Raw genomic sequence first — 57,671 nt, forward strand, 5'->3', positions numbered from 1 at the left:
GAAGTTAGATTATGAGGCTTTCGGGTGTCTAGTAAAGTCTGGGAAGTCCAGATATTGATAGAATGGCGCCTTGGTAAAAGTGGTAATTAGACATAATGACGCGGGCTCTTTTTCAAGCTCTTCTAATAATAAGCTGAATGCATGAACCTGATACCGTGAATAGTCAGATTTTTTTGTTAACTCTAATACTCTCATACAGATTTCAATACAGCCTTGGGTTTGCCGTTCTTCTTTGGATTGATAGATCAAAGTTTCATCTTCGAGATAACACATGAATTCCAGTTTTCCTGGAAAATCATCCAATTTTACTTTTTCGAATTCATATATATTCATATGTTTTTTCTGAGAATACTTAACGCCGCGCACAACGGCAGTTTGTAAATCGTGGCTTTATGGGTTATTTTTGCGCAGCAAAACCACAAGGCCGCGACTTACAAACTGTCCAGCTCACAAAGTGAGCGTGTTGCAGCACTTTGTTAGAGATGCTGAGATGTATATATAGTTTGTTTTATTGTGATTTCTTCACCCAAGTAAGCTAAGTCATTATAGGGTATAGAATAAACTTCTTTTTTATTCCATATAAACTTCAACGTGTACACCGGCGCAGAACAAACTCCGACCTTTTTAATATATAAATTTGTGCAGCTGCCACCGAACTCAAGAGCCCGCTTGCTGATATGTGCGAACGTCATAATGCCTTGAGTGTTGCTAATGATGCTAGATCCGGCACTAAATTGATTTATTGGATAGTTAAAAGATTCTTTACCCTCACTATCTAACACCTTTAGCACGACGCCTTGTATTGGTTTTCCACCACCGTCCACGAATACGTATGTAATTTTGGTTTCTGGGAAAGCACCGTCCCAGTTGTAACCAACACAACCTGTGAATAGAAAACAAAATAGAAAGATGTATTTTTTCATGATTTCTCTAACACCGTGCTCAACGGCAGTTTGTAAGTCGTGGTTTTGTGGATTACTTTGCGCAGCAAAACCACAACACTGCGACTTTCAAACTATCCAGCACATACAATGCGTGCGTTGCTACACTTTGTTATGCTTTATAAACACTTAACGCAACGTAAGATAGCAAGACAATAAGCCCCATGCATAAAATTACAGTAGCAACCCTGCTAAAAAATACGCTTGAGCTATTATAAAAAGCAGCCTTTGCTTCTGACTCAATTGCCTCCATTTGCTCGTCAGATAAACCGCTTTGTATTACCGCGTTTGGATTTTTAAGCAATAGCATTGCATCAGAATACTGATTACTCAAATGAACCCAGATTCCTTGTTTGATTGCTCTTGCCGCATGACCATAGCGTGGAATATTTGCATAGTCATTAGTACTGCTAACTAATATGCCTTTACTTCTTAAAAGTGCAACAGAATCAGCGATATTGCCCTGTATATATTCACTAGTAATTAATTTCATAATTAACGATGCATAACCCCGTGCTCAACTACAGTTTGTAAGTCATGGTTTTGTGGATTACTTTTGCGCAGCAAAACCACAAAACTGCGACTTACAAACTATCCTGCGCACGTAGTGCGCGTGTTACTACGCCTTGTTAGTTTATTGGTGTTCCATGTGCGATGCCTTAGACATAGTATTAACTACCAATTTATAAAGTTGTTTTGGAAGTTTGTGATATTCATTTTGAAGCGTTTCAAGCATGTGTGCCGCAGAATTTGATATGTCAGTTCCCGCCATAATAGATAAAGCAATGATGAGATGACAAATTGCAAACTCCCTTTCATGCCCTTCTTTGCATGACCAGCGATTCAGCTCTACAACCTCATACGGATACCAATACTGCCCCTTTTGCACAATTCCGTTTTGTAAAAAAATTAGGTCATTGAGAGCATTTTTATGTTGATCAGTATCCCTGCCATAATCAGCGGCAGCTATATAATTAAGCTCTGCTTCCGTAATACTTTCAATAAAACTCAATACTTCATCCATAGATATAAACTAACGTTATGTTCAGCCGCAGCTTGTAAGCAGCGCATTACGATAAACTTTGCGCAGCAATTCCCTAAATGCGTTACTTACAAACTGTCGAGTGTAAGCGCGAATCGTTGGAGCGGTGTTGCAACCGTTTGTCATATGTGTTTAATGAAGCTTTATACCAATTTAAACAAAAAGTGATACGCAACAATGTCAAAGCCATTTCAAGATAAAATTTATGTGCCTTATGGCGCACTACATTTGAGTCAAGGTGTACACATTTGCAATTTTCTTTATTTGCATGAGCAATGATGTTTTTTATTAGCCTTGCCCCATACCCCTTTGACCTTCGGAAGTAATAAGATCATAAACGTATAGCGCTTAATATGCGCAATAACATTCCAGGATATCAACCAACTAACTTCATGGCAGGGGATTGTTTTATTTGCGGAAAGATTAATCCGCATTATAAAAACGAATATTGAGTTGGGATTAATGGTTTAAAAGCATAGGCCATATTTCAGGAGATTAAAATAACGCCATATTTCATTTTTTGCCTACATTGACAAGCCTTACCCCATCCCCTAACCTGCCCGCGCTGCGGTAAATCCCGTGGCCGGGACTCTCACCCCCGATTTATTCCCAATTCGGCACAAGGCACGTCGCGGTGTTTTGTGTCCTCGCACAGTTATGCCTGTTGATATGGCGGCTGGGCGGGGCCGCCTTCGGGCGGGCCGGTGTTGAATTGGGACCGGTGGTGAGACCCCTGCTCAGTCCGCCCCCATAAATCTCACCTTATGGGGTTGGTTAAAAACCCAATTCAACGAGATTTTATTATGGATAATGTAACCTCTCCCTCCACCTGTGTAATCAAGCTCGATAAATTTCAATACGCTGCTTACCGACAATCGCGCCTGGAAATTCATACATCGCGAGGTCAATTTCTTACCAGAATTTCTCCGAGTATAAAAATTACGAATGACGATGATGCAATTTTTCAGTTGTGGTGCCAGGCAACCCTGCTGGAAGTGTTGTTCGATCAGATCCAAATAAAATTACCACCGAAAACAATCAACAGCATTGTGAGGATTGTCGACAGACTTGATGTACATATTAAAAATCAGTTGTCGATGTAAATTGCAAGCGAATGAAAACAGATGGGCGATTAAATATCGCCCATATTTTAACTTACATACATTTTTCCGATATTTTCTGCTGTTAATCAATTCAGGTAAGTTGTCGCTCAAATTAATCTAATCGTAACAATCGATTCTGATACTAGGCGCCGTGTTCGGTTTCCCCTTGAAGCCGGGAGCAGTAAACCTAGAAACAGGATTCCCCCATGAAACGATTAACAGTGACGGTGACGGGACTGACGCTGGCCATGGCATTGGCTGGCTGCGGTAGTGACAACGACAAAAAAAATAATTCGAGCAAATCCAGCAGCAGCGTTAGCGTTGCCAGTAGCGCTCTCGCTTCCAGTAGCACACCGGCTACATCCAGCAGCGCTGCGTCCAGTAGCATTAAAAGCTCTAGCAGTGCCCCAAGTTCCAGTAGCAGTAGCGCCGCGCCGGTAGCAAAAAAGAACGTGTTGTTTTTCCTCGGCGACGGCATGGGTATCACCACCTTGACCGCGATGCGTATTTACGAAGTGGGCGAAGCAGGCAGCATTACTATCGATACCTTGCCTGAATCCGCATTTGTGCGTACCTATTCTGAAGATGGCCAGGTGACTGATAGTGCGCCCTCTATGGCGGCTTATATGACCGGCGTCAAAATGAAAAACGAAGTCATTTCCATGTCGGCTGGCACTAACGCCTATCGCCCGGACGGCTCACAATTTGTTGATGCCAGCGGCAACAGCACCTGCGAAGCCGGTAATGGCAAGGCCGTTCCAACCCTGCTCGAATTGATGAAGGCAAAAGGTTATGCCACTGGCGTAGTAAGCACCACGCGTATCACTCACGCAACACCGGCAACTACCTATTCCCACGTCTGTAATCGCAACGGTGAAAACACTATTGCTGCGCAAATGGTTCCTAACGGCGCAGGCTTTAACGCGGCTCTCGGCAATGGTATCGATGTCGTATTAGGCGGTGGTTTGCGTCACTTCTTACCGAGCACTGTAAGCGGTGGCCGTCGCACCGACAGCCGGAATCTGGTTGAAGAAATGAAGGCCGCTGGTTACACCTACGCAACCAATACAGGTGAACTGTTAGCCGCATCAAATGCCACTAACAAGTTGCTCGGCCTGTTCCATAGCAGCGACATGAGCTACGAGCTGGATCGCAATCCAATAGCAGAACCAAGCCTGTCGGAAATGACCGGTAAAGCGATCGACATCCTGAGCCAACGCGATAAAGGCTTTTTCCTGATGGTAGAAGGTGGCCGTATTGACCACGCACTCCACGCCAGTAATGCCAAGCGTGCGTTGGTTGACGGCATCGCGTTTGATAATGCCATCAAGCTTGCGCTGCAAAAAATGGAAGCCGTAGATCCAGGTTTGAAAAACACGCTGGTAGTCGTCACCGCTGACCATGACCACACCCTGGTGATTAACGGTTACGCCGAGCGCACTGGCAAAACCACGGATAACCATGCCGGAGTATTGGGCCTGGTAAAAAGCTATGCCAATGGCCCCGGCAAAGGCCAGCCAACCACCGACGTAAACGGCAACCCTTACACCATCCTCGCCTTCGGTAACGGCCCTAATCGTCCTGCTACCCGCATCGCGCTGGATGAAACAACCACCAGCGGCAAAGACTATCTGCAAGAAGCGGTTATCCAGTTGGACAGTGAAACCCACGGCGGTGGCGATGTATTCCTGGGTGCAAAAGGATTGGGCGCAGAAAATTTTCACGGTGTGATCGACAACGTCGAAGTTTTCGGTCTGATCAAAAAAGCCATCAACCTGGAATAACCCGCACCTTAAATAGGAGAATGCTATGAAACGATCTTTTTTAAGTGGCGCCATTTTAAGTTGTGCTGCCGCAATGACTATTAACACTGTTGCCGCTGCCGAAGCTAAAAATATTATTTTCTTCCTGGGCGATGGTATGGGCCCGGTAACACAAACTGCTGCGCGTATTTACGCGGGCGAAAAAGCCGGGTTGGCAGTCCCTGAAACCCATAAGCTGGCAATGGAAAAACTGGGTTACGCCGCGCGCATCAAAACCTATTCCGAAGATGCGCAAACTACCGACAGCGCCCCGGGTATGGCGAGCTATATCACCGGTTCGAAATCCAAGAACGAAGTGATTTCCATGACGCCGGATACCAATCCGAACGATGCGTCAGGCAATGCCTATCAAGTCAATGGCGACAGCACTTGCCCTGCTACTGGCAATGGCCAGGCGGTAGAAACCTTGCTGGAAACCCTGAAGGCGAAAAGCTATGGCACCGGTATCGTGAGTACCACTCGTATCACTCACGCCACTCCCGCTACTACCTACGCTCACATTTGTAATCGCAATGCCGAAAATACCATCGCTGCACAAATGGTCCCGAACGGCGCAGGTTACAACACGAAGCTGGGCACCGATGGTATGGACGTTGTACTCGGCGGTGGCCGTCGTCACTTTTTACCAACCACGGTTAGCGGCGGCCGTCGCACTGACAGCCGTAACCTGGTTGAAGAAATGAAAACTGCCGGTTACACCTATGTCAGCACTGGCACCGAGTTAAGCGCGGTTAACCTGGCGAACACCAATAAGTTACTCGGCCTCTTTAATGCCAGCGACCTCAACTACGATCTGGATCGCGTGAAAAGCAGCATCAATGAACCAAGCCTGGCTGATATGACCAAGGCAGCCATCCAGGTTCTGTCGCGCAACCAGAAAGGTTATTTCCTGATGGTGGAAGGTGGCCGTATCGATCACGCACTGCACGGCACCAATGCCAAGCGCGCGCTGGAAGATACACTTGCGTTTGATGCCGCCATTAAAGCCGCTGTTGAATCAGTTGACCTGAGCAATACCCTGATCATCGTGACCGCCGACCACGACCACGTAATGGCTTTTAACGGTTACTCCAAAATTGGCAACCCGATCCTTGGCCTGATGCGCGACTACGTCAGCGGTAATCCCACCAAAGATAAACAAGGCAAGCCGTTCACTACGCTGGTATTCGGCAACGGTGGTGGCCCACGTGAAGCGACTCGCGCGGAACTCCTTGAAGCCGACGTACTGGCTGACGATTACCTTCAGGAAGTGGGTGTGAAACTGGGCAGCGCCGGTTCAGAAACCCACGGCGGTGGCGATGTCCGCCTGACCGCCGGTGGTGCTGGTAGCCAGCGCTTCAAAGGCACCCTTAACAACACCGACATACATGGTTTGATCAAGCAAGCAATGGGTTTGTAATTTCGCTCTTCCAGCCCTTTTTCAAAATGCGGGAAACCACTCAGCACCAAAGAGAGGTCTTCTCTTTGGTGCTGAGAAAAAAGCTCCTCCCTGGCTACACGCCCCGCTTAAAAAGGGGACAGGGAGGGATTTAGTTTTTATTGCTTCAACACGAGTTTCAAAAGATGAAAAAAACAGGTTTTGGTTTACTGGTTTTGTTGCTGCCTTTGTTCGTGATTACCCACCAGGTCCAGGCTGCCCCCGCCGATGCATTACGCGTGGACTATCACCAATGGAAACTGGGCAAAGATGGGATACGCCAGGAAATGTCCTATTCCGAATTGCTCTACCGCAAACCCGATTCACTTTGGATCGAACGCGAAATTCCCGAAGCCGCCCAACATTCACACGACGATCACCATCACGGTGGACTTGGCCATAAACATGCCGATGTTACTGGTGCTCCGCTATGGATTGTGCGCGATCCGCAAGGAAAACTGGATGTAAAACTGATCGATCGCCACGAACAACGCATGATCGAAATAGCAGAAGCTTATTACAGCAATGTAGGGTTTGATGGGCACTGGGTAGAAAGCTGGAGCCTGGCCGATCCGGAAACCTTACAAAAACTCAAGCCGACAAAAATCAGTGAAAATGGATTGGAAACGTACGAAATCCAACGCGGCACACAACAGATAACGTTAGTGTGGAACCCTGAAGGACAATACGCTCAATCCATTACTGCCAAAGACTCACAAGGTTTATCCGGCCGCACTATCAGAGCAAGCGAAATAACCGCACCTAAAACACTGCCATGGACCCAGCTTGGCAATTACCTTTCACGCGACTATTCCGATCTGCTGGATTAATTCACGCAAGTATCAGAAAAAAGCCGTTGCAAAATAAAATTGCAGCGGCTTTTTTATTTTGCCTTTAACGTGCGTTATTAGACAATCGCCCAACATGGGCTGGTTGCTTTATTAACCAACCTGTAAATCAGGATTTGCAGTGGTTTCAGGGGAATTTTTCATGCATCATAAACCTTCAAAAAATTAAGGCGCGGAAAACGAAACATGGGCACTTACTGGCTAAGAATTGTCGTTGCACTATTGATCTTGATGGTATCAGTAGCAATTCATGCACAAGCACTATTTACAGCGCCCCTGGAGTTCAAAATAAACAAATCTTGCAATGCCTACGACTCCATAAAAAAAGAAAACAACCCGGTCACACTACAAATCGGGAACACATATATTTCATTTGGTGAAAATAAAGCCACAGGCGCAACCCATTCCTACATTGAAATTGAAGGTAGAAAGAAATGGGTAAAACTGGAGTGCGGCTCCTACATAAATAATAAACCTGACTTTAAACATCCTGCTCAAACCAGAAGCAAGAACCCGGCAGGAAATAAAAGCAGCACCGCATGTTTAAAATTTTTTGACAATGAAATTAATCCGGTAAAAACAAGCCAGGGGTTTAAAGATATTACCCCACCGGCACCACCACTTAACAAGTTTGACAAAGATGTCTTAAATTTCTGCGGTGCCCCCGGCAAGGTAACGACGGCAGAGGGCTTTAAATCACTTATGAACGCCAACCCGGCAGTGTTGAAAAATATTTTTGATTTTACCGCCGGGAAGGTTTTCCAGGAAAAGAAAAAACATACCGATATAAACACTTATCTCAATGACCTGGCTAGCGCCTGGTACTCCCTGCATGCTTTTGATCATATTTTTTGCGGTGAAAAAAATGGTCGCAGCATTGGGGGCCTGCATTTTTACGGGCGCTATCAGCAACTGGAGGGCACCGGTGAAATATGCAGAATGAATAATTTTGGTAGCAATGAAGTTATCGAAGGCACCATTTATTCAATGGGCGTAGAAATGAAGTTAGGCAATAATGAAACAATCAGGCACTCAATAAAGGGATATGGCCTCACACTTAATGCAAGCGATATCCTGCTGAGCGCCACAAAAGCGTTTTCTGAAAACCACACAAACAGCAACAAAAGCGAGCATTGCATCCTGAGATTGAATGACGGTGATGCTATGTACGATATGGTTTTTGTGCGTCGCAATAATGGTATAAGAACCTATTATCCCGATGCGACACCAGACAAAAATCAGCCATGTAAAAAGGCAATTTCGTTAAACCAATAAAAGCATACAGAGCCGTTAATGCCACCCCAACGAGGAGTAAACCATCCAAAGACGCTTTTACACGTTAGCCAAATATAAAATCAATTTCTCCGGACATCTTCTTTGTAAAGAAACGCTCCAGAGCTGCCCCAACCTTTTTCTTCTCCTTCGTTTGCTTTTGGTGCAACACTGCAATTAACCCACATAATGATTTCGACATCTCCAGCCGGCTATCATCAACATATTCTTTCAAAAGCATTATTTGTGTTGAATAATCATTAAAGTCGCCCAACACTGTTTGTATTTTTTTAACGTTTTCCATTAAACCTGACAAACGTTTTTTCGGGAAAAACCCGGAAAACAGGTCAATCAAATAACGAAACTTTTTAAACTCAATACGCAACCCATGAATATCCGAATCTGCTGAACCCGCATTAATCCCTGCGCTAATCTTTAGGATTTTTTGATACCGATTGAGCAACAATTTTTTGACAACCTTTAAAATTGGTTTGGCTGCCGAACGGGTTTCATAAACAGGAGGAGCAGATAATTTTTTGGAACAAGCCGCGATATCAAGGGCATAGCTCCTGGATGAAAAATAACGCGCAACCTTTCGCTGTTCTTCCTTTCTTTGTTTTCTTATCAAAGTATAGAGCTCGGACAAACCATCCTTAAAACCCTCCGGCAGCATTTCACGATACCGTTCTTCTTCCAATAAAAAAACATCGAGATTACGCAACACATTTGTTCTCCGAAAAACCAGCGAAAACCTGGCCTTTAATAAAGCCATTGTTTTCTCCGGTAATGTAGTTTTCAACAAACTGATTAACGATCTCAACTTTCTGAAATTTACCCTGTATTGATGTAAAAATTCTGCATCCAGATCGTTTACCGTACCGTCAACATATGATTCAACAATATTAAGTATTTCCAGGGCCATTATTCGGACCGCGTCTTCCGCAGGCATATCTGCATTCATAGGGTGAACCTCAATATTTCTATAGTTGATACCCTGGCAATAACTATTCCGCTGCAAATGCCAGGTTCACCGTAACCGCCAACAGACCGTTCGTAATACCCATTTTTTAACCACACCATCCCCGGAATCACTCCTGTAGTTTGATCGGTATAAACCGCACCACACAAAACCATGAATTAAATTCATGGTTTTGTGAAATAAAGTCATTTTTATTCATGTAACTATTCGGGTATAAAACGCACCATGCCCTTAATTATGGACAACATTCCGGTTGGCTCTTAATAGGCTATAGGGCCACAGGCATACATCAACAGGCACTGTGAACTGCCTGGGGAAATAAGCGCAGAAAACCGGATCTCCTATTTAAGAGCACAACATACATTCAGGCTTTCAACCATCAGGTTTCAAGATCACCATGAATAAAGATTTTGCATTTACCATCAAAAGCATTCGTTTCGATGAAAATTATCGTCCCTCACACAATACCCGCACCACTACCAATTTTGCTAATTTGGCGAGGGGAGCGAATCGCCAGGAGAATTTGCGCAATGCGTTAACGATGATTGACAATCGTTTCAATGCCCTGGCGTCTTGGGATAACCCCAAGGGTGATCGTTATTCTGTCGAACTCGAAATCATTTCGGTTGAGATGGATCTTGATGTTGAAGGTAATGGCGAAGCCTTTCCAATGATTGAAATATTGAAAACCAATATTATTGATCACAGCACCAACAAACGCATTGACGGCATCGTGGGGAATAATTTCTCATCTTATGTGCGCGACTATGATTTCAGCGTGCTATTACTGGAACATAATAAGAATCAATCCAAATTTAGCATTCCGGATAATTATGGCGATTTACACGGAAAGCTTTTTAAGAGTTTTGTAAATTCCAATGTTTACCAACAGAATTTTATTAAACCACCCGTTATATGCTTGAGCGTTTCGGATAATAAAATCTATCAGCAGACTAAAAACCGGCATCCCGTATTGGGTATTGAGTACCAGCCTAATGAATCGTCGTTGACTGAGCAATATTTCAAAAAAATGGGCTTGCAGGTTCGCTATTTTATGCCGCCAAATAGCGTTGCACCCTTGGCTTTTTATTTTTTTGGCGATTTGCTGAGTGATTATACGAACCTTGAACTTATCAGTACCATCAGCACGATGGAAACCTTTCAAAAGATTTACCGCCCTGAAATTTATAATGCGAATTCTGCAGCAGGAACATACTATCAACCCAATTTAAAGCATCAAGATTATTCACTAACGCGAATTGTTTATGATCGGGAAGAGCGCAATCGCCTGGCGATTGAGCAGGGAAAATTTGCCGAGGAAAATTTCATCAAACCATACCAGGCTACGCTGGAGCGATGGTCTGCTAATTACGCCCTTAATTAACCTGCTTATATAAGAGTATTTATATAAGACCATTTATTTAGCCACGATTATTTATTATGAAAAAATTATTACCTACCTCAACAGCAGGCAGTTTGCCTAAACCTTCCTGGCTTGCACAACCAGAGACACTTTGGTCCCCCTGGAAATTGCAAGATCAGGAATTAGTTGATGGCAAGCAAGATGCCTTGCGTTTGTCATTGCAAGAGCAGCAACAAGCAGGTATCGATATTGTTGGTGATGGCGAGCAATCACGCCAACACTTTGTCACCACGTTTATTGAACATCTCGACGGCGTTGATTTTGCAAAACGCGAGACAGTTAGAATTCGCGATCGCTATGATGCAAGTGTACCGACAGTGGTAGGGGCTGTTTCTCGCCAAAAGCCGGTTTTTGTTGAAGATGCCAGGTTTTTGCGCCAGCAAACCAATCAACCCATAAAATGGGCCCTGCCCGGCCCCATGACTATGATCGATACACTTTATGATGCGCATTATAAAAGCCGTGAAAAACTGGCATGGGAATTTGCCAAAATCCTCAATCAGGAAGCCAAAGAATTGGAGGCCGCCGGTGTTGATATTATTCAATTTGATGAGCCTGCATTTAATGTATTTTTTGATGAGGTAAATGATTGGGGAATTGCTACTTTAGAAAGGGCAATCGAAGGACTGAAATGTGAAACTGCTGTGCATATTTGCTACGGCTACGGTATCAAGGCTAATACAGAGTGGAAAAAAACCTTGGGGGCGGAATGGCGGCAATACGAAGAGATTTTTCCCAAGCTGCAAAAATCCAATATCGATATGATCTCACTGGAATGCCACAACTCTCGTGTCCCCATGGAGTTACTTGAGCTCGTTCGCGGTAAAAAAGTCATGGTGGGGGCTATTGATGTTGCAACCAACACCATTGAAACAGCGGAGGAAGTTGCCAATACCCTGCGAAAAGCACTTAAGTTTGTTGATGCCGACAAACTCTGCCCTTGCACTAACTGCGGTATGGCACCTTTATCCCGTCAAGTAGCAAGGGGCAAGTTAAATGCGTTGAGCGCCGGAGCGGAAATCATCCGCAAAGAGTTATCTATTTAAGTAACACTATTTAAGAGCGCTATTTAAAGAACGTTTTTTAAATAGCTCTCGCCAGTGTTCACCGCCATAGTGAAACGCAGGGTTCAACACAGGAGCAAGGTGATGATTGAAGCAACAGACTTTAGAAATGCGATGTCTTTATTAACAAGTGCAGTTAACGTTGTTACCACAATAGGGGCATCTGGTCGTTACGGATTCACAGCATCGGCTGTCTGCAGTGTCACCGATAACCCTGCGACATTATTAGTCTGTATGAATAAAGGATCTTACCTGCATTCCTATTTTGTGGAACATAAAATTTTGGCCGTAAATGTATTAAGTGCGCATCATCAGCTCATTTCAAATGTATTTTCATCCAAAATGAATTCAACAGAGCGGTTTAAACATGGTGTTTGGACAACATTAAAAACCGGTGCACCCGTTTTAGCAGATTCTTTAGCGAGTTTTGATTGCCAAATTGAGCAAATCCAGGCGGTCGGCACACATGATATTTTCATTTGCCGGGTAATAGCGATTCAACAAAACCGGCAGGATCACAGTTTGGTTTATTTTAATCGCGCTTATCATCACGTAGGGCAAGCGGCTGCTGTTTAAAACGCCTTTTGATTAAAGTAAAAGGTGCTTAAACCGATATTTAATTAGCATCAAACTTTTAGTTAACATCAACCTTTTTATTTAACCTCAAACCATCAAGTAAGCATGTCGTGGAATTAATAATTTTTTTAGCAATAGGTGCATTAGCGGGATTTACGGCAGGGATTTTTGGTATTGGTGGTGGCTTGATTATAGTCCCCCTGTTGTTTGTGGTCTTTACGCAAATGGGTTATGAGCCTGAAGTTATCATGCATATGGCTCTGGGAACGTCGTTAGCAACAATCATTGTGACTTCTTTTAGTTCATCAATTGCACACCATAAAAATGGTGCGGTTATGTGGCCCGTATTCAGAAACCTGACACCGGGACTGGTGATAGGATCTTTTTTGGGCGCAGGCATTGCAGGATTGCTTTCTGGTACAAATTTGCAACTGATCATCGGAATTTTTGTAATCTGGGTTGCGTATAGGATGATGATGGGCACCAGACAGGTAGTAGATCAGCATGCCGTTTTACCGACAGCTTTTAAGCAATTTTGTGCAGGCACAGGAATAGGAATTGCCTCTGCGATATTCGGGATTGGAGGCGGAAGCCTAACTGTGCCTTACCTGAATCATTACGGGGTAGTAATGCAAAGAGCCGTTGGAACATCAGCCGCCTGTGGTTTACCTATAGCGACGGCGGGTGCGATTGGATTTATCGTTTTTGGTATGAAGGAGCAAGTCAGTATTCCCAATAGTGTTGGCTTTGTGCATATTTATGCGTTCTTAGGGATTAGCATAATGAGTTTTTTTACCGCAAAGTCAGGTGCTAGAACAGCACACGCATTATCCCCGGCAATGCTTAAAAAATGTTTTGCCGTATTGTTATTTGCCGTAGGATGTTTTTTCCTTGTTAAGGGATTACGCTGAGCCAGGGTACGCCTCACATTAAAAATTACCTTGCACGCCTGGAATCTACCAATACTTCTCGAAGAGTTAGCGCTACATCCTGGGTATCATCGTTCATGACATGAGATAAGCATGCAATCGCTCGAACTATTTGAAGCCATCGAACAAAATTCATGTCAGCGCCTGGGGCCGGCGACAATGGTGCTGCGAGGGTTCGCAGTGCCCTATGTTCGTGAACTGATCCCCTGCATTCAAGTGATCACTGCCATATCACCATTCCGGCAGATGGTGACGCCTGGTGGTTTTACCATGTCAGTAGCTTTAACTAACTGCGGTGCGCTGGGTTGGACAACAGATCGGCGTGGTTACCGTTATACCTCGATTGACCCCGATACTGGCAAACCCTGGCCTTCCATGCCGAAAGTATTTGCCCAACTGGCAAACGCGGCTGCAACAGCAGCCGGATTCGATAACTTCCAACCCGATGCCTGCCTGGTTAATCGCTACGCCCCCGGCGCACGACTTTCGCTACACCAGGATAAGAACGAACGGGATTACGACGAACCTATAGTGTCAGTTTCGTTAGGCATGACCGCAACCTTTATGTTTGGCGGCCATGAACGTAACGATCCAACGGTCAAAGTGCAATTGAACCATGGAGACGTGATGGTATGGGGCGGTGTTGATCGCCTGCGCTACCATGGCGTAATGCCACTCAAAGATAATCCCCATTCGCTGCTCGGTAGCCAACGCATCAATTTTACTTTTCGAAAAGCGGGATGAATTCCCTGAATTCAACCGCAAGAATCGGAGTGCTTGCGATTGAAACCTTGCATATTGTTGATGATGAGATTGATGTTGACGGATTCTTGCCATGACTACGACCATTACCTACCAAACCGAAGAGGATCGCTGGACTGCCGTTCAAGCGCGAGATGCCGCTGCTGATGGCCATTTTGTCTATGCTGTGCGCACCACCGGTGTGTATTGCCAGCCGAGTTCGCCAGCCCGGCGACCCAAACGCGAGAACGTAGAATTTTTTGATACCGCCAACGCCGCCGAAGCCGCGGGCTATCGCAGCAGCCGGCGTACGCGTGGAAACCAAAGTAATGCAGCTACCGAGCGCGCCACGCTAGTGGCACGCGCTTGCCGGCTGATCGAAGCTTCCGAAATACCACCCTCGCTGGATGACCTGGCAGCTGAGGTAGGTATAAGCTCCTTCCACTTCCATCGTTTGTTTAAGGCCGAAACCGGCCTGACCCCCAAGGCTTACAGCTCAGCTTATCGTGCTCGCAAATTACGTGAGGAGTTAAGTAGCTCAAGTGTCTCTATTACCGATGCCATTTATGGTGCAGGCTTCAATTCCAACAGCCGGTTTTATGAAACCGCCGATAATTTACTAGGGATGCGCGCCCGTGATTACCGGGCGGGTGGCAACGGTGCAGTCATCCGTTTTGCCGTGGGGCAATGCTCACTCGGCGCTATTCTGGTCGCTCAAAGCCAGCGAGGTATCTGCGCCATTTTGTTGGGCGATGATCCGGATTTGCTGGTGCGCGACCTGCAAGACCAGTTTCCCAAGGCTGAAATCATCGGCTGCGACAATGAGTTCGAACAACTGATCGCCCAGGTCGTAGGATTTATCGAAGTCCCTGCTATCGGGTTTCACTTGCCACTGGATGTACAGGGCACCGCCTTTCAGGAACGTGTCTGGCAAGCATTACGCGAGATCCCGCCGGGCACAACCGCGAGTTACTCGGACATCGCCAACCGCGTCGGTTCACCCAAAGCAGTGCGCGCTGTAGCGCAAGCCTGTGCGGCAAATCGCCTTGCCGTGGCCATTCCCTGTCATCGTGTTGTGCGTCGCGATGGTGATATTTCCGGCTATCGCTGGGGAGTGGAGCGCAAACGGGAACTGCTGCGCCGCGAAACCAATGTGTGACCGGAAAGGTTGGCTCCATCCAACACCACGATTGGTCATCTGGAGATGAGCCACAACCCAAAAGTCCATAAAGGCGTAGTGGCTGTTTCCAGTAGCAGCCAATCCATTATTTATTGTGATGTAAATCCAGTTTACGAGAACGATCAGCGTGGACCACATGTGCGCGGTCGAGCCGTAACTGCTGCTCTTGTTCAAAAGATTGCTTTACCAACTTGAGGTACGATATCGCCAGGACTGCCCATATAAAAATAAATGCAGTCAAAGAAAGCAAAAGCGTAGCTTCCTGATTCACTAACACCGACACGTTCGGCTCCTTTAGTTTGCTGGTGGGATAAATACCTTGAAGCCCGGGCTAAGTATCCTGAAGTGTGGATAGATATCCCGAAGCTTGGATAGATACCTTGAAGCATAGTTACACGACAGCAATCTTCCAAATTTCACGATATTACACCAACCCTCCAGATGAGCGACTGCTGGAAACAATACATGCTTATCCAATCCCCTATTCCGGGTACAACTCATCTCCGGGTACAACTCATCGCTCTTTTGCTTTACTGGAGGAAACCCGGCCTGATGCTAGGATTTATGTATTCCTGACTCTTAATTTCACAAAACTATGGATATCTACACTCGCCTATCAGTATTAATTCCGGGAGAAGCCATTTTTGCACTCCTGTTACTGTTATTTTTCACCATCCACAAAATCATAAAACAACGCAAGCAAATCCAGAAACTATTGGCCAAATTCAATGAAATGAAATCTGCGCTCCAACAAAGCGATGGCACCTCTTTTTATAGCCATGAATCCACTCCAGAAAATAAGGATGTTATTAAAGAGTATTTCGAACACGCTTTGAATGACTCGCTGCTACGTTATAAAAAATTCACAGCGTCAGAGATCCCGCATATCAATCCGGACTATCCATACAGTGGAAAAATTGCGGCTTTGCGAAGCATCTATTTGGCTGCCGAGAAAGAAGTATATGAGGAAATGGGAATTACTCATGCTGCCTGGGGTACCTTTGAAAAACGATTAGCAGAATTGATTAAGCATAAAAACACTTCCCAACAGGAACATGACGATACTGATGTGAAGTCGCTACAAGACGAAATATCCCGCCTTAAAAAATATCAGGCAGAATTGGAGCAATACCAGCTGGAAAGCCAGCGAATGATCAATAGCTTGCAGAGTATGTTAGCGTCCGTAAAAAAATTACATACCAGCCCGGATTCAGATCAGCAAGAAGCCGTTGCCCCATTGTGGGATACACAGTCAATTAATCAATTGGCAGACAGCGCCGAAAATCGAAATAAAAAAATGTTTGATTTATTGCAAGAGTTGAAAGGATACCCCTCACAATTTACCCCCACGGCAAGAAAAAAACTGGAGGGTCAATTAAACATCCTGGAAATTGAACTGATGAAATCAGATCAATATATTAATAACTTAAAAAAAGAACTAAAAGAGGCGCAATCACACGTTATTAATTACGCATTAAAACAATATGATAACAATACTGAAAACACATCCAACAACACAGCCAACCCTAGAGCCAATGATCAACAAAATATCATTAATGAAATACAACTATTAAGAAAAAACAATAAACAACAACATTTCATTATCAGCGAGTTGGAAAGGGAAATTCAGCTGCTAAAAGCCTCGCTGGATTCAACCTCAGAGACTGAAGCTAACATTAAAAGAGAAGAAATACATAATCTGGAACGCCTGGTCAGAGAAGGCCAGGCATGCATACACATTCTTGAAAGCGAAGTTGATAACCTTTACGAACAATTAAAAGGTAAAATCTCCGAACAAAACGAGCCAGAAGTCACAAGGGATTCTGTAGACGTAAACGATGAAATAAACATGATAACCCGAGAACTCGAAAAAACAGTTGCACACTACCAACAACTCCATGCAATTAACTATGTAATCATAGAGCTGATCACGTCCAATTCAATCGAAGATATTGCCAAACAATTGATACAATTTATCAAAAGTTTTCAACTTCCTGTCGGTTTTAGCATCAAATCCCTACTGGGAAAAGCCGAGTATTTACCCGTAAGCCAATTTAATGAATCAATTAAGAAACTGCTTAAAGATTCGAATTACACGGATCCGATTACGCACCTGGAGGAGGGAACACTTTTTGTAAATTCCAAATTGCGCGCAATACTGCTTACCCAGGCGGCCGGTCATCCCATTTTGGAAACGAGCCTGGTCAATCTGATTAGTGCAACGGAAGAAAGCATCAAACGACTGGAATATGAAAAGATAAACAGGATGAACAATAGCGGTACCCATGAATGGGTTGATTTAGCCAAAAACCTGCTCTCCAATTTAGATATTCAATACGCTTATCAACTGGAAGAGAATCGAAAAACCTTTAATCATTTCATCAGCGAATTGCGGCGCGCTTACCATCTGCTTGATTTACAAGGACCAGGCGCCATAGTCCTTGACAATTCAATCACTGAATTTGAAGAACGCATTAACGCGTTAACACATAGTAGCGAGGTTATTGACAAGGACATCTCCCAACTGTTGGAACACATGAAAAAATTAGGCACCCAAACATAAACTGCCCATCAATTTTGCCCAAATATCCCCCCCCCGATCGTCACACCAGGAAAAACCAACCCACAAACATTAGAAAAACTTAAATTAGAAATTGCTAATTTAAAATAAACTAATATACTGGGGACATCCTCGTGAGAAGAAGCAAACCATGAACAACCGAAAAACAGATCACAAGGGTTTGGAAGCCCTGCAGCAGCATGCCCAATCAGCCGCAGCACTACTCAAAGTACTGGCAAACGAGAACCGCCTAATGATTTTGTGCACCTTGCTTGACGGTGAGCTTTCCGTGGGGGAGCTGAATGCACGGGTTCCTTTGAGCCAATCGGCGCTGTCGCAGCATTTGGCCAGCCTGCGTGAGGCTGGCTTAGTAAGCACCCGTAAAGAAGCTCAAACCGTTTATTACCGCGTACAGGGTGACGAAGCCTCCAAAGTCATCGCGGTATTGCAATCTATTTATTGTCCAAGCGCATGAGGTAACACGATGAGTCATAAACGTATTCACCCGATTGATTTAATGGCTAACAAAACCGCCGACATGTGCATCCTGGATGTGCGCACCGCCGCCGAAGTGAAGGCCAGCGGATTGCCGGATTGTTTACACATTCCATTGCATGATTTAACGCCCGAGCGCCTGCAAGCCGAGATTCGCAAAAGCGGTAAAAATGCTACTCCTATTTACCTCCTTTGCCAGGGCGGCAAGCGTGCTGAAATGGCTGCGGAGCAATTAACAGGCAAGCTTGATGCTGAATTGGTCGTTATTGAGGGCGGCATGAATGCCGTGAAGCAATCAAACATTCCTGTTATCGCGCGCGGCAACAATGTCATTTCACCGGAACGACAACTGCGTATCGCAGCGGGACTATTAATCATCATCGGTGCCGCACTGGGTACCTGGGTAAATCCCGGTTTTTTTGGACTCTGTGCCTTTGTGGGCGCTGGCCTCACCTTTGCGGGCATTACCGATATTTGCCCAATGGGTATGTTGATCGCCAAAGCACCCTGGAATAAATGAAACACCATATTAGGAAGTAACCAGGGCGGCATTTTTGTGACCTAACGCGAGAAATAAAACGTGCTACTGCTGATTGGCTTACTGATTGGTTTGATACTCGGCCTCACCGGTGCAGGCGGCTCGGTATTCGCAGTACCACTACTGATATTGTTCGGTGGAATGTCGATGACCGATGCAACTGGCATGTCGCTCGGCGCGGTAGCTACAACCACACTTTATGCGAGCCTGCGTAATTATTTTTCACGCAGTGCGCCAAGCGTGCTCTGGAAGCCCGGGCTGATATTAGCTTTCAGCGGGGCATTAACTGCACCTTTGGGTAAATGGTTAGGGCTACAGATGAATGCAATATGGCTAATCACTGGATTCGGTTTGTTAGCCATCGTGATTGCCGGGCGCATGTGGCTGGGTGCACAAAAAAATCCCGCCGCTGCACAAATTGTTCGCGCTGGAAACTTTTCCAATACACCGCCGCTCGAACATTTATGCAATCTGAATCCCAACGGTCAATTTGAATTGCGCATACGTTGCGTGAGCGGATTGATAATTGGTGGTTTGGCCGTCGGAATTTTATCGGGTTTATTTGGTGTCGGTGGCGGATTCTTAATTGTCCCGCTGTTACTGGCACTCAGCGCAGTCAACATGGCGCAAGCCGTAAGCACATCATTGCTAATTATTGCCATGATCAGCAGCTCCGGATTTATTAGTCATTTAGCCATGGATGATTCAATAAAATGGAATTGGCTGTTATTGATCGCCACCGGAGGAACCATTGGCATGATGATCGGACAAGCTGTCAGCCACAAAATTGCAAGTGCGGCGCTACAAAAATTGTTTGCGTTGAGTTTATTAATTATTGCAACTGTGATTATCGCGAGGCAATTATGATTTTTCGTCAACTGTTTGAACAAGAGTCCTCCACCTACACTTATCTCATCGCCTGTGAAGAAACTCGCAAAGCAGCATTAATTGATACGGTGAAGTCCGAAGTCTCGCAGTACATACAATTGCTGCACGAATTAAATCTTACCCTCGCATATACGCTCGACACACACACCCACGCCGACCATATTACCGGCGCGGGTGAGCTGCGTGATTTAACCGGTTGCACTACCCTGCTCGGGGAGGAAGCACATTCAGCGTGTGTTTCCCAGGCACTGCACGACGGTGAAAAAATTTCCGTCGGTAAACTTACACTCACTGCACTGTACACACCGGGCCACACCGATGATTCCTATACATTTCATTTAATCGATGGTATCGAACAATATTTATTTACCGGCGACACACTGTTGATTCGCGGCACGGGCCGCACAGATTTTCAAAACGGTAGCGCGCAGGATCAATATCAAAGCCTGTTTGGAAAATTATTGCTCTTGCCGGAAACCACCTGGGTTTACCCTGGCCATGATTACAAAGGGTGGACACGCAGCACCATTGGTGAAGAAAAAGCACATAACCCGCGCTTGCAAGTCAAGCACATGCAGGCTTATGTGGACTTAATGAATAACCTGAAATTACCCAATCCGACATTGATGGATATAGCGGTACCAGCCAATCGCGCTTGCGGACAGAACTAACATTGTATAAACGCTACATTTAGTAACAAATCAATTTCCGCCCAAAGGAAAAGTTAAATTTTTGTTAATCAATCAAGCAGCAGAATAGTAGTTGGCACATAATTGTCTGACAATATCAATAATTGTTACCCAATTTATAATCGCCAACAAAGTAGAAAAAAAGTGATGAAAAATATTCGCGCCGCACTTAAAACCATTTCATTTTTTTCTGTATTTTCGTTGTGCTCGACTCCGTCAGTTGCACAAGAAAATATTCCATTAGATGTGGATCTCACAGCATCAGCTAATATCCAGCCCACCATGTATGGCATCTTTTTTGAGGACATTAACTTTTCTGCGGATGGGGGACTCTACGCGGAGCTGGTGAAAAATCGCTCATTTGAATTTGAGCAACCCATGATGGGATGGAGCCAACCTGCGACAGACCCATACGCTACCAATGAAAATTCGGGCATCGCGAACACGTTGCATTTTGCCGACAACAAAACCAATAAAAATGTACTGCGCATTAATGTTTTTAATGATCAACATTACAGCCTTGTTAATGAAGGTTTTCGCGGAATGGGTATTCACAACGGCGAGGGTTACCTACTCTCCTTTTATGCGAACAACCCGAATCGAACTATTAAAAACGTCGTCGCCCAATTAATTGATGCAAAAGGAGAGATCATTGCTTCAACCAAAGTGTCGCTGGCGCATGCTGATTGGCATAAATATGAAAGCAGGCTGGTGGCAAAACGTACCGAAGAAAAAGCATCGCTACGAATTTCATTTGAAGGCACGGGCACCCTGGATATGGATATGGTTTCGCTCTTTCCAAATAATACATGGAAGGGGCGGGAAAAAGGCTTGCGCAAAGATTTGGTGCAATTATTGGCAGATTTAAAACCGGGATTTTTACGTTTTCCCGGCGGATGCATTATTGAGGGACGTACCCTCGCCCAACGTTATCAATGGAAAAATACCCTTGGCCAAACTGACAGTCGCCCTACCATGGTCAGTCGCTGGAATACGGAATTCAAACACAAACTTACGCCCGATTATTTTCAAAGTTTCGGGCTGGGTTTTTACGAGTATTTCCAACTTGCCGAAGATTTGGGTGCGGAACCAATTCCCGTACTTAGTTGCGGCATCGCTTGCCAATTCAATACCGGTGAATTGGTGCCGGTTTCTGAATTGGACCCTTACATCCAGGATGCGCTTGATTTGATTGAATTTGCCAACGGAACTGCCGATTCACCCTGGGGCAAGGTGCGCGTAGAAATGGGACACCCGAAACCTTTCAACTTGAAATATATCGGCATTGGTAACGAGCAATGGGGCCCGCAATACATAGAGCGCTACAAAATTTTCCAAACCGTATTAAAGAAAAAATATCCCGATATTATTTTGGTTTCCGGTTCAGGCCCCTTTGCTGAAGGCCAGATGTTTGACTACGCCCATCGCGAACTGAAAAAACTGGGCGCCGATATTATCGATGAGCACTATTACAAAGACATCGCCTGGTTTAAAAACAACGCGACACGCTATGACGATTATGATCGCAATGGCCCGAAAATTTTTGCAGGCGAGTATGCAGCGCAAAGCGTTGCGGTGGTGAGCCCGGATAATAAAAACTCCTGGGAAACTGCACTCGCTGAAGCCGCTTTTATGACCGGACTGGAACGCAATGCTGATCTGGTACATATGACTTCCTACGCTCCCTTGATGGCACACACCGAGGCCTGGCAATGGTCACCTAATATGATCTGGTTTAATAACTTACAGGCCCTTGCCACTGCCAATTACCAGGTACAAAAATTATTTTCCAATAATAAAGGCACCGAACTTGTGCGTATCACGCATGATGGAAAACCATTAACAGGCCAGGATGGACTCTATGCTTCTGCGGTTACTGATAAGCAGAACAAATCGCTGACCCTGAAATTGGTAAACACAAATGCACAAGCGCTTAACATCCAGTTAAACATGCCTGCCGGCGTGATGAAGGGAAAAGCCACAGTGACCTTGCTCAGCGCCAATAATTTGCAAGCTGAAAACAGTTTTGCATCGCCTTCCGTGATCACCCCCATAACACACACGGAAAAATTCAATAATGTGGCAACCTACAAGGCACCACCACATTCGGTATCAGTCATTAGTATTCCTGTAATGCAAAAAAATATTTCTGTTAAACAATAAAAAAATACACGATCTGGAGAACTAAAATGAAAAGAATCCGCGCACTTAGCGTGTTAATGTGTTGCCTCGCCGGCGTTTCCTGTGGAGATGGTGGAGGTGGCGGTTCAAAACCCGCTTCCAGCACAGCCGCAACATCCACAACAACCAGTTCAAGTAGCAGCAAGTCGAGCGCTGCTGTGAGCTCCAATATCTCATCGAGCACGGCAACAACAAGCTCCAGCGACGCAGCTGTTACCCAGGTACTGATTAAAATAAATCAACTGGGTTTTAAACCCAACGCCCAAAAACTCGCCGTTGTTCCAGCCATTGCGGCAACCACTTTTCGTGTGATCGATACGTCTGATAACAGTACCGCGCTGACTGGCACGCTCGGCGCTGCAGCAACCTGGGCGCCATCACAGGAATCTGTAAAGCTCGCGGATGTTTCCGCTATCACTAAACCCGGTACCTATGAGCTACTGGTTGATGGTGTAGAAAAAGCCGCCGAATTCACCGTATCGAATTCGGCTTACGATGCTTTGAACGCGGGTGCGATAAAAGCATTTTATTTCAATCGCGCCTCAACCGAATTACTCGAAACACATGCGGGAGCCTACAAACGCGCCGCCGGGCACATGGATGATAAAGTGCTCATCCATGCCAGCGCCAGGAGCATCCAGCGCCCCGAAGGTACAATCATTTCCGCCCCCAAGGGTTGGTATGATGCCGGTGATTACAATCTTTATGTCGTTAACTCAGGCATTTCCACTTACACACTTCTGGCGGCCTACGAAAGTTTTTCCGATTACTTTAAAAACCAAAACCTGAATATTCCCGAGAGCGGTGACGCAGTGCCGGATTTATTGAATGAGGCACTGTGGAACCTGGAATGGATGTTGGCGATGCAAGATCCCAACGATGGTGGCGTTTACCATAAACTCACCAGCAAATCCTTCAGTGGTTTCGTGATGCCGGCGAATGATATTTCTGATCGTTATGTGGTGCAAAAAACAACTGCAGCTGCGCTCGATTTTGCCGCGACCATGGCAGCAGCCAGCCGCATCTACGCGAATTACGAGGCGCAACTCCCTGGCCTTGCCACCAAAATGCTCAACGCGGCGCAAGCGGCGTATGCCTGGGCTAAAGCCAACCCCAAGGTGTATTACTCACAACCCTCAGACATTTCTACCGGAGAATACGGTGATGGCGATGTCAGTGATGAATTTGCCTGGGCCTCCACCGAGCTTTACATCACAACCAAAACTGACAGTTACTATACAGAGGCAAACCTGGCCAATATGACACCTGACGCTCCCTGGTGGGGTGGTGTAAAAACACTGGGGTTTTTCTCGCTCGTTCGCCACAGTGGTAATCTCACCACAGCAGCAGACACAACCTTAATCAAGAGCAAACTGGATAACCTGGCCAAGGCTATCGAAACGAAAGCGAATGGTTCTGCCTATGCGGTGGCGATTAACAACCGTGACTTTAACTGGGGTAGCAACTCAGGCATTCTGAATCAAGCATGGGTATTGTTGGAGGCCTATCAGGCTGACACGTCAAAAACCGGTTATCTATCTGCTGCACAATCCCTGCTGGATTATGTCCTTGGCCGCAATGCCACTGACTATTCATTTGTGACCGGCTTCGGTAAAAAAACACCCCAAAATATCCATCATCGCCCCTCAGCGGCCGATGGTATCCCTGGTGCTATCCCTGGCTTCCTCGCGGGTGGTTCGAATGCCGGGCAAGAAGACAAATTGAATTGCAGCAAACCTTATCCATCTACATTACCAGCCAAATCCTACCTGGATGATGAGTGCAGTTACGCGAGTAATGAAATCGCCATTAACTGGAATGCACCTTTGGTTTATGTAACGGCAGCTATTCAAGTTTTAACAAAATGATAACAACAGTAGCAGTCATGCGTTGCATGGCTGCTACTTGAAATCAGCCAGCCAGTTAATAATCCTGTGAACAACTGGCCTCACCAGATGAACGTCAAATTCCGCCTCGACGGATTGAACATTCAGGTTACCGATTGGATTACGCTTTTTTCACAAATTCCGATTTCAGCATCATCGGGCCAATGCCTTCAATACGACAGTCAATGTCATGATCGCCATCCACCAAACGCAATATTTTTACCTTGGTGCCTACTTTCACCACCGATGAAGAGCCTTTAATTTTTAAATCCTTGATGACAGTAACGAAGTCACCCTCGGCAAGCGGGTTGCCGTTGGCATCACGAACTTGTTTGGCGATGTCGGTCTCGTCGCTGGCTTGCGCTTGTGGTGACCATTCGTGGGCGCACTCGGGGCAAATCAGGAGATTTTGATCCTGATAGGTGTATTGCGAGTTGCACTTCGGGCAGGGTGGAAGTTGAGTCATTGATGAATCTCCGGCGAGAGCTAAAAATAAAATGTTTCATTTTTCGAGTACAAAAGAAGGCAGTGCCCATTGCGCTTTTACCGCCCAGAGCCGCAACACCAACACGCAGGACATGCTGATGAGTGTGTTTGCAACTATGGCGAATTGCAGTGCGTCGAGGATGCAGTAAACAATTCCACCCAGCGCACTGGCGGTTGCGTAAATTTCACGTTTCAAAATGAGTGGAATATCATTGCAAATGATGTCACGTATGGCGCCGCCCGCCGTACCGGTGACGACTCCCATCATGATTGCAACCGGTGCGGATACAGCTTGATGCAGCGCCACTTGCACACCAATTACCGTAAATACCGCCAAACCAAACGCATCTGACACCAGCATGATGCGCTGGTCAAAACGGTGCGTGATACGTTGCCCCATCAGCGTTAGCACTACCGCAATGGTCACCAGCAATAAGTACACGGGATTACCGATCCAGCTTACCGGGTGAATACCCAACACCAAATCACGTAAAGTACCGCCTCCCAATGCCGTGATAAATGCGATGACCAGCACCCCGAAAATATCCATCGAGCGACGCCCGGCAGCGAGTGCACCGCTCACGGCGAACACCAGTACCCCCAAACAATCGCTCATGTAGAGCCAATTAATCACACTCATTCATTCGTGCCATTGGGGTTTTGCGCCTGGTTAGCGTAGGTGATTCCATGCTTATCCAGGTATTCACGAATTAATTGGCGGACTACTTGTGACGGGGTCACATCCTGGATTGCGCACAGCTGTTCAAAGGCATCTTTCTTGGTGGGATCGATCAGCACTGTAAGGCGCGCCGTTTTTTGCTCCATATCCACGCTCTCATCGTCAAAGGTTTTATAAGGGGGGATTGAACGGTGCGAATGCAGCTTGCAAAACAGTAATCGCCCCCGTTTCCTGTGCCGCAACCTGGTAGCCCTAAGTACCATGACTCTCATGTCATCCAAACCCCACATACGCATATCGCAATAATGATAACATAATTATAATAAAATTAGCATTGAATGATAATGGTCGTTATACTGATAACAATACACCGGGGTATGCCGCACAAACTCATTCCTTTTCCTTTCGCAGAGCACGACGGAACAACTGGCAAAAACCCCACCCATCCAACCTAAAACCAACAAAGCCTGGCGGTGACGCATTTCGTTAGCCTTGCGCGCTGGCGATGTACAGCAGTTACTGATCAATCGTCTACCGCTCATCAGGCGCATTTATGAAATGTTATTGACATGAAAATATCTGAAGTAAAAGAAAAAATTCTTGCTAACGAAACTATTGCGATTGAAATGATGCGCAACCCGGCCGAGTTATCGGAATGGGTTATCTGGATTCGCGAAGGGGACGGAAAAAGTTTTCTGCTAATGGATGAATTTGACGGGGTAATGACCACTACGGACGCGAATCAAGCATTACTGCTATTACGTTCAATGGGCATTAAACAAGCCAATGTCGTTCTTTAAAGATACATCCATGAAATTGAAATGTTTGTTAACGGGCGCCTCCACAATGGCCGATGGAAAAGTTGTACACCGCACCAGTGATGCTTACGGCAATATTCTGGTGGTTGATTACCCTCGCTACCGCGTACTCAGCTTTGATTCCATTTATGAACAGAGCGGTTTTTATGTAGAGAAGCCCTACGCGCTGGTGCATGAATACACACGCATCATGATGCTGGTGCTGGGGTTTATGGAACCACGCCACACTACACTGCTGGGATTGGGTGGCGGCAGTTTATTACGCAGCTTGCACCACTATTTATCGCACTGCGATTTTCATGTGGTGGAATTGCGCCCTAAAGTTTATGAAATCGCCAGGGAGTATTTTGATATCCCCGATGATGAACGTGTATGGGTATCAATCGAAGATGCCAAGCTAAAAATGAAATCCAGCAAGGACGCCAGTACCGATATTATTTTTGCCGACATGTACGACGCTTATCACATGAGCCCAATCCAGGGGCAAAAACAATTTATACAGGAATGCTATCGGACCTTAAGCAAAAATGGCTGGCTGGTGATTAATTACCATTTATTGCCGGATCCCAACTCGCCATTTTTTGAATGCCTTATTGATCATTTCAGCACTCTCATGGTGTGCTCGGGCGCATACGGAAATCATATTTTGTTTGCCGGAAAATCCTCCAGTGTCGATTACGAGCAAGCACCGGTTAAGCTGAGAAAAATGGAGAAAATATTAAATGAAACATTTATGCCTTTGTTCCAGCGCCTTGAGCATCTGACTGCATAATTACATTAATACCTAGCCGTATCACTTTGCTTCATCGATTAGATTCGTTGTGAGGATCAATTATATTCAGCGCATCGCGCAAGCATGGATACAGGTTGAACACTCCCGTAATAGGCTTCACCTGCGCTTTCGCGAGTGTCTTTAGCGGCTGGAACTGAATATCAGTCAGAATTAACTGTGCGTTTGCATGTTCACAATGAGAGATCAGCTTCGTGAGCGCAGCAACACCTCCCGCATCAAGCACCGTGGCGTTATCGAGATAAAGAATCACCCCCCTGCCCGCAGTACAGTAACGCGTTAACTCGCTAAATATTTTGTCGGCGGCAGCAAAAAATAGCGGGCCAGTTACTTTGAACACTCGCCAATTTTCCGGAAGCGGTTTACTCAAATATTGATTATTTCCAGAGATATCAATAAGGCGGGTCATATCGGCAATCGTTTTCATAAACAGTATTGCCGCCAGCAAAATGCCCGCCGTAATCGCAATCACCATATCAACCATAACGGTTAATGCAAAACACGTAAGAAATATCCAGCGGTCACCTGGTTGCGATGTTTTTAATAAATGCAAACTTTTTGGTGCCTCACTCATGTTCCAGGCTACTACCAATAACAACGCAGCCATTACTGGCATAGGCAGGTAACCCAGCAATGTTGTAAGGCCAACCAATCCCAGGAGAATAACCAATGCATGAACCATCGCTGCCACCGGGGATTCAGCGCCTGCTTTGTAATTTGCAGTCGAGCGCGCGATTGCAGCCGTTGCAGTGATGCCACCAAAAAACGGGGCGATAAGGTTGCCAATCCCTTGCCCGAGCAACTCACTGTTCGCGCTATGTCGCTTACCGGTCATCCCATCCATGATGACCGCACACAAAAGGGACTCAATAGCCCCCAGCATCGCAATGGCAAACGCGGCGGGCAATAAATCGCGCACCACTCCCCATCCCAATGTCAATGACTCCCCGTCACCTCCCGGCTGTGTCCATGGCCATTGGAACACCGGAAGCATGGGTGGAATACCGTGCCCCACACTTCCCCCTGCTGTGGTGTACTGAAACCGTGAAGCTATCGTCTCCACACCCAAGCCAGTATTGTTTAACCAGAGTGCCACCATGCTGCCAGCGAATAACGCGGGCAAATGGGCAGGCACCGGCGCCCTCAACAATGGCCATAACAACATAATTGCAAAGGTAATTGCCGCAACCAGGAGACTGGGCCAATGTGTGTCCGGTATTAGTCTGGCGAGCAAGATAAGCTTATCCCAATAATGCTCAGGCATGGATTCAACTGATAACCCCAGGAAATCCTTGATTTGCATAGTCGCAATAACCACGCCTATACCACTGGTAAACCCCAGGGTAACCGGCTCGGGAATATATTCGATAAATCGACCAACCCGGAATAAAGCCATGGCAATCAAGATAATGCCAGCCATCACACTAGCCAGCAGCAGGCCGCCAAGACCGTACTTTTGGGTAATTGGATAAAGGATTACAACGAAGGCCGCCGTGGGGCCGGAAATACTGAAACGGGAACCTCCCGTCAAGGCAATAAAAAAACCGGCAATAGCAGCGGTATACAACCCGTATTGCGGCGCAACACCGCTGGCAATTGCCAGGGCCATAGCCAGGGGGATAGCAATAACGCCTACGGTCAACCCGGCAATCAGATCTTTCCCGAATCTCCGTCCACTGTAAGGTTCAGTGATGCAGCTTTCCCGCACTGCATGTCCAATACGTAGCGAGAACAAATGAGTTCTATGTGGCATGCATCCCTCGTAATGGTTTTAACAATGCGAAAATAATTACCATCAAATGATAACAAAATTATAATTCTATTATCGATTAATGCTTAACCATCAGCAAAAAAATAACCGAAAGATGTAAACCTCCCTGCCTGGAAGCCGTTAAAATGCGCTCCCTATCCCTGCTATTTATTGCACAACCAAACCCGCTGAGAAATGGAAACAATGGAACAGAAGACCGCCCGCCTGACGATACTGATTGATCCGACCAAAAAAGATGCCTTTGAACAACTGTGTGCAACCCAGGATGTTACCCCCTCACAAGTCGTTCGCCAGCTTATCCGCGAATACCTGGAAAAACATGGGGTAACCTATGCAAATCAAAATCTGGAGAAATGATCCATCGGCTGCGCCAATTTGCATTAAACACCGGCAAGCGTGAAAGCAAGCCCCACCAGCGCACTGGCAGCAATCACTTTGATAACGCCGACTTTGTAACGAAATAGCGCGATACCAGCGCCCAGCGCAATGAGCGCAGATGGCCATTCAAAAGTGCCCGCGAATCCCTGTGGCCAGAGCACGTGGTAACCAAAAAACATCGCAAGGTTCAGGATTACGCCGACGACCGCAGCAGTGATTGCGAGTAATGGTGCGGTGAATTTCAAATCGTTATGGGTAGTTTCAATAAACGGAGCGCCCGCAAAAATAAAAATAAACGAGGGCAAAAAAGTAAACCAGGTAACGATAGTAGCGGCAACGGCACCGGCAACAAATAATAAATCCGGACCAAACACCGCTTTCACATAACCCCCCACAAAACCGACAAACGCTACCACCATAATGAGCGGCCCCGGTGTGGTTTCACCCAGTGCGAGACCATCGATCATTTGCGTGGGCGTCAACCAGCCGTAATGACTGACTGAACCTTGATAAACATACGGCAGTACCGCATAAGCACCACCAAAGGTAAGCAATGCCGCTTTGGTAAAAAACCAGGCCATTTGTGTGAGCGTGTGATCCCAGCCGTAGTAACCCCAGAGCGCCGCGAGCGGAATTGCCCACAACACAACACCGGAAATTAAAATCAGTGCCAGACGTGACCAGCGAAAAACCGCGTGCGCCGGTGTGGGTGTGTGATCATCAATCAGTGCAACACCGAAGGATTTATTCGCTTTACCGTGACCACCACCGCCGGTGAAATAATCCGGTGCAAAACGTCCACCCAGATAACCAATCAGTGCGGCTGCAACCACGATGTAAGGGAACGGCACATTGAGCGCAAAAACCGCCACAAACGCGGCAGCAGCAATAGCCCACATCACATTATTTTTCAGTGCGCGCGAACCAATGCGATGCGCGGCTTGCACCACAATGGCAGTGACCGCCGGTTTAATACCGTAGAACAAACCGGCTACCCAACTCACATCGCCGTAAGCGATATAAATCCAGGAAAGCGCGATTAAAATAAATAATGACGGCAATACAAAAAGCACACCGGCAATAATTCCGCCCCATGTGCGATGCATCAACCAGCCAATGTAAGTCGCCAGTTGTTGTGCTTCCGGACCGGGCAATACCATGCAGTAATTCAACGCATGCAAAAACCGCGTTTCGCTGATCCAGCGACGGCGTTCCACCAACTCCTGGTGCATGATGGCAATTTGCCCGGCGGGTCCACCAAAACTGATAAAGCCTAATTTAAGCCAGAAACGAAAAGCTTCCCAAAAACTTACTGGTGCCGGTGCTTCCAGTTTTTGTTCCGGTGTTAATTCAGTAGCTGTGGAATTCATACTTTTTCCTTATGGGTAAACGCGGCGAGCAACGCATCAAAGACACCTTCAGCGGCCGCAATCAAGTTGTCATCGTCGGGAATGCTGTTGCGCAATCCCCACAGGATTTGTTCAAGCCCACTGGCTTCAAGGGGTTGTACGCCACCAACATCAAGGTAATGAACAAGCGCCCCCATGCGGATTAATCCGGGTTGATTCAAATCGAAACTTGCCAGTAATACTTCGAAAGAAACGCGATTATCGACATGGGTGAATTCCGCACCATCGAAATCAAAACCCAGGGCATCAGCCGGGCATACGTCAGGTGATTCCAGCCACAGGAAGCGCGCGTTGGGATCGATAAATTTTTTTATTAACCATGCGCTGGCAAGGCGATCAACCCACGGGCGCTTGCGGGTTGCCCATACCCGGTTTTGGTAGTCCAGGGGGTTGCGGCGGGCAATATCGCCAGAGGCAAATCCGGGCTCATTGGGCGAGAGCTGACGATTGATTTGCAATTCCAGAGCCTGGATAGCGTCCTGGGTTTGGGTTTGCAATTCCCCCGGGAAAAAATCAATCGCCGTCAGTGAGGCGAAACTCTTGCGCAGCTTTCGCAATTGTTTGAGCGCATCCTGTGTGCCATTCACCCCCGGTTGGCTTGCCAATTGTTGCAGCTCTGCCTGGAGGGCCAGGTACTCCTCACGGCGATCAAACAACTCGCCAAGGTCTCCAACATCGGCCGTCCCGGTGGGGAAAATGTAGGCAGAGCCATCATTAGCAATGACATCACGGCTGACCTCTTCAAAAGCAGCGGTATGGGCCTCGCTAGCAGGAATCAGGTAAACCCCGTCACGCAAAACAGCTGCTCCCACCCCTTTCAAGTTCCTCCACGCACGCATGCGGGCCGCCGTGTTATTGGTCGGTAGCGATAAAATCAATAATAGCCACTTCATAATATGTAGAATACTCAATAAATTTGTTATGGATTCTACATTATTAATATATTTATCCAACCCTCCAACAGCATTACCAGCCGCCGATGTCTGCCAACCCCATCGATATTGCATGAAGTATTTACGGTCGCCTGGAGGGAACGGATGTTCGCAGATAATCCCTTGTCCTCTTAAATGGTAGTAATAGCGGTATTTACCTGAGCGCATATAAGAGCGGATCAAAGGGACAACATTGTAGATGGGATGTTTTTGAATAATTTGCCGATGCAAGCTGCTTTAAGCGAATAATTTATTATGATGGAACAACGATTTAAAAAAGGAATGTCCACAGAATGGAACATAACTACTCTTTTTTTAATTGAATGGTGATGCGTGTGCCATCACGTTGTATTAATACATCACCTTCCAAATGCCCTAGCACTTCGTTTTCATCAATTAATTCTCCTTTATCATTTAGAAATCCAACGCATGTACTGGTCCTATACTCATACAAGCGATTATCAAGAAAATACCCTAGTGGAATTCCATCTGGTCCGTAGACTTCATATTGCTTATCTTTTTCCATTATTGATCTCCATATGAAAAAAATTAAAACAGTATTAACTCTCTACTAAGGTGTGACCCATATATTCCACATCAGTTTCCTGGCAACAGGTATTGAAACTTTTTAAAAAATGCATATTCAAAATTTACAATCGCATATTACGTACTAAAATAAAAATAACGCAGGAGGTATTTATGAAAACAATAATTTCCAGCAACGATCTCTTTAAAATCATCCTGGTTGAAGATGAGAATATTGACGGCGTCCATAGCTCCCACTATGAGCTGATAGAAACACCAAATACTTCCGGCCAAACATTCGAGTCCCTATCCACAGCAGAACAAGTGATGCGACAAAAAACAGAGTTTTGGAAATCAATCATTCGAAAACTCTATTTCGAGGTGTGTTTCATTGCATAGTAATTATGGCTCGCGGGGGCACAATGCCCCATATTTTCAACCTGATTATTTGCCATCGCTTTATCACCGCCTATGATTAACTTACGTTTACTGATGCAGCGATATACATCGCGGTGATAATTATGATCTCGACGACACCTATCCTTTGCGACGGCAATTTTCAATTAAATCTCGTAGAGTGCAAAGACAATCGAGGCTTTGCAGTGAGTTTTCATTTTGAAGTCATCAATACCAGAAACGGAAAATGCATGGGGATATATGATCATTTAACGGAAGGACGAACTGCTGTAGAAAAACTCACAAGTGAAATCAGGGCTAACAAAATAAGGTCGCAATACTGACATATTTGGTATAACCATTAGAAAAGACCCAATTCCCACATGAGCTAATAGAGGTCATGCTAACGTCCAAACATTATTTTGTCTGCACGCCGCTATGGTTAATCCTCCAGGAAATTTTTGTCCAGCGTATTATGGATGTGTGTTGCGGCACTCGAGGGCTGATTATTATTGTCTGGCATATCTGCTTTGCCTCCAAATCTTGCTCAGCCTCAGCTGCACAAACAAGAATTTTATAAGATCCAATAGCCATTTGATTAAAGGTATGCAGTGCTAATACACCTTTTACCGGCTCATCACTTACCACCATTCCCGATACATTTTGTGCAGCTGCAACTATAGTCCCGGCAACATTTTTCAAGGTTGACGTACTCGTACCTAACTCTTCAATTCGTCGGGATAGTAACCGGTTAACCATACCCACCGCGAGGCAGGTATGGGAGCGAGTGTCAATTAAAGGAATTCTCAAGATATTGCACTACTCTTCCTGATCATTCTTATGACTATTTTGTCCGCCTTTTCGTCCAGCTTCAGCGGCACGTTCCGGATCATTTTTAAAGTTACCTCCACTTACCTGACCACCCTTGTGACCCGCTTCAGCGGCTCGCTCCGGGTCATTTTTGAAATTGCCTCCACTCACCTGACCACCTTTCTGGCCGGCTTCAGAAGCACGTTCCGGATCGTTTTTAAAATTACCACCGCTTTCCTGCCCACCTTTACGCCCTGCTTCTGCTGCGCGTTCAGGATCATTTGCAAAACCGCGATTTTCTGATTTCTGTGATTGTGCCATTTTAAGTTACCTCTTGATGATTAATTTCCGCTTCGCAATTGCGATAGCGTAAGTAATAGGGCTCAAGATTATTCAAAAGTTCTAAAAAATTTAAAATTTTTAATTACCACGTTTCGCTTCGTTTTGTTAGTTAACAATTAATTTGGAAGCCAACCCAACAAAAATATCAACAGGTGCTTATTTAAAATAAAATCGCATTAAAATCGGATAAAAGTCGCTTATTACAACCGAAAAAATTACCGAAAAAATTATAACGATCAACATTAAAATTAATCTCATAAAAAAACCCACCACTACCAAGTGGTGGGTTAACAGAGGCGCTACCAACATCAAAGATGTCGAAGCCATATTGCTCCCATTGACTATCAATGTAAACATAAACGGACGACACAACAGTAATTTCATTATTAATATAAAAATATTTTAAAAAAAATAATCGAAGCGAAGCGGAGAAAATTTCATAAAACAATTTCAATGTAAAAACTTAAAAAAATCAAAACAATATAAAATAAAAATTTCACCACAAAACCAAGGCAGTAAAAAAATATGAGATTGGCCCCCATATTGCAAACACCAAATAGCCAGGTTAAAAAATTTAAAAATCTGGCTTATAAATTTGTTAATAGTTAACCATTTCATTTCGGAGAAATATCATGGCAAAAATTCAACGGGAAAAATCCCACAGTAAAACTGGAAACACCAAAACCTCTGGCAAGGGCAATAGTGGCAATTTTAAAGACAACCCTGAAAAAGCGGCTGAAGCAGGTCGCAAAGGCGGGACTCACAGTCATGGTGGTGGCCGCAAATCCTAATCAGGATTAGTAGAAATTTACACACAGAAATATGTAGGAATATATTGGAGATTTTTATGAAAACAACATTATTGTTAATTGCCGCATCGACAATGGTAATGTCATCATTAACCTTGGCAAACCCGGCTAATACTGGCACTACCCGTCAGGGAGCCAATGCCAGCTCGGCATCCAGTCAGTATGACAAGACCAACCACAGCGCAACCCGACAAAACAATACTAACGGACAAGGCACAACCAATGGACAGGGAACACAGCTACCCGATCGGGACCGCACGAACACCAATGGAAACAGTGGTAATAATACTGATCACAACCACACTGATGGGACTGATAACGGTGGACGATCAAATGGTGGCCGGTCGAATCAATAGTCAATCCTGTCACAATGCATCAATGACCTGGCCGTTAAAATTGAACGACGTTTTTCTAACAGGCTGGTCATTTTTGCATTTTTACAAGCACTATAATAATGGACTTCGGGTTTTCTTAACAACGGCGAAAACGCATCGAAAGATTTTTGAAAAAGTTACAAAACCAAAAATAATAAATTACAAAATCATCTTGTTTATACGCTTTTTAATACCCATCCAGATGAAAAAAACGCGAAAAATTATTAAAAACTTTATTTGCACCTGCCTGCACCTGATTGAAACCATAAGCCAGATTTCAATATAGAAATTATCATTTCAATCGGCCTTGCATATTATTGTCATCTTTATTAATAATTACCCGTTAACTTGCGGCCCCATAATTACCTGGGAAATATTAGATCCGGCCGCATTGAATATATGTAACAAATTACTGGTGCGCCCTGAGATAGATTATGAATGTCCGCCTGCGAAACAATGTCCGCGTTATTGGTAATGGCCCAACAGCAATCGTGTTTGCCCACGGATTTGGCTGTGATCAGAATATGTGGCGCTATTTGGCCCCTGTATTTGAAGATCGCTATACCGTAGTGCTATTTGATTTGGTCGGTAGCGGGCAATCGGATATTTCATTCTATGATTTTAACCGGTACGGATCGCTGCAAGCTTATGCGGATGATTTGATTGAAATCATTGATGATGTAACCACATCACCTGTGGTTTTTGTAGGGCATTCGGTTAGTGCGGTTATCGGATTACTAGCATCGGTGGCTGCTCCGGATAAATTCCAATGCCAGGTGATGATTGGCCCCTCCCCGTGTTACATCAATGATGAAAATTATATTGGCGGATTCTCGCGTAGCGATATTGAAGAATTGTGTAACACCATCGATAGCAATTACCTGGGCTGGTCCAGCACCATGGCACCAGCCATTATGGGTGCACCGCGCCAACCGGAACTGGGCATTGAATTAACCAACAGTTTTTGCAGGACTGACCCTGAAATCGCCAAACATTTTGCGCGGGTAACTTTCCTCTCTGATCACCGGGATGCGCTGCCAAAATCCATTACACCAACATTGATACTCCAATGCAGCGATGATTTTATTGCACCCTTAACAGTGGGCGAATATATGCAAAAAACCATGCCCAATGCTGAGTTGTGCATTATTGATAACGTCGGCCATTGTCCACACTTGAGCGCCCCGGATGCAAGCACCCTGGCGATTGAGAAATACCTGAAAAAATATTTTTATTAAAACGTTAGTCATGCACACGCTCCCTGATCTTGCATTCACTTATGAACACGCTGCCTGTGGTTTGGTGACCACAGAAATAAACGGTACCATTCGCAGGGCCAATGCCACCTTCTGCAAATGGCTCGGTTATGCAGCGAGTGAAATGATCGGCAAAAAACGGATCCAGGAATTATTTACCGTTGGTGGCCGCTTTTTTCATCACACCCACTTAGCGCCACTATTGCAAATGCAAGGTTCGGTTGCAGAAATTCAAATAGACCTTATCGGCCACAACGGTATCGCGATACCGATGCTGATCAATGCAATTCGGCATAAACAAGGCGAACAACGTTTTGATGAATTCGCGTTTATGGTAGCAACGGATCGAAAGGTGTATGAACGCGAGCTTATTTCCGCGCGAAAAACTGCCGAGGAAACCCTGCAATCCTTATACGAAGCCCAGAAAGAACTGCACGAAAGCAGGGATATATTGAGCATCGCCATTCAAAGTGCGCGCATGGGAGTGTGGTCAGAAAATTTGCAAACCCATGAAGTATGGTGGAGCCTGGAGCTTGAGCAACTAACGGGCTTTATCAGTGAAAAAAAATTTGGTGAAAGCCGGGATGATTTTTATGCGTTGATTCATCCTGAAGACAGGATTACTTTCGCTAATGAATTAAAAAAAGCTGTCGATACGCGTTCGAATTATGAAGTGCAATTTCGCCTGCAACATGCCGACGGAAACTGGCTTACCATGGAAGGTCGCGGCCACGCGGTCTATTCGGAAAAAAGCGAAGCCCTTTCTATTTTTGGCCTTGTTATTGATATCTCTGACCGCAAAGCGGCGGAACAACAATTACATGAACTGAATAAACAACTATCCATTTCTGATCGCCGCAAGGATGAATTCCTGGCCACCCTCGCCCATGAATTACGCAATCCGCTTGCCCCCATGCGCAATGTGCTGGAGATAATGCGATTTAAAGAAAAAGATAATCCATTCATACATTGGTCGCGCGATATCATAGAGCGCCACGTCTCGCAGATGACCCATTTGGTTGATGACCTGATGGAAGCAGCACGTATTTCCCAAGGGCGTTTGGAGCTTCGCAAAAAACACATTGATATGTGCGAGGTAACGCTGCATGCCGTTGAAACATCCCAGGCGTTAATACTCGAATCGAAACATAATTTTAAAATGAGCACACCGGACTCGCCACTCATCGTTGATGCTGATTCAACGCGCATCGTACAAATTATTTCCAATTTACTTACCAACGCGGCGAAATACACCCCGGCAGGCGGCGATATTTATTTAAACCTTTTCCAGGATGACAACGAAGCAGTTTTGTCCGTGCGCGATACAGGCATAGGCATACCACCCGAACAACTTTCCACTATATTCACCATGTTTTCCCAACTCAAACCTGCACTGGAACGTTCGCAAGGCGGGCTGGGCATAGGGCTTTCATTAGTAAGGGGATTAGTTGAACTTCATGGCGGCAGCATAGTTGCATTAAGTGAAGGCGATGGCAAAGGCAGCGAATTTATCGTGCGACTCCCCATTTCCCTTACTCAAGAAGACGTAGTGCGTACGAAAACGTCCGGGGTGCTTGCAGGGCCTGAAACAACCACAACTAACAGTAAACGTATTTTAGTCGTGGACGATAATGTAGATGCTGCCGAGAGCCTGGCCTTGCTGCTGGAAATGAGTGGCCACATCACCAGGAGTGTCCATGACGGCACAACAGGCCTGACCGCTGCCGAAGAGTTTCGCCCCGATGTGATACTGCTCGATATCGGCCTTCCCGATATCAATGGTTATGAAGTCGCACGCCTTCTGCGGCAAAAACCCTGGGGCAATAATATTCTTTTAATTGCCGCTACCGGCTGGGGCCAGGATAAAGATAAAGCCCTCGCTAAAGCAGCGGGTTTTGATAAACATTTAACCAAACCGATTGATTATCAAAAATTAAATCGGTTGCTGGACAAAACAACATCCCAAGCGTAGATATATCCGCCCTTCTATTTTGACCCGTATAAATTTAACGCTCCTTCATTTTGAATCCTACTCACATGCACCAGGATTAAATTATCCTCTTGAAGGTTTCCAGGAATTCCAATGCCCTATAGGGATTTTTTTGATAAACAGAAAAATTAAAATCATCAGTTAAGAATGAGTTAAGCAGTTCAGGCTTCGTTTCTTTTAATTTTTCGATATTTTTAAAACCCATCGTCCAATTGCTAAAATTCCTGTGAGTGATCGGCTCCCTCAATAAGAGCTTCACTTCGGTATGACGGCGATCTTTTTCAATTTTTTTGTATAACGCATCTACTGTCGAATCTTCGCCTTCCAACAGTTGCATAAAATTGCCGCTATTGAAGAGCATTACTCCGGTTAACCCGTTTTTTTCGTTGTTAATCCGGGAATCTTCTACAATGTTTATTATTTCACTGTGAGTTAAGCCAAGTTTTGCAGAGCTAATATAAACAACACAAATCATTTGATTACCCCTTATGTCATTACAAGCTTTCAGTTCCAGCCACCGCGCGCATGCGGCGTTAGAGAGTGGTACTAATTTAAAACGTTACAGTTTTACAACAATTCGGCCTCTGACCTTTCCATCTAAGATGTCAGCCGCAACCCCCAAGGTATCCGCTAAAGAAATTTCAGTTATCAGGGCGTCCAATTTAATTTTATCTAATTCAGTAGCCAACCGCTCCCATGCTTGTTTCCTTAAATCGAGCGGTGCCATCACGCTATCAATTCCATATAGCGTAATTCCTCTCAAAATAAATGGAGCCACCGTTGCGGAAAAATCCATTCCACCCGCCAAGCCACACGCAGCGACAGCGCCGCGATATTTTGTTGAGGCGCATGCGTTGGCTAAAGTATGACTGCCAACGGTATCAATCACACCCGCCCAAATTTCTTTGCCCAGCGGTTTTCCGGGTGAAGATAATTCAGTACGATTTATAACTTCACTCGCACCTAACCGGGTTAAATATTCTGACTCTTGAGTGCGGCCAGTTGAAGCGGTAACTTGATAACCAAGATGACTTAATATAATTATGGCGATATTGCCCACACCACCATTTGCACCTGTCACTAAAATTTTTCCATCATTTGGCTTTACTCCATGCTGTTGCAAAGCCATGACACACAGCATAGCTGTATAACCTGCCGTGCCAATTGCCATTGTTTCTTTAAAAGAAAATTCGGCAGGTTTCCGGATGAGCCAATCACCTGAAACAATCGCTTGCTCAGCCAATCCTCCAGAATATTTTTCACCTACACCCCAACCATTCAAAAGTACTTCGTCTCCCGCTTTCCATACCGGGTGTTTTGATTCAATCACAACGCCTGAAAAATCAATGCCCGGTGTCAGCGGAAAGTTACGCACAACCGGAGCACGCCCCGTAATGGCTAACGCATCTTTATAGTTTACAGTTGAATATTTCACCTCAACCGAAACTTCTCCTTCTTGCAAAGGTTTTGATGCAATCTCTGCGATATTTGACATGTATCCATTATCATCGTTAGTGACAACAATACTTTTATACATAAACCATTCTCTCAGTGTAATTAGGTTGCTTAACGCCGCGCACAACGGCAGTTAATTTGATTCATAGTCATATTTTACCTAACGCTTGAATCAGGTGCACGTGACGCGACCTTATCTCGGTACGCCCCCAGGAATGATTGGTTAGGCACCAGGCGTTTGTTTATGTGTGTCAATAAATTTGAGAACTGATTTAGGAATTGGACGGCATTCACACACTTGCGCGTGCGCAAGATGCCATTCTACACGCTGCTGGATAGTCGGGTTTTTTGGCATTTTATTCTCTTCATGCCAAAGCTTATTTGTCTTGCCCATCGTAAGCCTCCAGAGCTAAAGGAACTGCACCAATAACCACAGCACCAGCGGCAGGCAATCCGAGCAAAATAGCGCTCAAGACTTCCTGCCTTGATGCACCATGCGACTTGGCGGAAAGCACATGGAATGGAATTCCCGAAGTATTTCCGGTAGCTGCGAGGACTGCAAGATAAGCCAACTCCTCGGTCTTTTTATCCAAAGCGCTAGCAGCCTCAAGCGCTTTCGCAGCCTGCATCCACGCTTCGGCATGAGCAGGTGCTTCCTGCATAAACATAGAAAATGATTTTGAAACACTCATGGATGACTCCTTTAGTGCCTAACGAGTTTAGTGACAGTGTTTAAGTGTGGTTTTACGAAATACTTTTTACGCAGCAGAAATAAGAAGCCGCAGCTTACATTCCGCCCGGTGGAACCAAGCGAAACGAGTTTGATTTGCTTTGTTACGTGCTTACATTACGAAGCCACTTTTTTTTAGATTTTTCATGCCGTTTTACTTTTCCTGCCTTAATTAGAACATTAAAAGAAGCAGTAAATTCAGATTGCGAAGCATTTAGTTTTTGCTGAATTTCAACAACGGTAATGGGTTGAACCATTAACTTTAATATTCTTTGCTCTAAAGGAGACTGAACTGGAGCTGGAGCTGGAGCTGGAAAAACACTTATTTGCGCCTCAATAACGAGGTTAGGTGCGCTAGACTTAACACCAGCAAGATAGCATTGGAATTCAAATGCCTTCCAGAGATTTTGGTCTTTTGAGCAAAGTAAAAATTCAATTGCCTTTTTTTCAGCTTTTGATAAATGAGCAAGTATATTTGAAAGGTGGGCGATAATATAAAAGTCAGCTTGATTCTGCCCGTTTGGATAACCGCTTACACATGTAACAAGCGCATTAGTGCAGGCGGACCTCAAATGTTCTGAATTTGTGAAGACAAAAACTCTGTCCAATACTGAAATGGTCAGTTCTTCCAGAGCGCTCAAGCCTATGTTTTCAGCATCTACATAATATATTTTCAAGGTAAATCTATCTCCTCCTGATACATGACACCGAGCTAACCGACAAATTGATACTCTCACCTTACGGGATCACCGCTTTCGGCTTCTCTCTTGACATCAGCATGACAGCCTTACGAGTTTCACACTTGGGTGGTTTGCATTTTCCTACCGCAAAGCGATGCGGTGGGCCTCATGCAGCTCTTCGGGCGCGTAGTCATAGAGGATATGGATAGTTTCATTTTCACCTAACGCCTAATAAGCGGTGGTTTATTGAGACACTTAAACCATTAAAATGAGCGTAGCAAATAGTTGATGTGCACATATAAACCATCCGCTTGATACATTCGTTAAACTTATATCTAAGATTTTCTACAACAGTTTCTTGTTAAATTCAAAATATAATGCGCGATATGTTGTTTATATAAGTTGCATTAGAGTGTGGAAAGTGTTTACCTGATAATCTCTTAACTTCCACACATAATTCTGATAATTCTTTCGTATTTTCAAGCTTTATTGATGCTGAATCGTTATACCCAGGATCTACAATGAATGCATATAGTTCGGTAAATCCATTATTTTTGGCAGCTCGAAAGATACTCATATAGTCAGGTCTAAGTCTTGATTTTCCTGTTGCCTGCATAGCTACGACCATGCCTCTGCAGCCTACTTTCTTATGAGCGGACTGCATTGTTTCTTCAATTGCGGCCAAGTCAAATTTACGACCTGATACAAACCTCTTTTCTTGAGGTGATGCACAACATATATATACTGATTGATTAGAAAATCCATCCATATAATCCCTGAAAGATGAATTTCCACATCCCGATAGAGATTTTATTATCGTCGATTTTCCTGAATTCCTATTTCCGATTATTCCGACAAAAATCATTTTCCCTCCGATTGCAATTTAACGCCGAGCTAAGCGGCAGTTTTTAAGTTGCGGTTTTGTGGAACACTTTTGCGCAGCAAAACCGCAAAACTGCGACTTCAAAACTGTCCAGCGCACGTAGTGCGCGGTGCTTGAGCGACTTGTTAGAACACTTTATTTGAACACGCTTGCCATTTCATTAAGCGTAGAAGCAAACTCATTGGCTTCAGTGATATTTAACCCGCCGGTCTTAACTTTTTCTATTAAATTTTTGCAAGATTCTATTTTTTTCTTTTTGCTTCCAACAATTTTATTATCTACAAATGAATTGCCTGTCTTCTCAAATTCTCGGCGAATCGTTTCTTGAAAAAAGGAGTAGCTTTCAGCCCCCTTTGTGTCCAAGATATTCACTGATAACTCCGTAAAATAGTTTATTGATGTTGTGTAATATATGGCGTTCTGAGACTGCCACATTTCAGCTAAAGATTTTGCGAAGCCACCTGACTCACCAAGAATTGGGGCGCAAGTTGAACCTAGGCGGCCTATACTGAAATTTATTGACCCAACAAAAGTTGCAGCTGCACTTCTGGGCTCCGAAAATTTTGGTGGGGCTGACGGAGCATCTGCTGCAAAACTACTCGTGACTATTGCAGCTGAGGCCAATAATGATAAATATAGATTTTGGAGCATGTTTTTCCTCTACTTAAATTCTGTCCAGTGGAGCGAAGTGGAACGATGTTTGACCGCTTTGTTAAATGCCCCACTCAACACCACTAACTGAATTTATGTTCCCAACTATTCTTTCAACTATAACTTTAGCTTGTTGTTCCGGCTTTTTACTAACCTTTCCGAATATTCGTTTCAAGAGTGGGATGCTTTGCTCTGGCCATATTTGCCATAGAGTAGGATTTGACGGTTCGTCATTTTTACCCATATAGAACACTATTGATTCATTTTCTATAGTGGTACTAATGATGCACATAAAATCTTCATGCACTGGCTCGGATGGATTCAAACCCAGCGAAGCGAATTCATTGAACATGTAACGTGCCAGTTCTTTATTTGAATTAAAATTTGAAGATTTAAAGTAGAGATTCAATTCATTATTACCTGCTTAGAGAATCTAGCCATTGAGACCATTTAACAATGTTATTAGCCGGAAAGTTTCCGCCTTTCAAACCGGAAGCTTTCCGTCTAAGTTTTTGATTGGTGATTTATAGCATACCCACCAATTACGCGCCATTACAGGCTCTAAGGGACTTTCATCCAGATTGGCCACTGGATGAAAGACGGAAAATTTCCTTGCTAATTCTTTTGTGGAGTCGATATTCGCACAGTGCAGATCAGGTGGTCGCTACAAATGTTAAAAAGTCAACGCTAGGTATTTATTTCGCCTATTAATCTGGTTTTTTTACTCAGCGTGCGCGTTGACAACACTACCCTCATCCCCTAACCTGCCCGCGCTGCGGTAAATCCCGCAGTCGGGATTACGACCCCCGACAACAGATCGGCACTAAATACGTGAGTATTTTGTGTCCTCGCACAGCTTTGCCTGTTTGTTATGGCGGCTGGGTGGGGCCACCTTCGGGTGGGCCGGTGTGATCTGTTGCCGGTGGTCGTAACCCTGCTCAGTCCGCCCCCATGAATTACGACCTCATGTGGCGGTTTACAAACAGATCAAAGAGATTTTTATTATGGATAATACCGTTCTTCCTCCCCCGTTCCCCACGTCCCTTGTTATTAAACTCGATCAACTTCAATACACGTTTTATCAACAATCCCGGCTGGAAATTCATTCGCCTGCTGGCAAAGTGCTTACTGTTATTAGCAAACCATTACCCGCAAATACAGAAGATGATGCGCTTTACCAGTTGTGGGCGCAGGCGTGTTTACTGGAGATATTGTTTGATCAAATTAACGAGCGAATGAAATTACCGCAGCGGGCGATTAATAGTATCGCGCATGTAATTAACAGGATTGATGGGCATCTTAAGAAACAGTTATCAATGTAGAAAAAACAAAGGCGGCAGCGCCGCCTTTGTGATCAATTTTTATTTTCCGGATTGTCCGTCAACCAGATAACTTTTTGCTCTGATACATGTTGTTGCCCGATTATCTCCCGATACAATTCCGGCTTGCGCGCCTGTTTATAGCGAGTGCCACCTGCCTGGGCCAATTTTTCAGGATGCAGCGTAGCGATTGCAAATCCTTCATCCAGACGCGGGCATTCAGCAATGACATCACCGAAAGGATCGATGATCATTGAGCAGCCATTTTTTAATTGATCATCGTCCATTCCAATCGGATTCGAAAACACAACATAGATTCCGTTATCGTACGCCCGTGCCGGAAGCCATTTCATAAGCCAGGCCCTGCCCTTCAGCCCTTCAAATTCCGCACGGAGTGATGTTGGGTCCGCATCCCGGTTTTTCCACAATTCGGGATCAACAAAGCCAGCTCCCGGCCGCGTTGATGGAGTACACATAGTCACATGCGGCATAAATATAACCTGCGCACCCAACAGCGTCGTTGCTCTGACATTTTCAATGACATTATTGTCGTAGCAAATCAATATTCCACACTTCCAGCCTTCAATATCAAAAACGATATATTCATTGCCGGGCGATAAATGCGGATTAATAAACGGATGGATTTTCCGATACTTTCCAACAATACCGTTTGGTCCAACACAAATATAAGCTTTATAAAGCTTGTCATCCTCACCCAATTCAAAAAGGCCCGCTAGCACATAAATATCCAGTTTTTTTGCTATGTCTATTAACCTTGATGTGCTCTCCCCTGAGGGAATGCTTTCGGATAGCTTCACCAATTGGTCACGGGATAATTTTCTGGCAAAGGTGTAACCGGTAATCGAACATTCGTGGAAAGCAACGACTTTCGCCCCGGCAGCAGCGGCTCGTTCGCAGAAATCCTGTATACGCCCCAGGTTAAATTTTTTATCCCCGCTCGCGTTTTCAAACTGAACGGTTGCAATTTTTAATGAATTCATTTTCTCTCGAACTCTTCTCTCTTATTGAATGTCAAAGGTAACTGATTTTAATCCGCCCACCGATAATCGCAAAAGGTGTGATATATCGCTTTTCTTGCCAGGTCGAACCGGAAGCGGATCATCTGTTTTTTTACGGAAGGCAGCATAACGACTTATACATGACTATGAAATTAATTTCCTATCAAGCATCTCACGAACAATTTTCTCCCAGCGATTTGCTGAGGTTTATTAAATTGGCCGAACAGGCAGGTTTCACATCTTGCCATTCCTCCGACCATTTTCATCCGTGGAGTGCGCGCCAGGGCCATAGTGGCCATGTTTATAGTTGGCTTGGCGCCGCGTTGGAGGCAACACGATTTCCGGTTTATTTTATTACCACGCCCGGGCAACGTTATCACCCGGCAGTGGTCGCGCAGGCGATTGCAACGCTTGAGGAAATGTATCCCGGTAGACTGGGAGTATCCCTCGGTAGCGGAGAAGCATTGAACGAGCACATAACCGGTGCGCCATGGCCAGAAAAAACTCTTCGCAATGAACGGTTGCGGGAATGTGCCACGGTTATTCGTAATTTACTTAAGGGCGACAAAGTAAATCATTGGGGTTTGGTAAACGTTCATGAAGCAAAACTTTATACACTTCCAAAAAGAATCCCGCCATTGAATTGTGCTGCCCTCTCACAGGAAACGGCGAAATGGGCAGCAAGCTGGGCTGATGGGCTGTTAACAATTCATCGTCCATCGCCGCAGCTGCAAGCAATCATACAAGCGTTCAGGAGCAATGGTGGTGAAGGAAAACCTATCCATGTTAAATTAACCTTCGCTTATGATCGTGATTTATCCATCGCAAAAGAACACGCGTTTGATCAATGGCGAACCAACTGCCTGGACACTCGTCTGCTTGCTACGATTCAAACGGTTGAGGAATTTGATGCAGCGAGCGAACAATGCACTCTGGAAACGATATTACGACATATACCGGTAAGCTCACAGCCCGCCGATTTTATCCATATCATCAAAGAAATTTTCGCGCTCGGTGTTGATCATGTAATCCTGCACAATGTCGGTAAAAACCAGGAATTATTTATTGAGGATTTTGCAATACATGTACTGCCGTCGTTAAAGCAGGATTGCACCTGACCAACAATGTTAAATAAAAAGGGACTTTCGTCCCTTTTTTGAAACACTACTCTAATGCAGCCTTCAGCTCTTCTTTGCGAGCCTCCAGTTGCGCGCCCAGCTCAATTAAATCGAGCCGGGATTCCTTAACTTTCGGGAAGATCTCATTTTGCTCTTCCTTAACATGGTGCTTAACATACTCGGACAATACCTTCACTTTAGCGTCGTATAGCTCGCTACCCGGTTCCTCGCTTTGTATTTGCGCGATCAGGTACTTTAACGTTTCATGCTCAACCTTCGCTTCAGGTACTAAAGATTTATCTTTTAGTACTTTTTGGACCGCAGGATAAAAGATCTCCTCTTCAATCTGCGCATGGATGGTCAACTCCTGGCATATTTCCAGTGCGAGCGCTTGTTTCTTGTCAGCGGAACGAGTCGACTCGAATTTTTCAAACAGATCATTAACCAGCTTATGGTCTGCACGCAATAAACGCGTAGCTTCCTGGGCTTTACCGGCAAGTGGAATAACTTTCTTGGCTGAATTGGGCATAATGCTTTCTCCAAAATTTGAAACACGGTGAAAATAAAAATTATGCGTACGAAAAATTCATTAATTTTTATACCATCATTAAAAATGCAATATGGATACCAATCCCTCTATTTTGACACCGATGACAACGTTCCTGGCAATATCAAACGTGATTATTAACTTCACAAAAATTTTTATAGCGTGATTTTGAAGTATTTACATGAAGGTGATGAATATTTTTCTACTGAAACCAATCCCGGGATAGAGAAATAATACGAACAATTAAACCGGTAAAAATTTTTAGCTGACTTGTACAATTAATTTTTATTTAAATATTTTGCAATTTATTCAACACTCACGTAAATAAATTGCATCCATGTCATTGAAACTATCATTTCTTTACTAATTTCGCGCCAAAACAGCTCCATATGACGCCAAACCTGAAACCGGTATTCAATTTGCATTAAGAGAGGCTCCCCTGCATGCGAGAGAAAATTACTCTCGTGCCCTTTTCTTCCGTTAAATAGGGAGACATTCGATGAAAGCTATAGTATTCCATGATATTGGCGATATACGCCTCGAAGATGTACCTGAACCTAAAATTGAACAACCTACCGATGCTATTGTGCGAATCACTACATCCGCAATATGCGGAACCGATTTACATTTTGTGCGTGGCACCCTGGGTGGAATGAAAAAAGGAATCATCCTCGGCCATGAAGCGGTGGGAATTGTTGAAGCCCTCGGTGATGATGTCAGAAACCTTCAAATCGGGGATCGCGTAGTAGTGCCCTCCACTATCGCCTGCGGTAATTGTTCGTATTGCCGCGCTGGCTACTACGCCCAGTGTGACAATTCAAATCCCCATGGAAAATCCTCAGGCACTGCATTTTTTAGCGGACCTGAAAATAGCGGATCGTTTAATGGATTGCAGGCGGAAAAAGCGCGTATTCCATTCGCACATATTGGTTTAATTAAATTGCCAATTGAGATTACCGATGATCAAGCAATTTTACTTTCCGATATTTTCCCCACCGGTTATTTCGGCGCTGAAATGGCTGAGATTACACCCGGTGACACGGTTGCGGTATTTGGTTGCGGTCCGGTAGGTCAATTTGCGATTGCCAGTGCAAAACTTATGGGCGCATCACGCGTCTTTGCCATTGATAAACACAAAGATCGCCTTACCATGGCGCAGGCACAAGGTGCGGAAGTTATTAATTTTGAACAGGAAGATCCCGTTAGCACATTGCAACGTATGACCAACGGTATCGGTGTTGACCGTGCGATTGATGCTGTTGGTGTTGATGCAGAACATTCGCATCATCATGGCAAGGATAAGGAAACCAAAGAAAAAATTAAAAAATTTGAACAAGAAGTAAAGGAACTTGCACCGGTCACTGCACCGGATGGGAAAAACTGGATTCCCGGTGATGGCCCAAGCCAGGCATTACACTGGGCTGTTAATGCGCTTGCAAAAGCAGGAACATTATCAATTATCGGGGTGTATTCTGAAAAGTCCGACGTATTTCCAATTGGCCTTGCAATGAATAAAAACCTGACGATCAACATGGGCAATTGCCACCATCGCAAATATATCCCCACACTGATTGAGCTGGTTGTCAGCGGAAGAATTGATCCCAGTAAAATCTTAACCAATGTTGAACCCATCGCGAATGCAATAGAGGCATTTAAGGCATTTGACAGACGTGATAACGGTTGGATAAAAGTGGAACTGCGGGCGCAAGAGGCTGAATAATATGCCAATGAAGCTGACCCATAACGTGAACGGGATTAACGACACCCGTCTAACGTGGACTTGGTTTTGATATACATCGGCACTAGCGGGATAGTGTTGCCCGGCAATAAAGAAAATTTTCCGGATGAATTCAAATCGGGGACGCGATTGCAATATTACAGCACCCTATTCAATTCGTTGGAAATAAACAGTTCATTCTATAAAACACCACAGCCGCAAACATTTTCAAAATGGGAACATGAAGTTAACAACGACTTCAGGTTCACCGTTAAAATGTCACGCGATATTACGCACAGCAAGAAACTTGATTTCCATCCTGAAGACCTTGAAAAATTTATGGATGCTGCACGTCATATAGAGAGTAAAAAAGGAGCGTTGCTTATTCAATTCCCGGCCAGTATTACTGCGGATTATTGTTTTAAAATTGAAGATTTAATCAAGCAGACGCAATCATTACAAGGAGCATCAAAATGGGATATTGCAATTGAGGTTAGGCATAACAGCTGGCATAACATGGCTACCTACAACATGCTTACCCGACATGGAGCATCGATGGTTTTTCACGATATGCCAACGTCAAAAACGCCATTAGACCAGTCCGCAACAAACATTATTTACATCCGCTTTCACGGGGCCGCCGGCGACTACAAGGGAAGTTACCGCATTGACGATATGGAAAAATATATCGAATTAATAATCCATTCTTACAAAATCGGAAAGACCATATTCGTATATTTTAACAATATTATTGGAAATGCCTACGAAAACGCTTTATCGCTGCAACATTACATTCGTGAACATATTGGATAAATGCAGCATCAGTTAAATACCTGTCTTTAACTCATCAAAGATTTAAATAATGTCTCCTAACGCCTGCTCCATATCGAACTACAGTTGATATGGAATGTCCCTTTTAAATGCAGCGAAAAACCGGCCGTGAGCCGAGCCATCTTCATTTAAATTCCAAAGGGGAAATCTATGCGTGCATTAACTTATCACGGTAGTCACGATGTACGGGTTGATACCATGCCTGATCCAAAAATTCAGGAGCCAGACGACATCATTTTAAAAGTTACAGCAACAGCCATTTGCGGATCGGATTTGCATCTTTATCGCGGGAAAATTCCCAATACCGAGGAAGGTGATATTTTTGGCCATGAATTTATGGGAATTGTTGAAGATACGGGAGCCAATGTTACTGCTGTCAACAAAGGTGATCGCGTTGTGATTCCTTTTGTTATCGCTTGTGGTAGCTGTTTCTTTTGTTCACTCAATTTGCATTCCGCGTGTGAAACGACAAATACCGGACGAGGTGCGATCTTAAATAAAAAGCAAATTCCTCCAGGCGCAGCGCTTTTCGGCTTTAGTCATTTATACGGAGGAATTCCCGGTGGGCAGGCTGAATATGTGCGGGTACCAAAAGCCAACATTGGCCCATTTAAGATTCCGGAAGGCCTTGATGATGAAAAGGTACTTTTCCTATCTGACATTTTGCCAACAGGATATCAAGCGGTAGTGAATGCGGGAGTAACGACAGGAAGCACACTGGTTATTTATGGCGCTGGGCCGGTCGGCCTTATGGCTGCCGCTTGCGCTCGACTTTTGGGTGCTACGCAAATTTTTATGGTGGACCACCACCAATATCGATTAGATTTTGCGGCAAAAACCTACGGTGTTATCCCTGTTAACTTTGATGAGGTTGATGATCCTGCGGAAGCAATTATCGAGCACACAGCGGGGCATCGAGGTGTTGATGCGGTCATAGATGCAGTGGGTTTTGAAGCTAAAGGCAGCAAAATAGAAACGGTACTCACCAATTTAAAAATGGAAGGCAGCAGCGGCGCCGCGCTAAGACAATGTATTGCCGCCGTGCGACGCGGGGGAATTATTAGCGTTCCAGGAGTCTATGCCGGTTTTATCCACGGATTTCTATTTGGCGATATTTTTGAAAAAGGATTGGCAATTCGCACCGGACAAACCCATGTACAAGCACACCTTCCCAATCTTATTGAACACATTCTTCGCGGTGAGTTGCATCCTGACATTATTATTTCACATCGCCTAAGCCTCGAAGAAGCTGCGGACGGTTATCGAATTTTCGATAAGAAGGAAGATGATTGTAGAAAGGTGATACTTCGCCCTTAAAAAAAATATCTCATCAACCAGCGTAAATTTTCCATCGGGAAGTCATGCCTCCACAGGCATGACTGTTAGCAAATACGTAATCAATTGCAATAGCCCTGTAAAATTTTCATGGATTTTTACTTTTAAAAATTACACAGCACTTAATAATGTCGTCTCTTTCAAATAATTGTCACTAGCATCATCCGATATACCTCATTTGCCAGTAATTAATAATTGGCTCATTTCTTGAAGTAATTTCTCCACCTTAATTTTTTAAGAAATCACTATGAAACATTCTTTTTTTAAAAGAAATGGACTTTTAATTGTGTTTCTAACATTTACCTTACTAGCACTTGCGGGGCAAAGTTATACCGGGTGGCAGGTTCATAATGAAGAGAGAATTGAGCAGGGATTTCCTACTTATGATTTCAGCCAATATTTAACATCTGGCCATTTTCTCCAAACTACTTTTGAAAATTGGGAGAGCGAATTCTTACAAATGGGAATGTATGTGGTGATGACAGTATTTTTGTTTCAACAAGGTTCAGCAGAATCCAAAAGCCTTGATGAGCCTGAAGAGGTCGATAGAACACCGCAACCCCATAAGGATGCTCCCTGGCCAGTCAAACAGGGAGGGATAATATTAACAATTTATCAAAATTCGTTAAGCCTTGTTTTCATCCTCCTATTTGTATCTTCATTTCTATTGCACGCCCACGGGACGATGCTGCAAATAAATGAAGACGATGGAAAAACGCTAACCCTGTTTGAAGTTATGGCTGAGCAACGATTTTGGTTTGAATCATTCCAGAATTGGCAAAGTGAGTTTCTATCTGTTGCTGCTATTGTCTTCTTTTCTATTTACCTGCGCCAAAGAGGTTCACCCGAATCAAAACCGGTAGATGCTCCCCATGGGGAGACCGGCGGTTAGCCACCTTATCGTTTACAAAACTGGTCTTTCTTAAACTTCATAAATTATTTTGCTGCGGAGAGAAAATCATGACAAAAAAAGATAACGACACAACAGGCGGTGCTGGCGGTGTACTCACCAGCGTATCGGGAGCATCCTCCACCAAACTTCCCGACAACCTGGGTTTGGAGACAGAAGTTTCCGAAGCATTGATTGAAAAAGTATCCGGCCAACAAGCGCTGGCACAACAGATACCAGCGAATCCTAATAAATCCGGAGAATATGGTGATGAAGCGCGTTGCCCAATGATGGGTTATACACAAGAACCTCCCTCACTTGCAGCGACTGCCAGTACCTCATCAGAATTAATTGCTTCTGAAAAAGTTGGCGACGGAAAAATTGAGCCCGGCATAAATGCTACGATTGATTCGCTGGACCGCGTGCGAGTGGACAGTGGCAACCAGGTGCTTACGACCAACCAGGGCGTTCCGGTTGCCAACAATCAACATTCATTAAAGCTCGGCTTGCGCGGCCCTACATTACTTGAAGATTTTATTTTGCGTGAAAAAATTACGCATTTCGATCATGAACGAATTCCTGAGCGCGTAGTGCATGCACGCGGCTCTGCTGCGCACGGTTATTTTGAAGCCTATAAAGATCTTGGCGATGTAACAATGGCCGCTCCATTTCGCGAGGCAGGTAAGCGCACGCCGGTTTTTGTACGCTTCTCTACCGTTGCAGGTGAACGCGGCTCGACGGACACAGCACGTGATGTGCGCGGGTTTGCAGTCAAGTTTTATACAGAGGATGGCAATTGGGATTTGGTGGGAAATAACATCCCTGTATTTTTTATCCAGGATGCAATGAAATTTCCGGATTTGGTCCACGCGGTAAAACCGGAACCACATCATGCCATGCCGCAAGCATCGAGCGCCCATGACACCTTTTGGGACTTCGTATCCTTGATGCCTGAATCCGCGCATATGTTGTTGTGGCAAATGTCTGACCGGGCTATTCCCCGCTCCTACCGGACAATGCAAGGATTTGGTGTTCATACGTTTCGCCTCGTGAATGAGGATGGCATCGCAGTTTTTTGCAAATTCCATTGGACACCACTGGCAGGCGCGCATTCGCTCGTATGGGATGAGGCAGTAAAAATCAGCGGCGCTGATCCCGATTTCCATCGCCGCGATTTATGGGAGGCAATTGAGGCGGGTGCATTTCCGGAGTGGGAATTAGGATTGCAAATTTTTACTGAGGAAGAAGCACAAACATTCCCCTTCGATATTCTGGACCCGACAAAAATCGTTCCCGAAGAATTGGTTCCGCTGACTCCGGTGGGAAAATTGGTGTTAAACCGTAATCCGGATAATTTTTTCGCTGAAACCGAACAAGTTGCATTCTGTACCGCACATATAATTCCCGGTATTGATTTCTCCAATGATCCATTATTACAAGGCAGGATTCATTCTTACGTTGATACTCAACTAACGCGCCTTGGAGGTCCAAATTTTCATGAGATCCCAATCAACGCACCCATTGCGCAGGTTCATAACAATCAGCGGGATGGGTTTCATCGGCAGGCGATACATCGCGGCCGCGTAAATTACGAACCAAATTCGCTAGGGGGTGGCTGCCCATTCCAGGCTGGTGCGACAGGTTTCCGCAGTTTCCCCGAACACATAACGGAAGATAAAGTTCGCGGTAACCCGGTGTTATTTGCAGACCATTATTCGCAAGCACGGTTGTTTTGGCAGAGCCAATCCCCGGCCGAGCAAGCACACATTATTGCTGCATTTCGCTTCGAATTATCGCGTGTGCAAATAGTAGGGATTCGTCAACGCGTGCTCGCATTGTTGGCAAATGTGGATGCTGTATTAGCGCAAAACGTAGCGCAAGGTTTGGGGCTGGAATTGCCACCGCCGCTACCCCTGGCAACCGACCTGCCTGCGCCTGAATATGCCCCCTCTCCCGCGTTATCCTTACTTTCATATCCGGGCAAAACCGGCATTCAAACCCGCCGCGTTGCAATTCTTGTGGCTCAGGGTGTGAATACTGTATCCACGCGATTTATTTATACCGCATTGTTGACCAAGGGCGCTGTGCCGCGATTTGTTTCAACGCGTCTTGGTTCAATATCGAGCGATACCGGTGAAGCACTGGAGGTGGATATTTCATTAGAAGCCGGGCCATCCGTATTGTATGACGGCGTAGTCATTCCAGATGGTGACGGGTCTGTGACCAAATTGTTACGTGATGCCCATGCGCTCGATTTTGTGCGAGAACAATATCGCCATTGCAAACCCATATTGACCGTTGGCGACGGAGTTAATTTGTTGCTAAACGCCGATATACCGCTAACCCTGCCCAGCGGCGAACCTGATGGTGCAGTAATCGAAGCGGAAACAGGTGGAATACCGGATGCATTAGTGCTATTTGAACAAAAATTGGCAGGACATCGTGAATTTTTGCGCGAGACTGAACCACCAATTGTTTAGCGAATACCTCATCCGGAAAAACGTTCGTAGCTTATGGCTACGAACGTTTTGTATTTTCCGCCTCGAAAATATAATGTGAACTATTGTGTAACTCAAATAGTGAAACATTATCCTGACAACCAATAATCCATTCATTTCAACGATAGAAGCGATGAATTACCGCCACAATAATTTTTAAAATTTCAGGAAGAAATAATAAAAATTCATATATTAATTATGCGTGAACTTTAACCAGCTGCTGCGCTCAGATTATCACTACCTACTTATTAATAAGCCCGAACGAATGAAAGCCTGAAAAGCTCTTAATCGAAATAAGGCGAGGAATAGGAGGAACTATGTTTCTGTCCAGTGTTGGAATCGAACCGCAAAAATTTCATACCAAACTTGCTAATTTCAATAGATTACGTACAGCAATTGGTATTCCTTCCGCTGATTGGGAAGCAGCTGAAAGGGATAGCCTGAACATGCGCATTTTGGAAGGCAGGTTTTTAGAAGGACTGCGCACTTCCATTGCTCCATTGACAACAGATGCCCCACAGAATCCGGATCATTTTATTACCTGGTTTGAGTCCTTGCAGGAATGGGGACCAGGTCAATATCATCCATTATTTGATTGGTTAGCCAATCGCGCTTCGGCAGATCAACTGAAATGGTTTCTCACACAAGAAGCTGCAGGCGAAGCAGGCTTTGAGGATCTCGTTGCCTATACCCAGGTTAAATTACCTGCGCAAGTCAAACTCGAATGCGCTCGTAATTATTGGGACGAAATGGGGCGCGGCAAATATAAAGCAATGCACGGGCCTCTGCTGGAATCGATGGTAAAAGAATTGGGCCTGACCCCCACCATCGACACTACAGTGTGGGAATCGCTCGCACTCGCAAACACTATGCTTGGATTAGCTACGTCGCGCCGGCATACCTATCATTCATTGGGAGCATTGGGAGTCATTGAACTGACAGCACCATGGCGGGCAGCAAAAGTATCGCTCGCGATGCAGCGGCTTAATTTTCCAAGGAGGTCGCGACGCTATTTTGATTTGCATGCAAAAATTGATGTTCTCCATGCACGTGAATGGATCAATGAAATCATAAAGCCGCTCATTTCTGCAAATCCTGGTTGCGCAATTTTTATTGCTGAAGGTGCGCTCATGCGTTTGCGTTGTGGCGAACTTTGTTTCGATAGATACAGCAAAGAAATGAAGATCGATTTACTCCATAATCTCAATGCACGGACCCTGCCCGCCGAGTCACTCTATGCATGACCATCAGCGTGAATCCGTGCAATGCCCAGGTTGGATGAAATCCATATGCAAAAAAATAATACAGATCACCAACAAATTTTATTATTGCAGGAATTGCTTCGTACAGTTGCGTTACAAGGATATAGGTTTATTACAGTTACACCGGTGACACATCAGCGTTTTTTTGCAAATTCGAATGGTATTGCCAAAAATATGCGCGATATTTTTGGTTGGAACCTGCTGTTTAAAAGTAACCTGCTCCCGCCCCTGATATTCGAATTGATGTCGCAAGCAGATCTCTTGATCACCCTCGATGGGTATTGCCAAAGTAAAATCCGGATATCTTCATTAAACGATGATTTGTTTTTGCACTCTCGCTTTCCGACGGACGATGTACGCTCTGTTTTCTTCGGTCCGGATACCTATCGATTTGCCCGTTTCATCCAACAATCCCTTAAAGTTTTACAATTTGAACCAGGATTTTCGCCACATAGCCCATTACGAATATTGGACGTAGGCTGTGGCAGTGGCGCCGGGGGAATCGCAGCGATTCGCGCCATACAAAACCAACATCAATATTTATTAACATTAAATGATTTAAATCCCGTAGCGTTAGACTATGCCACTGCTTGCGCACAGGTAGCTGCTATAAATGCGACTCTGCTACCCGGTGATTTTTTTAACGTTCAGCACATGCAATTCGACTTGATCCTGTGCAACCCACCTTACATTCACGACCCGGCGGCGCGCCTCTATCGCGATGGCGGTTCGCTCTTTGGATTGGAACTCAGCGTGCGAATTGCAAAACACGCACTTGCCCTGCTATCACCTGGTGGTCGTTTACTTCTATACACCGGGGTTGCTATGACCAGTGATGAAAAAAACCCGCTCCTTGCCGAATTAATTCCACATTTTTCCAGTGGAAAATTTCGTTGGTGTTATGAAGAAATTGACCCCGATATTTTTAGTGAAGAAATTGAAAAACCCGGATACCAGGGAGTCAACCGTATTGCCGCAGTAGGTTTGACTATCGAGCGGATGCGATAAATTAAGGCTCTGAATTAAACGCCCTGCAATAATCCAACCTATTCAAATGCAAGGATGCATTAGGACATTAATCCAAATTTTATTAATTATCCCCGTATTTTTATAACGTTTTTATACACAACACATTACCTTTAACGGGTGGCAATAACCCAATAGGTAATTTATGGAAACCTCACGATCAAGCAGTAATTATCCAACTCGTACAAAACGATCTTACTGGTTGGAAAACACCTCGGTAATTCACAAGGCATCAAATAAAACCTCTGCATCACTTTTCCTGGCTACGCATACGCTGGACCAAAAATCACCCGCCATTGATTCATTATTCGAAGTACGAATCACCATCGATACTGACCATATTGCTGATCTGCGCCAGGTAGCGAGCGAAACCTGTGGCAGGCAAATGGATTCATTTTTGATAGAGCCCACCAAAAAGCCTTCACAAAAATTAATTCGTTTGCGTTGTGTTGGTAAAGCGGTAATTACCCAACTCATGGTTGCCGTCATCGCGAAGCTGGAGTCTGCTGAATTTGGTCGCGTCTGTCGGGTATAGGCCAGGTGAACCTTATGAATTCATTTGAAGGTATTTGGGTACCACTGGTCACGCCGTTCAAACATGGAAAAATTGATGTAAACGCAGTACAGGAATTGGCAAATTATTTGGTTTATTCCGGTGTGCAAGGATTGGTTATTGGTGGCACTACTGGTGAAGGTTGTGCGCTGGATAAAAATGAGCAGCAGTTGTTATTAGCCGCTGTGCATGAGGCCGTTGGCAATTATTGTCCATTGCTATTCGGCTTGAGCGGGATTAACACGCGCGAATTTGTGGATAAGGTAAAGCGCTTGAAGCCGGATTTACTGAGTGGTTTTTTGGTATCAACACCCGCGTATATTCGTCCATCGCAAGAAGGCCTGCGCTTGCATTTTTCGGCAATTGCCGCCGCCACCGAACTACCGCTGGTGTTATACAACGTTCCGGCGCGCACCGGCGTTAATATGAATGTCGATACTGTTATTGAGCTTGCACAGAGCCGGCAATTTGCTGCTATAAAAGAATGCAGCGAGCAAACCCGCGATTTAGTCGCGCGTACGCGCATGCCTGTTTTATGCGGCAATGATGAAACCTTGTTAAACGATCTGTGTTTGGGCGCGAGTGGTGCCATATCCGCCGCTGCACATATTCGCCCGGATTTATTTGTGCATTTGTACAAACTGGTTAGCGCTGGGCATATTAACCAGGCTCATCGTTTGTTCGAGCAATTACTGCCGATGATTACATTATTATTTTCCGAACCCAACCCGGCTCCGGTAAAAGCGGCACTCGCTGTACAAGGTTTTATAACGGATTCACTGCGCTCGCCAATGACCTGTATGTCAGCGTTGGGCAAG

60 protein-coding genes and 1 pseudogene (1 of these 61 running past the window's edge) are annotated in these 57,671 nt (G+C 45.0%); 37 read left to right on the forward strand and 24 right to left on the reverse strand.

Translation table 11 applies throughout. The annotated features are described in order from the left end of the window. Nucleotides 1-9: 9 nt before the first annotated feature. From A596_RS03910 to A596_RS23840, 5 genes and pseudogenes are all read right to left on the reverse strand, one after another. Nucleotides 10-333 (reverse strand): hypothetical protein, encoded by a 324-nt coding sequence (locus A596_RS03910; protein WP_039912810.1) that lies wholly within the window; start codon nucleotides 331-333, stop codon nucleotides 10-12. A 143-nt stretch (nucleotides 334-476) separates the two neighbouring features. Further along, the gene (locus A596_RS03915; protein ID WP_039912811.1) at nucleotides 477-923 is read right to left on the reverse strand and encodes a hypothetical protein; all 447 of its coding nucleotides are present in this window, start codon (nucleotides 921-923) and stop codon (nucleotides 477-479) included. 130 nt (nucleotides 924-1,053) lie between these two features. Beyond that, a complete protein-coding gene (locus A596_RS03920; RefSeq protein ID WP_039912812.1) occupies nucleotides 1,054-1,434 on the reverse strand; it encodes a hypothetical protein in 381 nt (126 codons plus the stop codon). Nucleotides 1,435-1,575: 141 nt separating this feature from the next. Next, nucleotides 1,576-1,965, reverse strand: coding sequence for a hypothetical protein (locus A596_RS03925; RefSeq protein ID WP_039912813.1), 390 nt, complete (start codon nucleotides 1,963-1,965; stop codon nucleotides 1,576-1,578). Between the two features lie 82 nt (nucleotides 1,966-2,047). Further along, nucleotides 2,048-2,287: pseudogene (locus A596_RS23840) on the reverse strand (hypothetical protein); the annotation flags it as partial. A 499-nt stretch (nucleotides 2,288-2,786) separates the two neighbouring features. Here A596_RS23840 and A596_RS03930 point away from each other — a divergent pair. The 5 genes from A596_RS03930 to A596_RS03950 all read left to right on the forward strand — a co-directional run bounded on the left by A596_RS03930 (nucleotide 2,787) and on the right by A596_RS03950 (nucleotide 8,449). After that, on the forward strand, nucleotides 2,787-3,086 hold the full coding sequence (locus A596_RS03930; RefSeq protein ID WP_039912814.1) for a hypothetical protein: 300 nt from the start codon (nucleotides 2,787-2,789) through the stop codon (nucleotides 3,084-3,086). A gap of 206 nt (nucleotides 3,087-3,292) precedes the next feature. Further along, on the forward strand, nucleotides 3,293-4,870 hold the full coding sequence (locus tag A596_RS03935) for an alkaline phosphatase (RefSeq protein WP_200882860.1): 1,578 nt from the start codon (nucleotides 3,293-3,295) through the stop codon (nucleotides 4,868-4,870). 25 nt (nucleotides 4,871-4,895) lie between these two features. Continuing rightward, nucleotides 4,896-6,308 (forward strand): alkaline phosphatase, encoded by a 1,413-nt coding sequence (locus tag A596_RS03940; RefSeq protein ID WP_039912815.1) that lies wholly within the window; start codon nucleotides 4,896-4,898, stop codon nucleotides 6,306-6,308. Nucleotides 6,309-6,472: 164 nt separating this feature from the next. Beyond that, nucleotides 6,473-7,156, forward strand: coding sequence for a hypothetical protein (locus tag A596_RS03945; protein WP_039912816.1), 684 nt, complete (start codon nucleotides 6,473-6,475; stop codon nucleotides 7,154-7,156). 204 nt (nucleotides 7,157-7,360) lie between these two features. Next, entirely contained in the window at nucleotides 7,361-8,449 is a 1,089-nt protein-coding gene (locus A596_RS03950) for an EndoU domain-containing protein (RefSeq protein ID WP_052417212.1), read from the forward strand. 64 nt (nucleotides 8,450-8,513) lie between these two features. Here A596_RS03950 and A596_RS03955 read toward each other — a convergent pair whose 3' ends face one another. Further along, the gene (locus A596_RS03955) at nucleotides 8,514-9,407 is read right to left on the reverse strand and encodes a CHAD domain-containing protein (RefSeq protein ID WP_039912817.1); all 894 of its coding nucleotides are present in this window, start codon (nucleotides 9,405-9,407) and stop codon (nucleotides 8,514-8,516) included. 415 nt (nucleotides 9,408-9,822) lie between these two features. Between A596_RS03955 and A596_RS03960 the strand changes: the two genes are divergently transcribed. From A596_RS03960 to A596_RS04025, 13 genes are all read left to right on the forward strand, one after another. Further along, a complete protein-coding gene (locus A596_RS03960) occupies nucleotides 9,823-10,809 on the forward strand; it encodes a DUF1852 domain-containing protein (protein ID WP_039912818.1) in 987 nt (328 codons plus the stop codon). A 56-nt stretch (nucleotides 10,810-10,865) separates the two neighbouring features. After that, nucleotides 10,866-11,894, forward strand: coding sequence for a methionine synthase (locus tag A596_RS03965; RefSeq protein WP_039912820.1), 1,029 nt, complete (start codon nucleotides 10,866-10,868; stop codon nucleotides 11,892-11,894). Between the two features lie 102 nt (nucleotides 11,895-11,996). After that, nucleotides 11,997-12,488 carry a flavin reductase gene (locus tag A596_RS03970; protein ID WP_039912821.1) on the forward strand — a complete coding sequence of 164 codons (492 nt, stop codon included), beginning with the start codon at nucleotides 11,997-11,999 and terminating at the stop codon, nucleotides 12,486-12,488. Nucleotides 12,489-12,598: 110 nt separating this feature from the next. Then, nucleotides 12,599-13,399, forward strand: coding sequence for a sulfite exporter TauE/SafE family protein (locus A596_RS03975; RefSeq protein WP_039912822.1), 801 nt, complete (start codon nucleotides 12,599-12,601; stop codon nucleotides 13,397-13,399). A 111-nt stretch (nucleotides 13,400-13,510) separates the two neighbouring features. After that, the gene (gene alkB, locus A596_RS03980; RefSeq protein ID WP_039912823.1) at nucleotides 13,511-14,161 is read left to right on the forward strand and encodes a DNA oxidative demethylase AlkB; all 651 of its coding nucleotides are present in this window, start codon (nucleotides 13,511-13,513) and stop codon (nucleotides 14,159-14,161) included. Nucleotides 14,162-14,252: 91 nt separating this feature from the next. Next, the gene (ada, locus tag A596_RS03985; RefSeq protein WP_039912824.1) at nucleotides 14,253-15,317 is read left to right on the forward strand and encodes a bifunctional DNA-binding transcriptional regulator/O6-methylguanine-DNA methyltransferase Ada; all 1,065 of its coding nucleotides are present in this window, start codon (nucleotides 14,253-14,255) and stop codon (nucleotides 15,315-15,317) included. A gap of 616 nt (nucleotides 15,318-15,933) precedes the next feature. Continuing rightward, the gene (locus A596_RS03995; protein ID WP_039912827.1) at nucleotides 15,934-17,901 is read left to right on the forward strand and encodes a hypothetical protein; all 1,968 of its coding nucleotides are present in this window, start codon (nucleotides 15,934-15,936) and stop codon (nucleotides 17,899-17,901) included. A 148-nt stretch (nucleotides 17,902-18,049) separates the two neighbouring features. After that, nucleotides 18,050-18,373, forward strand: coding sequence for an ArsR/SmtB family transcription factor (locus A596_RS04000; RefSeq protein ID WP_039912828.1), 324 nt, complete (start codon nucleotides 18,050-18,052; stop codon nucleotides 18,371-18,373). A 9-nt stretch (nucleotides 18,374-18,382) separates the two neighbouring features. Continuing rightward, entirely contained in the window at nucleotides 18,383-18,913 is a 531-nt protein-coding gene (locus A596_RS04005; RefSeq protein ID WP_039912829.1) for a rhodanese-like domain-containing protein, read from the forward strand. A 60-nt stretch (nucleotides 18,914-18,973) separates the two neighbouring features. Further along, on the forward strand, nucleotides 18,974-19,798 hold the full coding sequence (locus tag A596_RS04010; protein WP_039912831.1) for a sulfite exporter TauE/SafE family protein: 825 nt from the start codon (nucleotides 18,974-18,976) through the stop codon (nucleotides 19,796-19,798). Continuing rightward, nucleotides 19,795-20,490: an MBL fold metallo-hydrolase gene (locus tag A596_RS04015; protein WP_039912832.1), complete on the forward strand. Its 696-nt coding sequence runs from the start codon at nucleotides 19,795-19,797 to the stop codon at nucleotides 20,488-20,490. Before A596_RS04010 ends, A596_RS04015 begins: the two co-directional genes overlap by 4 nt. A 165-nt stretch (nucleotides 20,491-20,655) precedes the next feature. After that, nucleotides 20,656-22,671, forward strand: a complete 2,016-nt coding sequence (locus A596_RS04020) for an alpha-L-arabinofuranosidase C-terminal domain-containing protein (RefSeq protein WP_052417213.1) — start codon at nucleotides 20,656-20,658, stop codon at nucleotides 22,669-22,671. 26 nt (nucleotides 22,672-22,697) lie between these two features. After that, nucleotides 22,698-24,557: a glycoside hydrolase family 9 protein gene (locus tag A596_RS04025; protein ID WP_039912834.1), complete on the forward strand. Its 1,860-nt coding sequence runs from the start codon at nucleotides 22,698-22,700 to the stop codon at nucleotides 24,555-24,557. Between the two features lie 139 nt (nucleotides 24,558-24,696). Here the strand turns inward: A596_RS04025 and A596_RS04030 are convergent, their stop codons facing one another. From A596_RS04030 to A596_RS04040, 3 genes are read right to left on the reverse strand one after another with little or no spacing between them, the layout of a single operon-like run. Then, nucleotides 24,697-25,041 (reverse strand): zinc ribbon domain-containing protein YjdM, encoded by a 345-nt coding sequence (locus A596_RS04030; protein WP_039912836.1) that lies wholly within the window; start codon nucleotides 25,039-25,041, stop codon nucleotides 24,697-24,699. A 36-nt stretch (nucleotides 25,042-25,077) separates the two neighbouring features. After that, nucleotides 25,078-25,701: a trimeric intracellular cation channel family protein gene (locus A596_RS04035; protein WP_052417214.1), complete on the reverse strand. Its 624-nt coding sequence runs from the start codon at nucleotides 25,699-25,701 to the stop codon at nucleotides 25,078-25,080. Continuing rightward, complete coding sequence (locus A596_RS04040) at nucleotides 25,698-25,886, reverse strand: ribbon-helix-helix domain-containing protein (RefSeq protein WP_039912837.1); 189 nt, start codon at nucleotides 25,884-25,886, stop codon at nucleotides 25,698-25,700. The genes A596_RS04035 and A596_RS04040 overlap by 4 nt, the downstream gene beginning before the upstream one ends. Nucleotides 25,887-26,309: 423 nt before the next feature. On the opposite strand from A596_RS04040, the gene A596_RS04045 reads away from it, so the two are divergent. Beyond that, nucleotides 26,310-26,540, forward strand: coding sequence for a hypothetical protein (locus A596_RS04045; protein ID WP_039912838.1), 231 nt, complete (start codon nucleotides 26,310-26,312; stop codon nucleotides 26,538-26,540). Nucleotides 26,541-26,550: 10 nt separating this feature from the next. Beyond that, nucleotides 26,551-27,330 carry a spermine/spermidine synthase domain-containing protein gene (locus A596_RS04050; protein ID WP_052417215.1) on the forward strand — a complete coding sequence of 260 codons (780 nt, stop codon included), beginning with the start codon at nucleotides 26,551-26,553 and terminating at the stop codon, nucleotides 27,328-27,330. 31 nt (nucleotides 27,331-27,361) lie between these two features. Here A596_RS04050 and dauA read toward each other — a convergent pair whose 3' ends face one another. Continuing rightward, nucleotides 27,362-29,101 carry a C4-dicarboxylic acid transporter DauA gene (gene dauA, locus A596_RS04055; RefSeq protein WP_039912839.1) on the reverse strand — a complete coding sequence of 580 codons (1,740 nt, stop codon included), beginning with the start codon at nucleotides 29,099-29,101 and terminating at the stop codon, nucleotides 27,362-27,364. A 201-nt stretch (nucleotides 29,102-29,302) separates the two neighbouring features. Between dauA and A596_RS04060 the strand changes: the two genes are divergently transcribed. Further along, nucleotides 29,303-29,476, forward strand: a complete 174-nt coding sequence (locus A596_RS04060) for a ribbon-helix-helix protein, CopG family (protein WP_039912840.1) — start codon at nucleotides 29,303-29,305, stop codon at nucleotides 29,474-29,476. Between the two features lie 23 nt (nucleotides 29,477-29,499). On the opposite strand, the gene chrA is transcribed toward A596_RS04060, so the two are convergent. The 3 genes from chrA to A596_RS04075 form a co-directional block, all read right to left on the reverse strand. Continuing rightward, nucleotides 29,500-30,867, reverse strand: coding sequence for a chromate efflux transporter (gene chrA, locus A596_RS04065; protein WP_039912841.1), 1,368 nt, complete (start codon nucleotides 30,865-30,867; stop codon nucleotides 29,500-29,502). After that, on the reverse strand, nucleotides 30,864-31,745 hold the full coding sequence (locus tag A596_RS04070) for a chromate resistance protein ChrB domain-containing protein (protein ID WP_235425613.1): 882 nt from the start codon (nucleotides 31,743-31,745) through the stop codon (nucleotides 30,864-30,866). Before A596_RS04070 ends, chrA begins: the two co-directional genes overlap by 4 nt. 397 nt (nucleotides 31,746-32,142) lie before the next feature. Beyond that, nucleotides 32,143-32,364, reverse strand: coding sequence for a hypothetical protein (locus A596_RS04075; protein ID WP_039912842.1), 222 nt, complete (start codon nucleotides 32,362-32,364; stop codon nucleotides 32,143-32,145). Nucleotides 32,365-32,537: 173 nt separating this feature from the next. Between A596_RS04075 and A596_RS04080 the strand changes: the two genes are divergently transcribed. Then, entirely contained in the window at nucleotides 32,538-32,762 is a 225-nt protein-coding gene (locus tag A596_RS04080; RefSeq protein WP_039912843.1) for a hypothetical protein, read from the forward strand. Between the two features lie 414 nt (nucleotides 32,763-33,176). On the opposite strand, the gene A596_RS04090 is transcribed toward A596_RS04080, so the two are convergent. Continuing rightward, the gene (locus A596_RS04090) at nucleotides 33,177-33,518 is read right to left on the reverse strand and encodes a DUF892 family protein (protein WP_052417216.1); all 342 of its coding nucleotides are present in this window, start codon (nucleotides 33,516-33,518) and stop codon (nucleotides 33,177-33,179) included. A gap of 60 nt (nucleotides 33,519-33,578) precedes the next feature. Further along, complete coding sequence (locus A596_RS23845; protein ID WP_039912845.1) at nucleotides 33,579-33,890, reverse strand: con-10 family general stress protein; 312 nt, start codon at nucleotides 33,888-33,890, stop codon at nucleotides 33,579-33,581. A gap of 653 nt (nucleotides 33,891-34,543) precedes the next feature. Here A596_RS23845 and A596_RS22565 point away from each other — a divergent pair. The 4 genes from A596_RS22565 (at nucleotide 34,544) to A596_RS04115 (ending at nucleotide 38,322) form a co-directional block, all read left to right on the forward strand. Continuing rightward, on the forward strand, nucleotides 34,544-34,702 hold the full coding sequence (locus tag A596_RS22565) for a con-10 family general stress protein (protein ID WP_084128030.1): 159 nt from the start codon (nucleotides 34,544-34,546) through the stop codon (nucleotides 34,700-34,702). A 56-nt stretch (nucleotides 34,703-34,758) separates the two neighbouring features. Beyond that, nucleotides 34,759-35,076: a hypothetical protein gene (locus A596_RS22880; RefSeq protein WP_152600090.1), complete on the forward strand. Its 318-nt coding sequence runs from the start codon at nucleotides 34,759-34,761 to the stop codon at nucleotides 35,074-35,076. 452 nt (nucleotides 35,077-35,528) lie between these two features. Then, entirely contained in the window at nucleotides 35,529-36,332 is an 804-nt protein-coding gene (locus tag A596_RS04110; RefSeq protein ID WP_084128032.1) for an alpha/beta fold hydrolase, read from the forward strand. A 10-nt stretch (nucleotides 36,333-36,342) separates the two neighbouring features. After that, nucleotides 36,343-38,322 (forward strand): PAS domain-containing hybrid sensor histidine kinase/response regulator, encoded by a 1,980-nt coding sequence (locus A596_RS04115; protein WP_039912848.1) that lies wholly within the window; start codon nucleotides 36,343-36,345, stop codon nucleotides 38,320-38,322. A 76-nt stretch (nucleotides 38,323-38,398) separates the two neighbouring features. Here the strand turns inward: A596_RS04115 and A596_RS04120 are convergent, their stop codons facing one another. The 7 genes from A596_RS04120 to A596_RS04150 form a co-directional block, all read right to left on the reverse strand. Then, nucleotides 38,399-38,815, reverse strand: a complete 417-nt coding sequence (locus A596_RS04120; protein ID WP_052417217.1) for a BLUF domain-containing protein — start codon at nucleotides 38,813-38,815, stop codon at nucleotides 38,399-38,401. Between the two features lie 84 nt (nucleotides 38,816-38,899). Beyond that, the gene (gene acuI / locus A596_RS04125) at nucleotides 38,900-39,877 is read right to left on the reverse strand and encodes an acrylyl-CoA reductase (NADPH) (protein WP_039912849.1); all 978 of its coding nucleotides are present in this window, start codon (nucleotides 39,875-39,877) and stop codon (nucleotides 38,900-38,902) included. A 295-nt stretch (nucleotides 39,878-40,172) separates the two neighbouring features. Continuing rightward, the gene (locus tag A596_RS04130) at nucleotides 40,173-40,487 is read right to left on the reverse strand and encodes a carboxymuconolactone decarboxylase family protein (RefSeq protein WP_039912850.1); all 315 of its coding nucleotides are present in this window, start codon (nucleotides 40,485-40,487) and stop codon (nucleotides 40,173-40,175) included. Nucleotides 40,488-40,629: 142 nt separating this feature from the next. After that, nucleotides 40,630-41,202 carry a helix-turn-helix domain-containing protein gene (locus tag A596_RS04135; protein ID WP_039912851.1) on the reverse strand — a complete coding sequence of 191 codons (573 nt, stop codon included), beginning with the start codon at nucleotides 41,200-41,202 and terminating at the stop codon, nucleotides 40,630-40,632. A gap of 370 nt (nucleotides 41,203-41,572) precedes the next feature. Beyond that, a complete protein-coding gene (locus A596_RS04140) occupies nucleotides 41,573-42,070 on the reverse strand; it encodes a hypothetical protein (protein ID WP_039912852.1) in 498 nt (165 codons plus the stop codon). Between the two features lie 153 nt (nucleotides 42,071-42,223). Continuing rightward, on the reverse strand, nucleotides 42,224-42,739 hold the full coding sequence (locus A596_RS04145) for a hypothetical protein (RefSeq protein WP_039912853.1): 516 nt from the start codon (nucleotides 42,737-42,739) through the stop codon (nucleotides 42,224-42,226). Between the two features lie 61 nt (nucleotides 42,740-42,800). Then, a complete protein-coding gene (locus A596_RS04150; RefSeq protein ID WP_152600091.1) occupies nucleotides 42,801-43,148 on the reverse strand; it encodes a hypothetical protein in 348 nt (115 codons plus the stop codon). A 595-nt stretch (nucleotides 43,149-43,743) separates the two neighbouring features. On the opposite strand from A596_RS04150, the gene A596_RS04155 reads away from it, so the two are divergent. Then, nucleotides 43,744-44,061: a hypothetical protein gene (locus A596_RS04155; RefSeq protein WP_152600092.1), complete on the forward strand. Its 318-nt coding sequence runs from the start codon at nucleotides 43,744-43,746 to the stop codon at nucleotides 44,059-44,061. A 32-nt stretch (nucleotides 44,062-44,093) separates the two neighbouring features. On the opposite strand, the gene A596_RS04160 is transcribed toward A596_RS04155, so the two are convergent. Beyond that, nucleotides 44,094-45,059, reverse strand: coding sequence for a nitrilase family protein (locus A596_RS04160; RefSeq protein ID WP_039912856.1), 966 nt, complete (start codon nucleotides 45,057-45,059; stop codon nucleotides 44,094-44,096). 158 nt (nucleotides 45,060-45,217) lie between these two features. Between A596_RS04160 and A596_RS04165 the strand changes: the two genes are divergently transcribed. Further along, nucleotides 45,218-46,195, forward strand: coding sequence for a TIGR03885 family FMN-dependent LLM class oxidoreductase (locus tag A596_RS04165; protein WP_200882861.1), 978 nt, complete (start codon nucleotides 45,218-45,220; stop codon nucleotides 46,193-46,195). Between the two features lie 46 nt (nucleotides 46,196-46,241). Here A596_RS04165 and A596_RS04170 read toward each other — a convergent pair whose 3' ends face one another. Next, nucleotides 46,242-46,724 carry a hemerythrin domain-containing protein gene (locus A596_RS04170; RefSeq protein WP_039912858.1) on the reverse strand — a complete coding sequence of 161 codons (483 nt, stop codon included), beginning with the start codon at nucleotides 46,722-46,724 and terminating at the stop codon, nucleotides 46,242-46,244. A gap of 517 nt (nucleotides 46,725-47,241) precedes the next feature. Here A596_RS04170 and A596_RS04175 point away from each other — a divergent pair. The 9 genes from A596_RS04175 to dapA all read left to right on the forward strand — a co-directional run. Then, the gene (locus tag A596_RS04175) at nucleotides 47,242-48,462 is read left to right on the forward strand and encodes a zinc-dependent alcohol dehydrogenase (protein ID WP_039912859.1); all 1,221 of its coding nucleotides are present in this window, start codon (nucleotides 47,242-47,244) and stop codon (nucleotides 48,460-48,462) included. A 93-nt stretch (nucleotides 48,463-48,555) separates the two neighbouring features. Further along, a complete protein-coding gene (locus A596_RS04180; RefSeq protein WP_052417218.1) occupies nucleotides 48,556-49,272 on the forward strand; it encodes a DUF72 domain-containing protein in 717 nt (238 codons plus the stop codon). 216 nt (nucleotides 49,273-49,488) lie between these two features. Continuing rightward, the gene (locus tag A596_RS04185; protein ID WP_459542204.1) at nucleotides 49,489-50,607 is read left to right on the forward strand and encodes a zinc-dependent alcohol dehydrogenase; all 1,119 of its coding nucleotides are present in this window, start codon (nucleotides 49,489-49,491) and stop codon (nucleotides 50,605-50,607) included. A 265-nt stretch (nucleotides 50,608-50,872) separates the two neighbouring features. Continuing rightward, on the forward strand, nucleotides 50,873-51,517 hold the full coding sequence (locus A596_RS04190) for a DUF6766 family protein (RefSeq protein WP_039912864.1): 645 nt from the start codon (nucleotides 50,873-50,875) through the stop codon (nucleotides 51,515-51,517). Between the two features lie 68 nt (nucleotides 51,518-51,585). Next, nucleotides 51,586-53,994, forward strand: a complete 2,409-nt coding sequence (locus tag A596_RS04195) for a catalase (RefSeq protein WP_039912865.1) — start codon at nucleotides 51,586-51,588, stop codon at nucleotides 53,992-53,994. Nucleotides 53,995-54,329: 335 nt separating this feature from the next. After that, entirely contained in the window at nucleotides 54,330-55,256 is a 927-nt protein-coding gene (locus A596_RS04200; protein ID WP_039912866.1) for an iron-containing redox enzyme family protein, read from the forward strand. 45 nt (nucleotides 55,257-55,301) lie between these two features. Further along, entirely contained in the window at nucleotides 55,302-56,282 is a 981-nt protein-coding gene (locus A596_RS04205; protein WP_039912894.1) for a methyltransferase, read from the forward strand. Between the two features lie 163 nt (nucleotides 56,283-56,445). Next, nucleotides 56,446-56,835, forward strand: a complete 390-nt coding sequence (locus A596_RS04210; protein ID WP_039912867.1) for a hypothetical protein — start codon at nucleotides 56,446-56,448, stop codon at nucleotides 56,833-56,835. A gap of 14 nt (nucleotides 56,836-56,849) precedes the next feature. Next, on the forward strand, nucleotides 56,850-57,671 hold the 5' portion of the coding sequence (gene dapA / locus A596_RS04215) for a 4-hydroxy-tetrahydrodipicolinate synthase (RefSeq protein WP_039912868.1). It continues 78 nt past the right edge of the window; only the first 822 of its 900 coding nucleotides appear in the window; the start codon lies at nucleotides 56,850-56,852; the stop codon falls past the right edge of the window.

The organism is Cellvibrio mixtus subsp. mixtus J3-8 (genome assembly GCF_000766945.1).
GTDB classification, from domain to species: Bacteria; Pseudomonadota; Gammaproteobacteria; order Pseudomonadales; family Cellvibrionaceae; genus Cellvibrio; species Cellvibrio mixtus_A.

Excerpts from the sequence above, each read along its gene's own strand:
- A596_RS04075 (WP_039912842.1), bottom strand. The coding sequence starts at position 32,364 with ATGGAAAAAGATAAGCAATATGAAGTCTACGGACCAGATGGAATTCCA.
- A596_RS04145 (WP_039912853.1), bottom strand. The coding sequence starts at position 42,739 with ATGCTCCAAAATCTATATTTATCATTATTGGCCTCAGCTGCAATAGTC.
- A596_RS04025 (WP_039912834.1), top strand. The coding sequence starts at position 22,698 with ATGAAAAGAATCCGCGCACTTAGCGTGTTAATGTGTTGCCTCGCCGGC.
- A596_RS03955 (WP_039912817.1), bottom strand. The coding sequence starts at position 9,407 with ATGAATGCAGATATGCCTGCGGAAGACGCGGTCCGAATAATGGCCCTG.
- chrA (WP_039912841.1), bottom strand. The coding sequence starts at position 30,867 with ATGAATTCCACAGCTACTGAATTAACACCGGAACAAAAACTGGAAGCA.
- A596_RS04030 (WP_039912836.1), bottom strand. The coding sequence starts at position 25,041 with ATGACTCAACTTCCACCCTGCCCGAAGTGCAACTCGCAATACACCTAT.
- A596_RS03925 (WP_039912813.1), bottom strand. The coding sequence starts at position 1,965 with ATGGATGAAGTATTGAGTTTTATTGAAAGTATTACGGAAGCAGAGCTT.
- A596_RS23845 (WP_039912845.1), bottom strand. The coding sequence starts at position 33,890 with ATGGCACAATCACAGAAATCAGAAAATCGCGGTTTTGCAAATGATCCT.
- ada (WP_039912824.1), top strand. The coding sequence starts at position 14,253 with ATGACTACGACCATTACCTACCAAACCGAAGAGGATCGCTGGACTGCC.
- A596_RS22565 (WP_084128030.1), top strand. The coding sequence starts at position 34,544 with ATGGCAAAAATTCAACGGGAAAAATCCCACAGTAAAACTGGAAACACC.
- A596_RS03970 (WP_039912821.1), top strand. The coding sequence starts at position 11,997 with ATGATTGAAGCAACAGACTTTAGAAATGCGATGTCTTTATTAACAAGT.
- A596_RS04130 (WP_039912850.1), bottom strand. The coding sequence starts at position 40,487 with ATGAGTGTTTCAAAATCATTTTCTATGTTTATGCAGGAAGCACCTGCT.
- A596_RS04165 (WP_200882861.1), top strand. The coding sequence starts at position 45,218 with ATGACTATGAAATTAATTTCCTATCAAGCATCTCACGAACAATTTTCT.
- A596_RS04120 (WP_052417217.1), bottom strand. The coding sequence starts at position 38,815 with ATGATTTGTGTTGTTTATATTAGCTCTGCAAAACTTGGCTTAACTCAC.
- A596_RS04185 (WP_459542204.1), top strand. The coding sequence starts at position 49,489 with ATGCCTGATCCAAAAATTCAGGAGCCAGACGACATCATTTTAAAAGTT.
- A596_RS04210 (WP_039912867.1), top strand. The coding sequence starts at position 56,446 with ATGGAAACCTCACGATCAAGCAGTAATTATCCAACTCGTACAAAACGA.
- A596_RS03915 (WP_039912811.1), bottom strand. The coding sequence starts at position 923 with ATGAAAAAATACATCTTTCTATTTTGTTTTCTATTCACAGGTTGTGTT.
- A596_RS04080 (WP_039912843.1), top strand. The coding sequence starts at position 32,538 with ATGAAAACAATAATTTCCAGCAACGATCTCTTTAAAATCATCCTGGTT.
- A596_RS04195 (WP_039912865.1), top strand. The coding sequence starts at position 51,586 with ATGACAAAAAAAGATAACGACACAACAGGCGGTGCTGGCGGTGTACTC.
- alkB (WP_039912823.1), top strand. The coding sequence starts at position 13,511 with ATGCAATCGCTCGAACTATTTGAAGCCATCGAACAAAATTCATGTCAG.
- A596_RS04045 (WP_039912838.1), top strand. The coding sequence starts at position 26,310 with ATGAAAATATCTGAAGTAAAAGAAAAAATTCTTGCTAACGAAACTATT.
- A596_RS04005 (WP_039912829.1), top strand. The coding sequence starts at position 18,383 with ATGAGTCATAAACGTATTCACCCGATTGATTTAATGGCTAACAAAACC.
- A596_RS04140 (WP_039912852.1), bottom strand. The coding sequence starts at position 42,070 with ATGATTTTTGTCGGAATAATCGGAAATAGGAATTCAGGAAAATCGACG.
- A596_RS04090 (WP_052417216.1), bottom strand. The coding sequence starts at position 33,518 with ATGGTTAACCGGTTACTATCCCGACGAATTGAAGAGTTAGGTACGAGT.
- A596_RS03940 (WP_039912815.1), top strand. The coding sequence starts at position 4,896 with ATGAAACGATCTTTTTTAAGTGGCGCCATTTTAAGTTGTGCTGCCGCA.
- A596_RS04000 (WP_039912828.1), top strand. The coding sequence starts at position 18,050 with ATGAACAACCGAAAAACAGATCACAAGGGTTTGGAAGCCCTGCAGCAG.
- A596_RS04020 (WP_052417213.1), top strand. The coding sequence starts at position 20,656 with ATGAAAAATATTCGCGCCGCACTTAAAACCATTTCATTTTTTTCTGTA.
- A596_RS03910 (WP_039912810.1), bottom strand. The coding sequence starts at position 333 with ATGAATATATATGAATTCGAAAAAGTAAAATTGGATGATTTTCCAGGA.
- A596_RS04060 (WP_039912840.1), top strand. The coding sequence starts at position 29,303 with ATGGAACAGAAGACCGCCCGCCTGACGATACTGATTGATCCGACCAAA.
- dauA (WP_039912839.1), bottom strand. The coding sequence starts at position 29,101 with ATGCCACATAGAACTCATTTGTTCTCGCTACGTATTGGACATGCAGTG.
- A596_RS03930 (WP_039912814.1), top strand. The coding sequence starts at position 2,787 with ATGGATAATGTAACCTCTCCCTCCACCTGTGTAATCAAGCTCGATAAA.
- A596_RS03920 (WP_039912812.1), bottom strand. The coding sequence starts at position 1,434 with ATGAAATTAATTACTAGTGAATATATACAGGGCAATATCGCTGATTCT.
- A596_RS03995 (WP_039912827.1), top strand. The coding sequence starts at position 15,934 with ATGGATATCTACACTCGCCTATCAGTATTAATTCCGGGAGAAGCCATT.
- A596_RS04190 (WP_039912864.1), top strand. The coding sequence starts at position 50,873 with ATGAAACATTCTTTTTTTAAAAGAAATGGACTTTTAATTGTGTTTCTA.
- A596_RS04155 (WP_152600092.1), top strand. The coding sequence starts at position 43,744 with ATGGATAATACCGTTCTTCCTCCCCCGTTCCCCACGTCCCTTGTTATT.
- A596_RS04115 (WP_039912848.1), top strand. The coding sequence starts at position 36,343 with ATGCACACGCTCCCTGATCTTGCATTCACTTATGAACACGCTGCCTGT.
- A596_RS04110 (WP_084128032.1), top strand. The coding sequence starts at position 35,529 with ATGAATGTCCGCCTGCGAAACAATGTCCGCGTTATTGGTAATGGCCCA.
- A596_RS03945 (WP_039912816.1), top strand. The coding sequence starts at position 6,473 with ATGAAAAAAACAGGTTTTGGTTTACTGGTTTTGTTGCTGCCTTTGTTC.
- A596_RS04200 (WP_039912866.1), top strand. The coding sequence starts at position 54,330 with ATGTTTCTGTCCAGTGTTGGAATCGAACCGCAAAAATTTCATACCAAA.
- A596_RS04205 (WP_039912894.1), top strand. The coding sequence starts at position 55,302 with ATGCAAAAAAATAATACAGATCACCAACAAATTTTATTATTGCAGGAA.
- A596_RS04160 (WP_039912856.1), bottom strand. The coding sequence starts at position 45,059 with ATGAATTCATTAAAAATTGCAACCGTTCAGTTTGAAAACGCGAGCGGG.
- A596_RS04015 (WP_039912832.1), top strand. The coding sequence starts at position 19,795 with ATGATTTTTCGTCAACTGTTTGAACAAGAGTCCTCCACCTACACTTAT.
- acuI (WP_039912849.1), bottom strand. The coding sequence starts at position 39,877 with ATGTATAAAAGTATTGTTGTCACTAACGATGATAATGGATACATGTCA.
- A596_RS03965 (WP_039912820.1), top strand. The coding sequence starts at position 10,866 with ATGAAAAAATTATTACCTACCTCAACAGCAGGCAGTTTGCCTAAACCT.
- A596_RS04050 (WP_052417215.1), top strand. The coding sequence starts at position 26,551 with ATGAAATTGAAATGTTTGTTAACGGGCGCCTCCACAATGGCCGATGGA.
- A596_RS04170 (WP_039912858.1), bottom strand. The coding sequence starts at position 46,724 with ATGCCCAATTCAGCCAAGAAAGTTATTCCACTTGCCGGTAAAGCCCAG.
- A596_RS04175 (WP_039912859.1), top strand. The coding sequence starts at position 47,242 with ATGAAAGCTATAGTATTCCATGATATTGGCGATATACGCCTCGAAGAT.
- A596_RS04070 (WP_235425613.1), bottom strand. The coding sequence starts at position 31,745 with ATGCGTGCGTGGAGGAACTTGAAAGGGGTGGGAGCAGCTGTTTTGCGT.
- A596_RS22880 (WP_152600090.1), top strand. The coding sequence starts at position 34,759 with ATGAAAACAACATTATTGTTAATTGCCGCATCGACAATGGTAATGTCA.
- A596_RS04035 (WP_052417214.1), bottom strand. The coding sequence starts at position 25,701 with ATGAGTGTGATTAATTGGCTCTACATGAGCGATTGTTTGGGGGTACTG.
- A596_RS04040 (WP_039912837.1), bottom strand. The coding sequence starts at position 25,886 with ATGGAGCAAAAAACGGCGCGCCTTACAGTGCTGATCGATCCCACCAAG.
- A596_RS03950 (WP_052417212.1), top strand. The coding sequence starts at position 7,361 with ATGGGCACTTACTGGCTAAGAATTGTCGTTGCACTATTGATCTTGATG.
- A596_RS03935 (WP_200882860.1), top strand. The coding sequence starts at position 3,293 with ATGAAACGATTAACAGTGACGGTGACGGGACTGACGCTGGCCATGGCA.
- A596_RS03960 (WP_039912818.1), top strand. The coding sequence starts at position 9,823 with ATGAATAAAGATTTTGCATTTACCATCAAAAGCATTCGTTTCGATGAA.